This is a genomic window from Alphaproteobacteria bacterium (assembly GCA_037200005.1).
Classification (GTDB): Bacteria; Pseudomonadota; Alphaproteobacteria; order UBA9219; family RFNS01; genus JBBCGY01.
The window spans coordinates 731,619-787,396 of the sequence record JBBCGY010000001.1; the positions used below are offsets into that span (position 1 = coordinate 731,619).

Here is a 55,778-nt window from a genome sequence, read left to right on the forward strand (position 1 = left end):
GCGCGGTCGCGCGCGGTGACGCCGCCTGAAAGCTGGAATGCCGTGCTGGCCGCCTATCCGCTGGGCATCGGCCATCCTGACGACGTGGCGCACGGGATCGTCTATCTGCTCTCGCGGCGCAGCCGCTGGATCACCGGCACGGATTTGCGGATCGATGGCGGCCTGAGTATTGTCTAGCCGGTAAAGGGAGTGACGCGGGATGTCCATTATCGTAAGCCCCGGCAAGCCCGCCAAGATCGCGCGCGATCCGGCGGTCTGGACTGCCGAATTCACCGATCCGGCCGTCTTGAAGGCCGAGCGCGAGCGTTTCGGACGTCGCGCCTGGACCATGCTGGGCCTTACGCGCGATCTCGCCGCGCATGGCGACTGGATCAGGGCCGATTTGTGGGGCCGCTCGGTATTCGTGCAGCGCTTTCATGACAAGCTCGCCGGTTTCGAGAATGTCTGCGCGCACCGTTTTTTTCCGTTGCGCACGGAGGACAAGGGCAACGGACCGCTGCGCTGCGGCCTGCATGGCTGGATGTATGACGCCAAGGGCAAGGTCATCGGCGCGCCGCTGTGCGAGGAACTGTTCGGCAAGAAACAGGGCGCGCTCGACCGTCATCTGAAGTCTATCGAGGTCGATATCTGCGGCGGGCTTGTGTTCGGGCGCTTGCCGCCGGAGCCGGGGGACGAAACGCCGCGCCCGTCGCTCGCCGACTATCTCGGCCCGTTCCATGCGCCGGTCGAGAAGATCACCGGCTCGTTCGATCCGATGGGCGACATCGAGCGGACGGTCGCCGCCAACTGGAAAATCTGCTACCATCTGACGCTCGAAGATTATCATATCGGCATCGCTCATCCTGGAACCTTCAGCGCCAACGGCTATCTTCCGCCCGGCGTGTTCCGTTATTTCCGGGGCGATCCTCACAGCGCGATGATCGTGGATAAGACCAGGATATATGACGAGATTTTCGCCGACTTCCGCGAGAGCTGCGCGCGCGATCGCATGGCGAAGCCGAGTTATATCATCATGCAAATATTCCCCAATCTCCTGCTCTTCATGACATGGAACGGCATCGCGGGGGTCGGCTTATATACTCCCACCGCGCCTGATACGACCTTCTACCGGATAAACTACGCGCAAATTCTGGAGCCGGACGTGGAGCTGTTTACCGCCGAGGTCAAGGAGGGCATCATGAAATACAGCACCACCCTCGCCGAAGAGGACCAGCTGTCCGCCGAGCGTCTGCAGCAGACGGCGCACCAGACATGGATGGAGCCTATGCTTGGCGGCCAAGAGGAGCGCATCGCCTGGTTCGACGAAACCTACGCGAAATTCATGGCCGGGTAGGGCGTTTTCCGGTGTCCTCCGCCATGTCGATGACAAGGAAATGGAGTCCCCGGTAAATTTCCATTTACTTGCCGAGAGTGAGCAGCGCCTCTTCGAGCGGGCGCATGAAATTCGCCTCGTTGTACCCAAGCTCCGTCGTCCGGAGTTCGCCCGCATCCAGATAATCGGCCTCGTCATGAGCTTTGTCCCAGGCCAGCGCGACGGCTTGTTTGATATCGTCGTCGTTCCATTCAAAGCCGACATAATTCGGCAGGTCGCCGAACAACTGGTCGGTTTTTTCCGAACGGTCGGTCAGCGTCACCGACCCGCTGGCGATGCCCATCGTCACGCGCTCGTGAACGCCGTCGCGCCACAGCGGGCTGGAATTCGCGACCAGGCGGTAATCCGTCATTCTGCGCCATAGATCAACGGCCGGAAATGCGGGAAATATTTCGGCGGTGGAAGATTGCCCGGCCAGATAATCCCATCCCCGGCCATAGATATGGACGGGATAGGCCATCAAGGCGCGCGCCAGGCGGTCGCTGCGCCAAGCGCGGATATAGCGGTCGATTTCCTGGATCACGCCCATGAAGCCGTCGAGATCGCTGAGCGGGCGGCCTATTTTCCCGAACGAAGCCGCCGTTGCCGCCGCGAGGTCGAGATGGCGGTCGGATCGCGCCTGTTCGGCCAGGCTCGCCAGCATGTCGCGCAGCAGGGGCGGGTATTTATTCCAGTTCGCGGCGATGGCTTCGGGCCGGTACGCGGTTTTGGCGAAGAAGAATTTCCGCTGCCGCGCGGCCCAGGGCGTCGCGCGCGCGTACGGATTATGGCCCGGCGAGGTGGGAGGCAGCGACAGCGCCGCGTTGCCCGGCGGCAGGTATTTCTGCCGCGCTTCGAGATGGTCGCGTATGTGATAGCAGTTCAGGATATAGGGGCTGGACACGATATGCTGGCGATAATGATAGGACGGATGATCGAACCAGAAAGCGACGAAAGGCAGCCGCAACGCCGTCCACAGATTAACGTCGTTTCCGGCCAGCAGTTGGCTGCCGACTCCGGCAAAGCCATAGGCGAAAGCGATGTCGCCGCCCTTCAGCGCCTTGCCCAGCAGCGCCAGGCCGCCGGACGCCAGCAGGTCGATGACTTGATGCTGGTATCCCATGCGGGTGAAGAACCGGCCCATCCCCTCGGACGAGTCGATAAGCATGCCGTTCTCGTTCTGGCCGACGAGCGCGAGAATACGGGTGCGTGATCCGAAGGCAGGCATCGAATATTTTGAAATCCAGGAAAACTTAAGCGGGGTCTAGCTCTGTATCCCAATATAGATAATCCCGCCAGCTTTGATGCAGGAAATTGGGGGGGAAGGCCCGCCCGTTTTCCTGAAGCTGGAAGCCCGCCGGGCGGAAGGGCTTCTGCTGCGGGTACATGCCGCACTCACGCGGCAGCCGGCTGCCTTTGCGCAAATTGCATGCGCCGCAGGCAGTGACGACATTATCCCATACCGTGCGCCCGCCGCGCGAACGCGGCGTCACGTGATCGAAGGTCAGTTCGTGGGTGCTGTGCTGCCGCGCGCAATATTGGCAGGCGAAGCGGTCGCGCAGAAAGACGTTGAAGCGGGTGAAGGCGGGGTAGCGCGAGGCCGGAATATATTCCTTGAGCGCGATGACGCTCGGCAGTTTCATCTTCAGGCTGGGCGAGTGAACCTCGCGGTCATATTCGGACAGGATATTGACGCGTTCGAGAAACACCGCCTTGATCGCGTCCTGCCATGACCATAACGATAAAGGAAAGTAACTCAGCGGACGGAAATCCGCGTTCAGGACCAAGGCCGGACAAGTTTCCAGGCTCGCAGTCATCATGATATTATTCCATCTCGCGTCACGATTACGCTCCGCTTCGATTCGCTTCCATTTTATCTAGTTAATCATTAACTTTCCGGCAAGTATAGCCCCTACATTAAGGCTTTTTGGCGGAATTTGTGACATTTGTGCAAAGCGGAAAAGAAAGACATGCAGAGAAATCAATGCCACTGATCCATGCTTCTTGCGTCAGCCTGCCGGACTGCGGCCATGCGGGCGTACTGATTGCCGGAGCGGCGGGCAGCGGGAAATCCTCGCTGGCGCTGCGGCTCATGGATCGCGGGGGCTTGCTCGTCAGCGACGATCAAACCTTGATCGAGGCGGCACCGGAAGGGCCGATGGCGTCCGCGCCTGAAGCTTTGCGCGGCCTTATCGAAATTCGCGGCTACGGCATTATAAAACTTCCGCCGGAAAAAACGGCGGCGGGCGCTCTTGTCCGTTTGTATGTCACGCTGCTTTCGCCGGGGCAAATGCCAGAACCCGCCGCCACGCCAACTATGCAATCGCTTCCCGGTGGCGAAGCGCCTTGCATGCCGCTGACTCCGCATGATCCGGCGGCGGTCGCAAAAATTTTTGCGGCATTGCACTGGTCTTTGCTAGAATGACCGCATGACCAAACCAGCATCAAACAAAAACAACAAACGGCGCCGCGTCATCTTCGTCACCGGCATGTCGGGCGCTGGCATGTCCACGGCGCTGAAGACGTTCGAGGATATGGGCTATGAGGCTGTCGATAACCTTCGCCAGTCGATGATCGGCGCGCTGGTCGAGCATGGCGCGGCGCAGGACAAGCCGCTCGCCGTCGGCATCGACAGCCGCAATGCCGATTTCAATATCCAGGATATGCTTGCCCAACATGAGCGTTTAAGCGCAGACCCATCGCTGGCGGTGACGCTGCTTTTTTTTGAATGCGGAGACGAGGCGCTGCTGCGCCGTTTCAGCGAAACCCGCCGCCGTCATCCGCTCGCCGTCGACCGGCCGGTCGTGGACGGCATCAAGCGCGAGCGCGATCTTTTGCGTCCGCTGATGGATCATGCGGATCATGTGATCGACACCTCGCTCCTGACGCTGCATGATTTGCGCCGCCTGCTCTTCGGGCATTATCGCGCGGAGCAAGGCGGCGGCTTGAATCTTTTCGTGACTTCCTTTGCTTACCGGTACGGAATTCCGCGCGAGGCCGATCTGGTCGTCGATGTGCGGTTTCTGGCCAATCCGCATTGGGATCCGAATTTGCGCCCGCTGACCGGCCAGGACGAGCCCGTCGCCGCGATGATCGCGGGCGATGAAGGCTATCGTCCTTTTGCCGACGGCTTGCTGGCATGGCTGATTCCGCTTTTGCCGCGCTATGCCCAGGAAGGCAAAAGCTATCTGACCATCGCAATCGGCTGCACCGGCGGCAGGCACCGCTCGGTTTTCGTCGCGGAGCAGCTCGGCAACATTCTCGCGGCGCAAGGCCATATCGTCGGCATCAGTCACCGCGATCTGGACCGGACGGGGAAGTAGAATAAAACTACGCGCTCGGCAAACTTGTCTGTGCTTCGTCGCGCTTGCCGCGGCCGCGTCCGAAATTCTGATAGGCGGCGCGGGCGTGATCGGGACAATAAGGCAAGCCTTCCACCGTATGGCAGCCGCAGAATTTGAAATCCTGCGAACGCGGATCGCCGTAAGGCCAGCGGCATTGGCGCTCGGTCGTCTTGATCGGCGCGACGGCGGATTTCATCGCCTCGGCGCTGCGCTTGACGATAGCCACCGGCGCGGGCGGAGGCGGAGGGGGCATGGACGGCCCGGGCCGCATCATGATTTTCTTCGGCGCTCTGGCCCGAACCATGCCGGTGGCCTTGGGCGCGGTTTCATCTTCGCGGCGAATCGGGGAGGGGCGTCCGGACAATTTTAACCGGTGTGCTTTCCCGATCACGGCGTTTCTGGTTAATCCGCCGAGCCTTTTGGCGATATCGCTGGCGCTGAAGCCGTTGCCCCACATATCGCGCAGCATTTGGATCTTTTGCTCAGTCCAGGTCATCGACATTGGCTCCCCATGGCGTAATGTGAATACAGAGTCCGGCGGCAGCTTTCACATATCTGAATATACGCCTGAAAAGGCTATATTATCCAATGGATAGTGCTAGAAAGCCGTCAAATCCCTATATGTTGTGGTCACTGCCTATATACCTAAAAAGAGTAATCCGCGCTAGCGGGTCATTTTACTTATCCACCGAAATGATTTCTTGACATGAAAAGATTGGTTTATTGGAGCTTGGAAAAACCATGAAATGGGCCTGATTTTTACCGGTAAATTGTTACCTATTTTTGATGCTATGAAAGTGCAATCCATATGGGTTTTTTACTTCCGCAAGTAATTGATTTGTGCAATCTTGCGACCTGATTTATGGAAGTGCATAACATTCCGAGGCGCTACTATCGGCTGTAGCAGCCCGGACAAAAAGCTTCCTCCCGAAAAATTGGGATTCTTTGCAATCAAGGCCGATACGGACCACAGCGCTATGACTACCGATTTTGGCTCGCCAGAAGTCTTTAACTATCCGCATCCCCGCGCGCCGCGTCCGGGGCAGGAAGTGGCGGATTTCGTGCGCGGCAATCTGGTCGATCATCCTTCCTTGATCGTTATTGCCGATAAAGTCGCGGATTTTTATCAGACTCGCTTCCGGGAAAATTTCCCCACTGAATCGGTATTCTGGCATCCGGCGCGCACCGCGCTGGGCGTAAAGAAGGATGTCGGGGCATCATGGCCCTCTTCCAAAGTCGCTATTGCCATCGCGGCGGCGCTTGCGCACGACATCATCGAAGACAGCAAGGGCAAGATTACCGCGGATATGATCGGCGCTTGTTGGAATGATCCGGCGGAAGGAAAAATTCTGGCCGACGCGCTCAGGATCAAGACCGACGATCCCAGGCTCAAGGGCGATCATCGGCGCGCGGCGCAGCTCTGCCATATCGAAGAAGCCGCCAGCGGCGTTCATGGAGCGGAGGAAGCCAGTATTTACCTGGCGCTTCTTCCCCGCGATAAATTTGACAATCTCGCCAGCGATTGGCGCGCCTTGCAGGAAGGCTGCCTGCCTTATAAGGGCATGATACGCAACGATACCGAAGCGCTGAATTTCATCTATAAAAAAATGGCCGATCGCGAGATCGTGGAAAGAGTGGATGGGGTTTCCCCGCTTGCGCCGGCTCTCATGACGGAATTTCACGACACTTACCGCTCGCTGATAGGTTCGCTGGTCGCCTCCGATCCCACGACGCTGGCGTTTGCTTCCAGGGAATTGCTGGAGCGTGAGAATCAGCAATCTCCTGGCGTTCGTCTTTTTCGCAGGCTTGCGCAGCAGATGAGGCGGGATCTGAAAGATATTCGCGAGGATAGCGGTTTCCTGTGCTTTCCTTCGCGCGAAGCCGCGCTGGGTTATGTTCTCGATACGGTCATTGTCGAGCATGTCGCCTCCAGCCTGCCCGGCGTCGATCTGGCGGCGCAAGTGCGGTTTCAAAGCACCTATCGCGCCTTGGCGGATGAACTGGTTGTCGCGGGCACGCCCAAGGATATCGCGGGCACGCCTACGGATAATCCGTCGCTGATCGTGGGGCCGGATGATCCGCGCACCCGCAGCGGACTCTTCACGCGGTCGATGATCTCCGCCGTCGTGCCGACCGCGTCGAACGGATAGCTATTTCCCTGGCCGGGGAATCGGTTATATATGCCTCCATGGCCGATTTATTCAAAACCGCGAAGAAGACCGATTCCTACGCCGCCGCCGATATCGAGGTGCTGGAGGGGCTTGAACCCGTGCGCCGCCGCCCCGGCATGTATATCGGCGGCACCGACGAGCGCGCGCTGCATCACCTCGCCGCCGAAGTTCTCGATAACGCGATGGACGAGGCGGTCGCGGGGCATGCCTCGCGCATAGAATTGGAACTCATGGCGGGCAACCGCGTCGCCGTGCGCGACAATGGGCGCGGCATTCCGGTGGATAATCACCCGAAATTTCCCGGCAAGTCCGCGCTCGAAGTCATCATGACCATGCTGCATTCGGGCGGGAAGTTTTCCGGCAAGGCCTATCAGACTTCCGGCGGATTGCACGGCGTCGGCGTATCGGTGGTCAACGCGCTCAGCGAAGAGCTGACCGTCGAGGTCGCGCGCGACAAAGAGCTTTACGAGCAAAGCTACAGCAAGGGCGCGCCGGTATCGAAGCTGAAAAAGCGCGGCGCGACGACGAAGCGCGGCACGACCGTCACCTTCAAGCCGGACGTCGAGATTTTCGGCGCGCGCGCCGCCTTCAAGCCCGCCTTGCTCTATCGCATGGCGCGCTCGAAAGCCTATCTGTTCCGCGGCGTGGAAATCCTGTGGCGCTGCGATCCGGATTTGATCGAAGACGGCAGCGATATTCCGCCCGCCGCCACGCTGCATTTCCCCGGCGGCCTTAGCGACTATCTGCGCGAAAGACTGGAAGGCCGCGTCACCCTGACCACGGAAGTCTTCGCCGATTTCATCGATCTCCCCGGCGGCGCGGGCAAGCTGGAATGGGCGGTGGCCTGGCCGGAAGAAGGCGGCGAGGGATTCTGCCATTCCTACTGCAACACGATTCCGACGCCTCAGGGCGGCACGCATGAAAGCGGCATGCGCAGCGCGCTGCTGCGCGGGCTTCGCGCCTATGGCGAGCTTTCCGGCAATCGCCGGGTGTCGGCGCTGACCGGCGATGAAGCCTTCGCCGACGCCGCCGTGATGCTGTCGCTGTTCATGAGCGAGCCGCAATTCCAGGGCCAGACCAAGGAAAAGCTTGTCAGCCAGGAAGCCACGCGCCTGGTCGAGCAAAGCGTCAAGGATCATGCCGATCACTGGCTGTCCGCCAATCCGCAAGGCGGCAACCGTCTTTTGGAGGCGCTGATTCAGCGCGCCGAAGAACGCGCCCGCGCCGCGCAGCAGAAGGATATGGCGCGCAAGACCGCGACCCGCAAGCTGCGCCTTCCCGGCAAGCTCGCCGATTGTTCGAGGAACAGCGCCGAAGGCACCGAGATTTTCCTGGTCGAAGGGGATTCGGCGGGCGGCTCGGCCAAGCAGGCGCGCGACCGCGAGACGCAGGCCATTCTGCCTTTGCGCGGCAAGATTCTCAACGTCGCCTCCGCGACCGTGGAGAAGCTGCGCGGCAATCTTGAACTCGCCGATTTGATCCTCGCGCTCGGCTGCGGCGCGGGAACGGGCTTCAGCGTCGATAAGCTGCGCTATGAGCGCGTCATTATCATGACCGACGCCGATGTCGACGGCGCGCATATCGCTTCGCTGCTGCTGACGTTTTTCTACCGCGAGATGCCGGGCATGATCGCCGCGGGACGGTTGTTCCTCGCGCAGCCGCCGCTATACCGGTTGAGCCAGGGCGGCAAAAATGCCTATGCCCGCGACGAAGCGCATCGCGACCTGCTGCTGGAAACGGAATTTTCCGGGCGCGGCAAGGTGGATATCAGCCGCTTCAAGGGCCTTGGCGAAATGATGCCCGCGCAATTGCGCGAAACCACCATGGATGTCGGCAAGCGCGCCTTGCTGCGCGTCGTTGTGCCGAAAGCGGGCGATCCGGAAACCGCCGATGAGATCAAAGCCACCGACGATCTGGTCGAAAGCCTGATGGGCCGCAAGCCCGAACTGCGCTTTCAATTCATCCAGGAAAACGCCCGCTTCGTGACCGATGTGGATGTGTAGGGATTATTCTTCCGTAATCACTTTATAGGCGCAAGTGAACTCGAACGGTTCGGGGCTGTCGGTTTTTTGCAGATGGATGTAATATTTCCCTATTCTGTTTAATTCCAATATCTGCTCGACCTCGAACCATTTATCCCGGTGCGGCGTTGTCCAATCCTGGACCTGCGCTTTGGCTTTCTTTTTTGTTTCCTCTTCGTCTTTGGCGACGATCAGAACATTCTTGTGCAATTCGGTGAATTGCTCCGGATCGTAGCCGCCGAGATTGACGAAATAGAGCTTTTCCGGATGTTCTGCCGGATGCTCTTGCAGAGAAACGGCGTAGCCGTCGGCGTTTTTGACAATACCCCACGCGTCGAGATGGAGCATTTTATAATCTCCCCACCACTGTTTCAGAAGATCGTCATAACAATCCTCGATCGTCTCCCCGGCCACGAAACGCATGTCGTGAAGCTCGATATTGGCGTCCTTTTTATAGCCGCCGATATAGGCCATGAATAAATTCATCCGAACTCCTTCTGCCGCAACGCTTTTTAGCTCTTCGCGCAAATGTAGGAAATTTCCCTTGATTTTAATCCTGGCTTGAGGTATTGACTATCCCAGGGAAAATTCTGCCCGAAATCCGCCGCGATGCAAATCCGGCGGATTTTTTGTTGTCCGCGCGTCCGTCAGGCCTGCTTAACCCCGATAACCTCGCGGCGGATGGCGCGGGTGCGGGCGAAGAGGTCATGGAGTGTCGCGCCGTCGCCCTTTCGGATCGCGCGCTGCAGCGCGGTCAAATCTTCCGAGAAACGCTGCATGATTTCCAGAACCGCCTCGCGGTTGTTCAGGAAAATATCGCGCCACATCACAGGATCGCTGGCGGCGAGGCGGGTGAAATCGCGGAATCCCGCGGCGGAATAGCGGATCACTTCCTGCTGCAGGTCGCCCGCGAGATCGGCCGCCGTGCCGACGATCGAATAGGCGATCAGATGCGGCAGATGCGAGGTGATCGCCAGCACTTTATCGTGATGCGCGGCATCCATCGCCTCGACTTTCGAGCCGCAGGCGGCCCACAAGGCTTCGAGTTTTCCGGTCATCGCCGGATCGGTGCCGGGCAGGGGGGTGTAAAGATAGAAACGCCCGTCGAACAATTCGGCGAAACCGGCGTCGGGGCCGGAATGCTCGGTTCCGGCGATGGGATGGCCGGGAATGAAATGAATGCCGGGCGGGATATGCGGCGCGATGGCGGCGATGGCGGCCTGTTTCACCGAACCGACATCGGTCACCAGCGCGCCGGAGCGCAGGGCGGGAGCGATCGCGCGCGCCACGCTCTCAAACGTGCCGACGGGGGTGCAGATGACGACGAGATCGGCCTCGCGGACGGCTTCGGCAGCATCGCCCACGAAGGCGTCGCCCAGATTCAATTCGCGCGCCCGCGCCAGATTTTCCGGATCGCTGTCGGCGATGGCGATATGCCCCGCGAGGCCATGCTTGCGCAGCGCCCGCGCCAGGGACGAGCCGATCAAGCCGATACCGATGATCGCCGCGCGGTCGAAAATAACGGGCATCAGGATTCCTTGGCGCAGAAATTCTTCAAGGCTGCGACCAGCGCCAGCATTTCGTCTTCCTTGCCGACGGTAATGCGGACATGATCGGGCAGGCCATAGCCCGGCATCGGGCGAATCTGGATCGCGCCGTCGCGCATATAGGAGATAAGCGCTTGCGCCCTGGCCGTCGAGCCGACGCCGGTCAGCACGAAGTTCGCGACACTGGGATGAACATGGAAGCCGAGGGCGTTCAGCTCGGCGCTCAGCCATCCGCGCCAATGCTTGTTATGCTCACGGCTGCGGCGCAGGAAGTCCCTGTCTTCCAGGCTGGCGATGGCCGCCGCCGCCGCAGGCCCGGCGATGTTGAACGGATTGCGCAGCCGGTTGATCGTGTCCGCCAGCGCCATCGAGCCATAGGCCCAGCCGACCCTCATGCCGCCGAGGGCATGGATTTTGGAGAAAGTATGCGTGACCACGACATTGGGCGTGGTCGCGGCGAGGCCCAGGCCGTCGGTATAGTCGCTTTCGGTCATGTATTCGGCATAGGCAGCGTCGAGCACCAAAAGAACTTCGCGCGGCAATCCGGCGTGCAGGCGCATCAGGTCGGACTCGCTGATATAGCTGCCGGTCGGGTTGTTGGGGTTGGCGATATAAACGATACGCGTGCGGGGCGTGACCGCGGCGAGCATGGCGTCGACATCGAGCGTGAGGTTCTTTTCAGGCACGGCCACGCCGGTCGCGCCGACCGCCTTGGCCACGATGGAATACATCGCGAAGCCGTACTGGCTGTAGATGATTTCGTCGCCCTCTCCGGCATAGGCGCGCGCCAGCAGGATGATGAGGTCGTCCGATCCCGCGCCGCAGATGATCCGGTCCGCCTCTATGCTATAGGCCGCCGCGATAGCCGTGCGCAGTTCGGCATAGGTCAGGTCGGGATAGCGGTGCAGATAGGTCGACGCCGAATGATAGGCGGTGATCGCCTTCACGTTCGGGCCGAACGCGCCTTCGTTGAAGGACAGGCGAATGAGATTACTGTTGGGCGAAAAAGGATCGCCGGCGCGGTAATGCGCCAGGGATTCAATGTGTGGTTTCGGTTTGGGCTGGATCATGGCGCTATGAAACGGTCTGGGGTTAGGGCAATGCCACCGGTACGGCATAGCCTCCAACATAGCGCACCTGGCCCACAAGCCGCAATGCATTGAAAAGCGAGGAATCCTTGTCAATCAGGTGACCCGCCGTCACCAGCCAGTACTTCCGTTCCTTGGCTGAAAACAAATGAACCGGCGGCGTTCCGGCTTTCTTGCAAGCCGCGCGAATGGCGGCGGCGCTGATGGCGGTTTTCGAGGTTAGCAGGATCAGCCCATGATCCTGCCCGGTCGGTTCCGGATCGAGACGGGCGACGGCCAGCGCGCCCTTGCGGCTGCCGCGCCAATTGCTGCGTTTGGCGTCGCGCTGGTCGAAAGGCAGACGGGCGAAAATCCGCAATTCGGGATGGCGGGCCAGTTTCGTCCACCATGGATCGCGTCCGCTATTTTCCGGCAGCGGCAGCACGGCGATTTTTGCTTTGCCTTTGGTCAAGGCCTCAAAAGATTTTGCCGTGGAGGCGCAGGGTATCATCGGCGTGAAGCTGCCGTAATAATCGCGCGCCATGTCCCAGAATTCATCCGTGGTCGCGACGTTCAGCCCGCCTTCCGTCAGCGTGAAGGCGCCGATCATCTCGCGCCATATTCTGGCGATGAGGCCGGGCGGGAGCTTGCCCTGGTCGCGTTCGAGCAAGGCGCGCATCATCGCCGCCTCGCGTCCGGGACGGATATAAAGATGCTGCTTGCCTTTGACGGCGGGCACCTTGGATATGATTTCGGCGCGAGCGACCAGGGCATCGTGCAGAATGTCGTCGATGGCGTCGATCTGCGCGCGGAGCTTCAGGAGGGCTGCGGGCGTCTTCATGAGATCAGCCTGCCATCGCCTTGTGCCGCAGCCAATGATCGGCCAGCACGCAGCCCATCATCGCCTCGCCGACCGGAACGGCGCGGATGCCGACGCAGGGATCGTGCCGCCCCTTGGTCTGAATCTCCGTGTCCTGGCCGTGGATATCGATGGTGCGGCGTGGCGTCAGAATCGAGCTCGTGGGCTTCACGGCAAAGCGCACGACGATGTCCTGGCCGGTGGAAATGCCGCCGAGAATGCCGCCCGCATGATTGCTGAGAAAAACCGGCTTGCCGTTTTCGCCCGCGCGCATTTCGTCGTTGGAGTTTTCGCCGGTCATCGCGGCGCTGGCGAAACCGTCGCCGATTTCCACCGCCTTGACCGCGTTGATCGTCATCATCGCTCGCGCGAGATCGCCGTCGAGCTTGTCATAGATCGGATCGCCTAGGCCGGCGGGAACATGGCTTGCGACGATTTCGATAATCGCGCCGGTGGATGATCCTTCCTTGCGGATGCGCTCGAGATTTTCCGCCCATCGTTCCGCCGCTTTGGCGTCGGGACAGAAAAAAGGATTGCGGTCGATTTCATTCCAATCCCAGTTGGCGCGGTCGATCTTGTCCGCGCCGACCTGAATCAAGGCGCCGCGAATGACGATGCCCGCGCCGAGGATTTTCCGCGCGATCGCGCCCGCCGCGACGCGGCAGGCGGTTTCGCGCGCCGAGCTGCGTCCGCCGCCGCGATAGTCGCGGATGCCGTATTTGGCCTGATAGGTGTAGTCGGCGTGGCCGGGGCGGAACTTATCTTTGATGTCGCCGTAATCCTTCGAGCGCGCGTCCTCGTTCTCGATCAGCAGGCTAATGGGTGTACCCGTCGTCGTATCCTCGAATACGCCGGACAGGATTTTCACCTGGTCAGGTTCCTGGCGCTGCGTGGTGAATTTCGACTGGCCCGGCTTGCGGCGGTCGAGATACTGCTGGATGTCTTCGGGTTTGAGCGGCAGCAGCGGCGGCGCGCCGTCCACCACCACGCCGATGGCGGGGCCGTGGCTTTCGCCCCAGGTGGTGAATCGGAAGATCGTGCCGAAGCTGTTACCGGCCATCGTTTATGCCGTGTGGTTCTGGCTTTCCGCCATGTTGCCGACCAGCTCGCGCAGCGCGGCGATTTCGTCCACCGCCACCATGCCGACGGCGTGATAGCCCGCGTCGACATGCATCACTTCGCCGGTCATGCCGCTGCCGAGATCGCTGAGCAGATAGAGCGCGGCATTGCCGACTTCCTGCTGCGTGACGTTCTTCTTCAGCGGCGCGTTGATCTCGTTCCATTTCAGGATATAGCGGAAATCGCCGATGCCGCTCGCGGCCAGCGTCTTGATCGGCCCCGCCGAGATGGCGTTGACGCGGATATTGTCCTTGCCGAGATCGACCGCGAGATAGCGGACGGATGCTTCCAGCGCGGCTTTGGCGACGCCCATCACGTTATAATGCGGCATGACGCGCTCGGCGCCGAGATAGGACAGCGTCAGGAGGCTGCCGCCGTTTTTCATCATCGGCAGCGCGCGCTGCGCCAGCGCGGTGAAAGAATAGCAGGAAATGTCCATGGTCTGCAGGAAATTGCCGCGCGTGGTATCGAGATAGCGCCCGTCAAGCTCCTTGCGGTCGGAAAAGGCCACCGCATGGACGATGAAATCGAGATTGTCCCAATGCTTGCCGAGTTCGGTGAACACGGCGTCGATGCTGGCCGCGTCGGTCACGTCGCAGGGCAGCAGGATATTGGAGCCGATCGACTGCGTCAGAGGCCCGACGCGCTTAAGCAGCGGCTCGCCCTGATAGGTGAAGGCCAGTTCCGCGCCGTGCGCGGCGGCGACGGAGGCGATTCCCCAGGCGATGGAGCGGTCGTTCGCGACGCCCATGACGAGGCCGCGCTTGCCTTTCATCAGATTGGAAACCAACGGGGAAACAGCAGGTATGTCGGACATGAGAAACCCTTAATATCAAAGCTGGATTCCTTGCAATATGAGTTGGCATGCAAGGGTGGCGGCTACTCTACACGATTGATTTGGCGGGTCAAATGGTCGGGCTTCAGGGGTTGAATGTGAATTTCCGGCATTCTCCGAAGGAATCGGAGCTCAGCATGGCTGTCTTAATACTGGGAGACGCCGAAATATATTTGACGAACCTATCTTCCCGATTAATGCCGAATGCATTGGTCGAAGTATAATATTTTTCGCCCTGGCTATCAGCAAGAACCAGGAAGCAAATCGGCCCCTGGCCGGAATCTATCGTCTTAATCCCATGTTTAGTGACGGCCATAACCTCAAGCACTTTGAAAGTTGTTCCCCGCGGAACATCGATAACTTTCATGTCTTGGCGTGTGAAATATTGCTTTCCGATTGAAGGGTTGCCGATATCTTCGGGACCGACAAGCTCATGGGAAATCTGGCCAAGAATAGACAGGCTCCCATATTCGCCCTTGCCCGGCGCGCCAATGGCCTGATAGGCCTTCCGCGTGGTCATAAGCATTCCTGAGGCCAACGCCTCCGGCACCGGCAAGATTTCTTCGGTATAAGTGCCATGCACAAGGCCATCAGTGCCCAGCATTGATAACCCGACTATTGCCATCACCCCGTCGATAGGGTTGCAGGCGCATAAGGACAGGGCGGCGAGCAATACGGCAAGATTTCTGACAGCCTTGGGCATCCGTCAGCTTTCCCACCCCAATTTGGCGCGGGGGTCATAGGCGTGCTTCTTGCTCCATTTTTCCACAATGTCGGCCAGCGCATGATCAGGCGGGTCGGGCAGCACGACTTTGAGCCTGACATACAAATCGCCCGATTCCTTGCCGCCATAGGCAGGAACGCCCTTGCCTTTAAGGCGCAGCAAGGTGCCGGTATTCGCGCCTTTATGGACTTTGACCGCCACCGTGCCGTCGAGCGTCGGCACCTTGATGCTGGCGCCAAGCAGGGCTTCGGAAAGGCTGACGGGCGCTTCGAGGTTGATGTCGCGATCCTTGCGGGTGAACCATGGATGCGGCGTGACGCTGATGTCGATGATGGCGTCGCCCGCGCCGCCGGGGCCGGGCTGGCCTAATCCTTTCAGGCGCAGCTTGGTTCCGTTTTCGGTTCCGGGCGGGACATTGACGTCGATGGTCTTTCCCGACGCCATGGTGACGCGCTGCTTGCCGCCGAGACAGCTTTCGATGAAGCCCACCGTCAGGGTATAGGTGGCGTCGCCGCCGCGCGGTTTGGTCTGCGCGCCGCCGCCCATGCCCGCGCCGCGCCGCTTGCTGCCGCCGAACAGATCGGCGAATAAATCTTCGCTGAAGCTGCCGAACGGATCGGTATTGCCAGAAGACGCTGAACTGTAATTATAGCTCCGTCCGCCGCCCCCATGCTGGCCGAACGGATCGCCACCGCCGCGCGCGAAGCCGCCGCGTTCGTTGCCCATGTCGTCGAGCTCGCCCCGGTCGAATTTGGCGCGTTTGACCGGGTCGGATACGAGATCGTAGGCGGCGGTGATTTCCTTGAATTTATGCTCGATATCCTTGCGTCCCGGATTGACATCGGGATGCAGCTTCTTCGCCAGCTTGCGATAGGCGCTTTTGAGCTCATCCGCGGTTGCGGATTTGGTAACGCCGAGGATTTGATAAGGGTTGGCCATTCAGATGTCGAGAACCGGTGTCAGATATCGGGAGATTCTATCCGATAGAGCGCGCTCTATCAATGCAGAACCTCCGGCATCCGGCGCCGGCCTCGGCTGTCTGGTTACTTGACGACTTGCCAGGAGCCGTCGGGCTGTTGGCAAGCCTGGCCGTAGGCGGCCTGCTTCTTGCCGCCGACCGTGACCGTGGTCTGATATTCGCGGCAATAAGCGCCGGTCGAAGCGTCGTGCCCGTCACGAGTCGGAACGATGGTGCCGGAATTGCCGTTCTGAGGATTGCTCCAGACGATTTGCTGTCCGACGGGGGCCGAATAGGCTTGGCTTTGGGCTCTGCCCATATAGGTCTGGTCGGCGCGGTCGAGCGAAACGCCGATCGAATTGCCGGCCCAGCCGCCCAGAAGGACGCCCGCTACCGTGGCGATGGTCTTGCCGGAGCCGCCGCCGAACTGGTTGCCGAGCAAGCCGCCGAGCGCCGCGCCGCCGACCGTGCCGACGCCTTCTTTGGTGCCGACGCTGCTGAGGCTGTCGGTCTGGCAGGCCGATAGGGCCAGCATGAGGCCGAAAAGCGGGGCCAGGAGAATTTTGCGTGTCATGACTTTTCCTCGCATGATGATGATTGGACAGAAACAGGCCTGCCGTGCAGAATCGATACTGGACCTTAGCGTAATTCCTAAATTTGGCGCAACTATGGCGAAGGCCGGGTAGCAAATGACAGAGGATGCAAGACATAAGGCGGACGATTTCGGGCCGCCGGGCGATCCTTTCGGGCTTTTCAGGCAATGGTATGAAGATGCCGTTAAAGCCGAGCCGAACGATCCGAACGCGGCGGCTCTTGCTACCGTCGGCGCGGACGGCATGCCCGCCGTGCGCATGGTGCTGGTCAAGGATTTCAGCGAACGCGGCTTTACCTTCTTCACCAATTACGCGAGCCGCAAGGCCGATCATCTCGGCGAGCATCCTCAGGCGGCTTTATGCATGCACTGGAAATCGCTGTCGCGGCAAATTCGCATCGAAGGCGATGTCGTTGCCGCCACGGAAGCGGAAAGCGACGCCTATTTCGCGAGCCGGACTCGCGACAGCCGATTGAGCGCCTGGGCATCGCTGCAATCGCGGCCGCTGGCGCACCGGGACGAGCTTGAGGCGCGCGTCGCCTCGTTCGCCGCCAGATTTCCCGGCGAGGTGCCGCGCCCTCCTCATTGGGGCGGTTTCCTGCTGCGCCCCCGCATGATCGAGTTTTGGAGTCTCCGTCCGCATCGCCTTCACGACCGTCTTGCCTATACGCGCCAGGCGGACGGAAGCTGGACGGCGATGCGGCTTTACCCATAATCGGAAAACGGATGACGGAAGAACAGGACAACGGACGGCTTCGGCGCTGGGCAACCCATGCCAGCATAAGCGTGGCGGTCATTTTGATCGCCGCCAAGCTTACGGCCTATATTCTCACCAACTCGGTGGCGGTGCTGTCGTCGCTCATCGACTCCACGGTCGATCTGCTGGCGTCGCTGGTGACATTCTGGGGCGTCGCCAGCGCCTTGCGCCCGCCCGACCGCAAGCATCGCTACGGTTACGGCAAGGCGGAGCCTTTAGCGGCATTGGCGCAGGCGGCCTTCATTACCGGCTCGTCGGTGCTGCTGGGATATGAATCCCTGCATCGCCTTCTGGAACCCAGCGTTCCCACGGATCTCCCGGTTGGATACGGCGTCATGGCGCTGGCGATCCTGCTGACGCTGCTGCTGGTTTTGTTCCAGAATTTCGTGGTGCGCCGCACGGGCTCGATGGCGATCAGCGCCGACCGGATGCATTATCGCGGCGATCTGCTCACCAATGTCGCGGTTATCGTGGCGCTCATTCTCGGCGACGTGACGGGCAGCGGGCTGTTCGATCCGGCTTTCGCGTTGCTGATCGCCGCGATCCTGATCGGCGGCGCGGCGAGAATCGCCCGCGCCGCTTTATCGGTTCTGCTCGACCGCGAACTTCCCGAAAGCGAGCGGACGCAGCTAAGCGCGCTGGTGCGCGGCCATCCGCAGGTGCGCGGAATGCATGATCTGCGCACCCGCAGCGACGGCGACAGGAAATTCATCGAGTTCCATCTGGAGCTGGATGGCAGTTTGACTTTGACCGCCGCGCATGACATCGCCGACGCCATCGAGCGGCAGCTACGCTCCTCTTTTCCGGGGGCGGAAATCTTGATCCATCAGGAACCGGCGGGCCTCGACGATGAGCGGCTAGATAAGCGGGTGGAAAACTCGAAGTAGCCATGGCCGCGCATATTGGCTATGTGACTTCAGGGACAATGAGTGAATCGGAATGCTTCTCGGCTGGCTGAACTTTATCGGATTATGCGCGCTCGCGGCGGCCTGGACGGCGCGGCGCGAGAAAGCGCAGCAGATACCGCGCTGCGAACAGCCGCTTGTCTGGTTCGTATTCATATGGTTCGCCCTGATCCTGACCGGCCACGTCCTCACCATTTTCGGCGAGCTTAACAATCCGGTTCTCTATTGCGGCGTCTCGCTGCTTATGCTTTCCGGCGCGATGTGGAGCTTTGCGCGGCTTGCTCCGGTGAACAGCGTGCCGCGCCCGGTCTGGGACGCGCCCGCTCTTCCTTTTTATAGCTTCGGCAATCCGAAAACCGAAAAATATCTCGGGCGCGCCCTGCTTGCGCTGCTTGCCGTCGCGGCCGCATGCAGCTTGATTTTGGTGCTGCATAATTACGCTGGCAACGCGGATTCCGTATCCTACCGGCTGCCGCGCGCCTTCTGGTATGTCAGCCATGGCGGCTTCCTGCATCCTTTCGATGCCTTCGACCGGCGCACGATATTCTATCCGCTGAACGGCACGGCGCTTTATGTGCCGCTGGTGGTGTATGGCCTGCCGGGCACGTTCCATAACGCGCCGACCTATATCGCCTGGCTTGCCATCGCGCTGGTCTGTTACCGGTTCGCGCGGACGCTCGGCGCGGGACGGACGATCGCGCTGCTGGCGACCGCGCTCGCCGCGCTGACGCCCAATGTCCTGGTGCAGGCCGCCGCGACGAATGACGAGATTCTGGCGGGCGGCGCTTTGCTGCTGGCGGTTTATTTCCTGTTCCGCTGGCTGCAGGCGGATCAGAATATCTATCTGCTGCTCGGCGTATGCGCGGCCGGCATCGGCATAGGCACCAAGCTGCATGTGGTGTTTTACCTACCGGTGCTCGCGGTGGCGCTGGCCATGATGATCTATGGCGCATGGCGGCATCCCCAAACCGCGAAACGCATAGGGCGGTGTGCCGGCTGGAGGGGAGCGGCGGCGTCCCTTGCTTTGCTTGCCGTCACGATCCTGCCGTTTCTCGTCTATAATAAGATTTCGTCGGGAAAGTTTTATTTCGCCGATGAATTCGCCGACGCATTTTTCAATACTCGCGGCAAGCTGCATGTCGCGCTGCAGAATACGCTGATTTATTTCGCGCAGATGTTCGTGGCCCCGGTCGCCGATCTCTATGGCGCGCCGGACGGCGACGACCGCTTCGCGTTTCATAACGCGCTCAATGATTTTTTCCGGCCTCTGATCCAGCCGTTTCTCAGCGCCGACCGCGCCGATTACCATCTGCAATATAAATTCACCGGGGTCACTTTGCCGGTATCGCCGGCCTATCTGGAATACAGCCTGTGGGCGGGGTTCATATATCTGATCGCGCCATTCGCCTGGATTCAAATCGCCTGGACGAAAGCGCTGCCCTGGCGCGGCTGGTGGATGCTGCTGGCGCTGTCGCCTTTCATCTGGATGCTGACATGGTGCGCCAGCACGCTCTATATGGAGGGCACGCCGACCTATCTGGCGTATTACCTGATCGTCGCCGCGCCGGCGCTGGCCTTCGCTTTTCTGAAAATCGACCGGGCATGGCTCAATCGCCTGCGGTGGGCTGTGGCCGGTTTCGTGCTTGTCACCCACATCGTCATCGACGCGAATACCTATCTGTATAATGAATTCCGCAATGTTCCCCGGTTGATGACCTCGGCCCGGCTGCCTTACGATTGGGAGTTGATGGAGCAGAGCGTCATCGGCGAACTCGAAGCCGCCAAGAAAATCCGCATCGTCTTCACGCGCTGGGGTCTGTCCTATTTCGGCTTCATGCACCACAATCCGCATGCCTTCTATTACGGCCCGCACGAGGCGGTGCCCGATCCGGAGCAGACGCTCGTCGTCTATGCCGCGCCGGGAGCCCAGCACTGGGGCTTCGCGCCGGTCTATGTGCCGCACAAGCCGACGTCCGGTTTGAGCTTCATAGGCAAAATGCGCGGATGGAGCAATGAAGGCGTCTTCGCGCTTGGCAACGGCGTCGAGCGGCGATGGCCCGACCGTAACCGCTATCTGCTGTTCTTCGTCAAGGCATCCGTAGGCGAGGGCAAGCTCTTCGTCGATTTCTCCGAAACCTTGCCCGGCCTTAACGCCGATGACCGCCTCGAATTCCGCTATGAAATCATCGATCGCGGCCAGACGCTCGCCAGCCGCGATTGGGACAGAAGCCCCGTTTGGCGCATCTCCGTGCCCGATTCATATCACGGCATGGATTACATGGTGAGAATTGCCGTGCGCGTGCCCGGCCATGCGGAGCCTGACGTGACGTACGACCTCGACCTCGGCGGCGTTCGCGAATGGACGGCGGACATGATCGGCGCGCGGCCTTAGAGTCTGACAAGATTCTGAACAGACTCTTAGCTAATCGCTTCGCGACAGCATCGGGCCGAGCGCCCGTCCCGCGAGGATATGAATATGGAAGTGCGGCACTTCCTGGTGCGCGTTCGCGCCGTTGTTGGCGATCAGCCGCCAGCCTTCCGCCGCCGCGCCGGATTCCTTGGCCACAAAGCCGACCGCGCGCCAGAATCCCTCGATCTCGGCTGTGGTAGCATTCGCGCTGAAATCGTCCAGCGTCACATAAGGCCCTTTGGGAATGACCAGCACATGGATAGGCGCTTTGGGATGAATGTCATGAAACGCCAGCGCATGGTCGTTTTCATGGATTTTTTTGCACGGAATTTCCCCGCGCAGGATTTTGGCGAAGATGTTGTTCGGATCGTAGGTCATGGGGCTTCCGGAAATGATTGCGGAAGCACGACTATAATCCATCCGTCAAAAAACAAAACCCTGGCAAAAACAAAACCCCGGAGCCGCGTACATCCGGCGGCTCCGGGGGCGATTTCCCTTAAGGCCATGATTGATGGCTGGGAAATTTCTATGGGAGTTTATTGGGTGATTTTCCAGCTTCCGTCGGGCTGCAGGCATGCCGTGCCGTAAGTTTCCCGCACCTGGCCGCCGACGACCGCGCGCTGGGTATATTCGCGGCAGTAATCGGCCGACTGCTGATTGACCTCGAGGTAGGAAGGCTGCGGCGCATAAACTTGCTGCGGCGCGTAAACCTGCTGCACCTCCAGCGCGCGATAGCCGCGATGCCTGTGGCCACGCCCGCCATAATAGGTGGATGTATACACCACATTCACCGGAGCCGCGGGCTGCGCGACATAGTTGGGAGTGTAGCCGCTGTTATAATAGACTGTCTGCTGCGGCTGATAATAAGTCCGCTGAACGCCGCCGCTTCCATTGCCGTCCCATGTTCTGTCGACATGATGGCCGATGACGCCGCCGGCGATCACACCCACGGCGGTCGCGACGCTTTTGCCGGTGCCGTGGCCGATCTGGTTGCCGACAAGGCCGCCCAGCCCGGCGCCGACAAGGGTGCCGACATCGAGAATTCCGTCCGCCCTGGCTGGAGCGGGCGCGGCCATCACTGCCGCAGCGACCAGTCCCAAAACAGCAAAACGGCGTATCATTGTCATCTCCTTAGGTTAAGCGGTGAAAATCACCCGCGAAAATCAGGGTAGGGCCGGGGTGTGGCAAGATCATGGCGGCGGCGCGGCAATAATTCGGCAAAACGCCCGGATTTGCCGATTTCCTCTATTTGGCCTAAGCTAGAGGGTAACTTATTGATTTTGCTGAAGAGAAACATATGAATATCGAGAATATGACCTTGCTGGCGGAGGCGGGCATCGCCATCGGTGTGCTGATCGGCGCGGGAACAACCATGCCGATGCTGCTCGAATTTCTATTCGAGCGCTCGAAGCGCAAGGAGCGGATCGCCCTCAGTCTGGAAGAATTGGAAGTCAAGGATATCCGCGCGCCACTGGCCGGCTGCGACGATTTGCTGCAAGATATCGCCGATCTGATCGACCGCGCCAGGCATCCCGGCCCCTATAGCAAGCTGAGGGTCGGCAATGAAATCCTGATTATCGGCCCGCCGCTGTCGGGCAAGAAAACGCTCGCCAAGCGGATCGCCATCGATGCGGCGATGAACCGCTTGTTGATCGTTCATAATCCCCGCAACGGCGACGCGCTGGCTGCCGCCAAGCGGATCATCCAGAAAAAAGGCCATGACAAGATCATGCTGCTGCTGCCGCGCCTCGATCTGATCGACCCGAAGGAAGACGAGGAGTTGCTCACCGAGCTCGACGCGCTGATCGAAACCGCGACCGGACGCGCCAATGTCCTGGTCGTCGGCACCGCCATCCATTACGAACACGGCAACGAGATCGACAATCTGTTCGGCACCGTGCTGCCGATGCCGGGAACGCCGGTCGCGACGCCGAAGTCGCTGCAGCGAAGCGAGGAGGTCAAGCATATGCTCGACGCCGTCGCGCGGCATTATCTCGGCCAGGCGCTCAAGGAAGGCGATCAATTGCAGGATATGACCGAAACGGATTTCATCGCGCGCGTTCTCGACGCCGTAACCAACCCGGCGGAAATCGAAGACATCACGGCCTTATGCCAGACGGCGGCGCTGTATCGCCAGCGCACCAGGCAGACGCCGACGCGCGTCATCACGCCCGGCATTCTCGAAAAAGTCATCAAGCGCGTGGTGATTACGGAGATATAGAGCGATCAGGCATCGCGAAGGGCGATAGCGCTGGGATTGTAGGCCAGGGACAGGCCGTGGCCATATTCGATGCCGGGGATGGTCTGCGCAATGGCTTCGATGGTGGACGGAGCCTGGAAATGGTCGGGCTTGGTGGCGGGATCGGGTATATAAAGCAGCGCTCGATATGCTTGGCCCTGATAATGAATATGCGCGGCGCTCATGAAAAAATTCTCGGCGGGAAAAATATCCGTCCAGGCTACGTTCTTGAAGAAATATTCAGGCTTCAGAATATCATAGGTCATCGGCGCGATGGAAAGATTGAGCGTGCCGCTGACATAATCGCCGCCGAAATATTCGTCGAAATCCAGCCCGAGCGCCTTGAAGAAAGGCTGCTGCATTTTGATAGTGCCCTGCGGAAAGCGCCGGTCATTCGACGACCGCCCCGACGCGACGCCATGGCCTTGCAGCAGAATGGCAGGAATGGCTTTCATGATTCAATATAACCGCTGGCGGGCGCAAGCCGTTTCATGGGATCAGGCTCGGTAAAGACCACCTTGAGGGGAGGCCCGGAACCGCCGCCAGCACGGGCTCGAGAAGAGGCGCTTGCCGGCGCAAAATACTCTCGGCGGTATAGAGACGCGAGAAAATATTGCGCGTCGCATGATCCGGCGACTCCCACAAATCATGCAGATAGGCTTTATCGATCAGGCCGGTTCCCGTGAGCACGGCGCCGGGCTCGAACAGAATTCGCGCGCGCTCTTCAAAGGCGGCGGAGCGCCACATCTCTGCGGGGATTGGGAAGCCCTGCTTCTTGCGGGCGCCAATAACGGCGGGCACGAGGTTTCTCAAGGCGTGCTTGTATATGCCTTTTTCCTCCCCATGGCGCTGTTTGAGCGCGGGGTCGAAATCGAAAGCGCGGGCGACAAGTCCGGTATCGGCAAGCGGCGCGCGGGCTTCGACGCTATGGCGCATGCTGATGAGATCCATTTGCCGGAACTCATAAACATTCAGCCTGCCATGGAAATGAACCAGCTGCACCGCTTGCAGCGGATCGTCGATCTGCCCTTCATATAACGAGAGCGTATCCCGGTATTTTCCGGTCGCGATTTTCCTGGAATCGTGGTTTGGCATCAGGCGGCTGAGATCGGTATCGCCCGTCCAGCGGAAGCTGTCGAAATATTGCTCGGGTAAGCCGCTCAATGGGATCCCGGCAAGCTTCTTGCCGTAGGAATAGCCGTCGAACAGCTCGTCCGGCCCGCTGCCGCTGAAAACCACCTTCGCCTGCCGCCCGGCATGCTCGAACAGCTTGATGAGGCAAGGCGCTTCCTGCGATCCCATGGGCTCTCCGGCTATGGACGCCCATTTGTCGAGATAATTGCAATAATCGGCGGCGGTTAGCGTGATTTCCTCATGGCGCGTATGATATTGGCTGGCCAGCATGCGCGAATATTCAAATTCGTCGAACACGCTGCCGGCCTCTTTAAGAATGGAACCTGCGGGCTGGAAGCCGATCGAGAAGGTTTGGAGGGCGAGGCCATGGCGACGCGCTTCCGCCAGGACCGCCGTTGAATCGATGCCGCCGCTTAAAAGCAGCGCATAGGGCACCTCGAGATCGAAAGTGCGGCGGCAGCCTTGCGTGACGGCATGTGCGATGTCGTCGCCTATCCGGTCGGCATCGTGCCGGGCCTGATCGCCGACAGGCACTTTATAGAAGCGTTCCGTCTTCTGCCCTTCCGGCGAAATCGTCAGGCAGGTGCCGGATTCGAGTTTGCGGATCTGCCGGATATGGGTCTGGCTGCCGAGAATGAAGCGGTGGGCCACGAATTCGGAAAGCCCGTCAAGATCCCAATCCTTGTGGCGGAAGGGGCTGGCGATCAGCGGATCGATTTCGGAAGCAAAGACAATGGCGTCCTTGTCTTCATATATATAAGCGGTCTTCTGGCCGGTAGGGTCGCAGGCAATCAGGCTGGTATCCGCCCGCGCGTCATGAATGCAGAACGCGTACATGCCTTCAAGCCGGTCGAGACATCCTTTCCCCCATTTCCGATAGGCGGCCAGCAGAACTTCGGTATCGGATTGCGTGCGGAATGGATAATCCTGGAGTTCGCGGCGCAATTCCCGGTGGTTGTAAATCTCGCCGTTGAAAACGATCGTGAGATTGCCGTCGGCGGACGTCATCGGCATGTCGGCCTGCGGATTGAAAGCGTCGGTAATACGCAGTCGGTTGCTGCCCAGCATCACGCGCTCGGAGCAGCGCTTGACGCCGCGCGCGTCGGGGCCGCGATGATGCATGCCGTCAAGAAGCCGGGCGATTTCCGGACCGGCTTCGGCATTCAGCGATGCGTCTTTGGCAATCAGGCCGGCAATCGAACACATGGCGGATCAAATATCTTTAATGAGTGGGGTTCCCGCAAGGTATAGCCCCCGGTTCGCGAAAGTAAAAATGAAAAGCCCCGTTAACCTTAATGCGCAATGGCCGTTGTTTGATCCGGCGCAGGGACTGCCATACCGCCTTCGGCCACGACAAGCCGGTTGGTGGCGGTTTCGATAGCGTCTTGCAGTTGCCGCATCATTTCCGCGCGGGGCAGGCCGGGCGGGATGACGGGCAGGAATTCAATCGTGACCGTTCCGGTGCGCTTGAGCTTTCCGCCCCGGCTCCAGTAAATTCCGGAATTGAGCGCCACCGGCAGCACCGGCGCGCCAAGCGCCTGGTAGAGCGCCGCCACGCCCGTCTTATAGGGTTTCCATTCTCCCGGTTCCAGCCGGGTGCCTTGCGGAAAAATCATCAGGTCGCGCCCGTCCTTGATGACGCCGCGCGCGGCGTGGATCATTTTCCGCATGGCTTTCGCGCCCGCGCCGCGATCGACCGGCACATTGCCGTATTTCCATGCATACCAGCCCCATAGCGGCAGCCACATCAATTCGCGTTTCAGCACGATGGCGGGCGATTTGCCGAGTCGCGGCAGGATCATCGTCTCCCACGGCGCGAGATGCTTGGCCGCGATGATGCATGGAGCCGCGGGCAGGTTCTCTTGTCCCAGAACGCGGAAACTCACGCCCGCGACGGCGCGCATCAAAAACGATATGCCGCCGAGATATATGCCCACCAGCGCGAACAGGCATCGGCGCGGCAGCAGGAGAACCCACAGGAAGACGATCGCCAGAATGAAATTCCACAGGAAAAATAATATTTGAAAACACAGATTGCGGCAGAAAATCATTTGAGTACGCCATAGACGATGGTGCGGGCCATGGTTACGATCAGCTTGTTATACTCGGTCATCAGCAGACGCGCCGTGCCGCCGCGCGCCCACCAGCCGTCGAGCTGCACGCGGACGGGGGCGACGGGATGGGGAATGATCCTGACTCCGGAATCCAGCATCCGGAATTCGAGCAGGCTGCGCAGCATGTGATAGTGGGCGGTGACGAGCCGCATCGAGCGGTAGTTCTCCCGCCGCAGCCATTGCAGCGTTTCCTCGGCATTGCCAATGGTGTCGTCCGCCCGGTAGCCCAGGATCACGCAGCAGGATTTTTGTTCGGGGGCGAGCGCGCTGTCATTGAGAATCTTGTCCGGCTCCACGCCGGGCGCGACGCCGGAGATAAATAATTTTTTGCCAAGGCCGCGCCGCAGCAGATCGACGCCCGTGGCGACGCGCTCGCTGCCGCCGGTCAGCACGACGATGGCGTCCACCGCTTCGCCGCCGTCCGTTTCGTGCATGGCGTCCACATAGCCGACGAAGACGACAAGGCCGGTGAGCCATATGACGCCCAGAACGGCGATCAAAATCAGCGCGCGCTTGATCATGGCATCGCCAGCAAAATCCGGCGCGTCGCGCTATGCGCGCCAAGCCATGCGAACATCACCGCCATCAGCGGCAGCAGCGCGGCGAGAATGGCGTTTCCGGCCCAGAATGTCGTCATGGTTCCGGACGAATTCGCGAATTGCAATTCCCGCATCGAGGCGGCGAGGGCGGCGGCGGCCAAAACGCAAGCGGCAAGCCCGAGCAAGCTGGCCGGCCAGACCAGCCGCCAGGCATACAGCCGCATCTGGCGGCAGATATGCGCGTCCGGCGCGCCGATGACATGCAGCAGTTCGACAATCGGCTTATGCACGGCAAGGCCCGCGCGGCATGCGAACATCACGGTTCCGCCCAGCGCCGCGAGCAGGGCGAGGACGATGGCGAACAGCAGCGCGGCGGCGCGCTCCACCATCGCGGCCAGGCGCTCGACCCAAAGCCGGTGATCATTGACGCCGGCCTCGGGATATTTCTTCGCGAGCAGCGCGGCAAGATCGGCGGACGCCGCGCTATCCTGCACCCGCACGTCGATCAATTGCGGCAGCGGCAAGGCTTCGAGGGACGCATCCTTGCCGAGCCAGGGCCGCAGCAATTGCGTCATCTGCGCTTGCGTCAGGGGCGCGGCCGACATGACGCCGGGCGCCGAGGCGATATCTTTCAGCAAGGCGGCCGCGCGCGCCGGATCGGGCTTGCCGTTATCGGCGGGCGGAAGCTCGACCGTAAGCTGGCCGCTGAGTCCGCGGTCGAATTCGGCGGCGGCCATTGTCAGTGTCCAGGCGGCCATAAGGCCGGTTCCGGCGACGAATACGATCACGGCGATCATAAGCCGCAGCGGCCAGGTGAAAGGATCGCGGATCAGGGCGCGGTCAAGCTGCACGCTCATTCGGCGGCCTCGCGTAAGGTCGGATGCAGCTTGCCGCCGCGAATGTGAAGACTGGGAAAGCCGTAATGCTTCACCAAAGTCCTGTCATGCGTGGCGAGGATGACGGTCGTGCCCATTTTGTTCAGTTCGACGAATAAAGCCATGACCCGTTCGGCGCTGGCTTCGTCGATATTGCCGGTCGGCTCGTCGGCGAACAGGAGTCCCGGGCGGTTGATGACCGCCCGCGCGATGGCGACGCGCTGCTGCTGGCCGCCTGAAAGCGCGGCGGGATAGGCGTCCGCCTGTTCGCCGATGCCTGACCAGGCAAGAAGCTCGCGCGCGTGGTTTGCCGCGTCCTTGGGCTTCGCTCCGGCAAGGAGCAGGGGCAGCGCCACATTCTCCGCCGCCGTGAGATGCGGGATCAGGCGGAAATCCTGGAACACGACGCCGATGCGCCGCCGCTGCCGCGCCCATTCGCCGCGCGGCAATTCGCTCATATCCTGCCCGTATAACGCCAGGCCTCCGGAGGTCGGGCGTTCGGCGAGATAGCATAGGCGCAATAGGGACGATTTCCCCGCGCCCGAAGGGCCGGTCAGAAAATGAAAACTGCCTGCCGGAAAGGCGCAGCTGATCCCATGCAGCACTTCGGTGCCGGACGGATAACGCAGGCCGATATCGGTAAGTTCGAGGACGTTCTTGGACATCCTGATACCATAGCGATGATTTATGATAGGCAAAAGCATCATTACTCGGGTACGGCTTGCGTTAAACCTCCGCCGTTCCTATATATGGTCATCGCAACTCAAGGGTGGGCAGGCTGCAGGGCGGCGCGACCGGCACAGAGCTTGAGATTTCGGAGCGCGGCCTGCCAACCCTTGAACTGCGATAGATAAATCCTTATGATTCAAACCTGTCCTTCATGCGGCACGCGTTTTTCCGTTCCCGACAGCGCTTTTGCGGGCGGGCCGCGTCAGGTGCGATGCGCCAAATGCGGCCATGTCTGGCTGGCCGGCGCCGAGGGCGAAGCGGGCATCGGGGATTCTTTCGAGAATTCCTTCGAGGTTTCCGCGCCTGCCGCTTTCGAGCCGCCGCCGATTCCCATGCCGCCGCCGGAGGAGGATATGCCTCTGCGTTTCGGGTCCGCGTTGCCGTCTCTGCCGCCTTTGCCCCGGTTGACGCGGGGGCAATCTTTGATCACTTGCGGGGCGCTCACGGTCGCCATTCTCCTGATCTTGATCGTGGCGCGCCACCCGCTGGTGGCCAGAGTGCCCGCGCTTGCGCATGCCTATGCCGCCATAGGGCTGATCAACGATCTGGCCGGGCTCGAGCTTGACTTGCAATTGACCCGGGCGGAAAAATGCCTTGTTTCCGGACGCGACATGCTATGCATCGAGGGCGTTATAGTGAATAAGAGTTCTCGTCCGCTGCCCTCCTTGCCGATCTTCGTGACGGCGCTCGATACCGCCGGCAAGCCGTTTACCGATCCCGGCGGCAAGCCAATCCTGGCCTGGACGATCGCGCCGGAGTCAGGCAAGCTGTTGCCGGGCGAAACAAAAGGATTCAGCCTGACGGTTCCTTATCCCGACCAGATGATCGCCGATTTCGACTATGGATTTACCGATGACTCCCAATAAACCTGCCGGCCCTTCCGTCCTGGTGGCCGAAGATAATCCTTCGGTGCGCGAGTTCGTCGTGCGCTCTCTTGCCGGCGCGGGCTATCAAGTGACGCAGGTGGCGGACGGCCAGCAGGCGCTGGACGTTCTCGCGCGGGAAAAATTCGCCATTCTGGTTACGGATATCGTCATGCCGAACGTGGACGGCATCGCGCTGGCCCTCAAGGCCGTCCGGCTGTTTCCCGACCTGCGCATCGTCATGATTTCCGGCTACGCCCAGGAGCGCATGCGGGCGCATAACCTCGACGCGCTGGTCCATCGCGTGATCGCCAAGCCGTTTTCGATGGAAGAGATTTGCGCGGCGGTCAAGGACGCCCTCGCCATGCCTGCCGGGGCGGTCTAGGGCTGAAAGTATTTTTCATATTGATTATAGGGGCGGGGATAAAGTAAAAGCCCTAAGTGCGGTTTTGCCGCGACGCAGCATTTTTTATCGAAAACCAAATTTGAGGATCAAAATCAATGATTAAACCTGTTCGCAAAGCCGTATTTCCCGTTGCCGGTCTCGGCACCCGCTTTCTTCCCGCCACCAAGGTCGTACCGAAGGAAATGCTGACGCTGGTCGACCGCCCGCTGATCCAGCATGCGGTCGATGAAGCCCGCGCCGCCGGAATCGAGCAGTTCATTTTCGTAACCAGCAAGGGGAAAGGCGCGCTCGAGGATCATTTCGACAGCCATAATGATTTGAAGCGCACGCTTGAAGCGCGGGGCAACAAGAAGGCCGAACTGGCTCTCCTCGAAACCGCGGAGATCGAGACGGGGCAGTTGCTGGTGACGCGTCAGCGCGAGCCGCTGGGCCTCGGCCATGCGGTCTGGTGCGCGCGCCATTTAATCGGCGATGAGCCGTTCGCCATCCTGCTTCCTGACGATGTCGTGCTGGCGGATCGTCCGTGTCTGGCGCAGATGATCGAGAGCTACAACACGCTCGGCGGCAATGTCGTCGGCGTGGTCGACGTGCCGCGCGAGCATACCAGCCGCTACGGCATTCTCGATGTCGAGAAGGACGACGGCAAGATCGCTTCGATCAAGGGACTGGTCGAGAAGCCTGCTCCGGAAGCCGCGCCCTCGACCTTATCCGTTATCGGCCGCTATATCCTTCAGCCGGAAGTGTTCACCTATCTCGACGAGCGCAAAACCGGCGCGGGCGGAGAAATCCAGCTCACCGACAGCATGGCCAGGCTGATCGGCAAGCAGCCGTTCCACGGCCTGCGGTTCGAAGGCACGCGCTATGACTGCGGCGACAAAATCGGCTTTATCGAGGCCAATGTCGCTTTTGCCCTTGCCCACCCCGCCATGGGCGGCAAGGTGCGCGAGGCGCTCAGTAAAATCCTGGCGTAAAGCCGCTTGCTCAAGTCCGTGATTCGGTGCTTAATCCTGCCACAATTCCCGCTTAAACGGGTCTTTCCGGCTGTTTTAAACTCGAAAGGACGAACAATGACCAAGAAACTTCACATGGCGACGCTGGCCTTGGCGCTCGCCGCGCTGGCGCTGCCCGTTCATGCTCAGGACGCTGCCGCAGGCGCGGATCCGGTCGTGGGCAAAATCGCCGGCAAGCCGATTTTGCGCTCGGAAGTGATAACGGAAATTCAGCGCCTCGGCCCTCAAGCCGCGCAAGTGCCGCCGCAGATGGTTTTCCCGCAGGTGCTCGATCGCATCATCGTCACGAAAGTCGTGTCGGCGGCGGGTTACGCCAAGGGCGTGCAGGACAGCGCCGAGGTCAAAGACCAAATGAAGCGCGCCGAACGCGAAATCGTGGCGCAGGCCTATATCCGTCAGGCCGTCGAGCCGATGATCACCGAAGAGAAGATCAAGGCGCGCTATGACGAGCTCGTCAAAGCCTTCAAGCCCGTCGATGAAATGCGGGCGCGCCATATCCTGGTGAAGACCGAAAGCGAAGCCAACGCGGTCCTTAAGGAAATCAAGGGCGGCGGCGACTTCGCCAAGATCGCCATGGACAAGTCCGTCGATGACGGCTCGAAGAAGCAAGGCGGCGATCTCGGTTACTTCACGAAGGCCGACATGGTGAAGCCTTTCGCCGAAGCGGCGTTCGCCATGAAGCCGGGCCAGGTCAGCGACAAGCCGGTCAAGACCGATTTCGGCTGGCATGTCATCAAGGTGGAAGACAAGCGCCAATCCTCGCCGCCGCCGATCGACACCGTCCGCAACCAGATCAAGAATCAATTGGGCCAGGAACTCACCGCCAAAGTGGTGCAGGACATGGTCAAGGACGCGAAGGTCGAACGCTTCAATTTCGACGGCACGCCGATGCCGCCGCCGTCCGACGCGGTTGCCAAGAAGCAGTAAATTCTTGAAGTCTAAAATATGCATGGGGGCGGCTGGCGACAGCCGCCCTTTTTCTTGGGAGCGATCATGACCTGCATCGATGTCACCATGCCGCTCGTCACCGCCGCGCGGCCTGTCTTGCTGGTCGCCGCCGCCGTGCTGATCGATGCGGACGGCAAGCTGCTGCTGACTTGCCGTCCGCCGGGAAAGAAATTCGCGGGCCTGTGGGAATTTCCCGGCGGCAAGGTCGATGCGGGCGAAGCGCCCGAGCAAGCGCTGGTGCGCGAGCTGCGCGAGGAACTTGGCATCGCGACATCGCCGGGATGCTTCACGCCGCTGACTTTCGCGAGCCACGGCTATGACGATTTTCATCTGCTGATGCCGCTTTATGGCTGCCGCGTATGGCAGGGAACGCCGGAGCCTCGCGAAGGGCAGGGGCTGGCCTGGGTGACGAAGCAGGAACTAAGGGATTACGATCTGCTTCCGGCGGATAAGCCGCTTGTGCCGCTGCTGCATGATTTACTGTGACGGCGACAATTTCATGTTGACAAGCGCCCCGCGCATTCTGTTATGCTTGCGGCATGAAATTCGTCCAACTCGCCTGTCTCTGTTGTTGCCGCTGATTATTTAGTCTTCAGCCCCGGCAACCCTATCTGCGAGTTTTTTTATCATGACAAACCGTGTTGTTTCCTTCGCCCCTCAGGCGAATGCCATTACCCGTCCGCTGTTTTCCGATAGACAGGCCGATCTCAAGAAAATGCTCAAGCTCGCCGCCGATCAAGGCGAATTGATCTATGACCGGCTGAAAGCGCTCGACGGCGCTGCGCGGCGCTTCCAGGCCGATCCCGGCCTCGCGGACGCGGATTTTGCGCGCGATGTTGCCCGCCTCGCCGTCGCCGATCCGGATATCGGCATCCGTCTCGGCGCGACGCATATCGTCGGCGAGATGGTCGAGGTTCTGCAGGGAGTCGTGATTGGGCCTCAAAGAAGCGATCATATGCTGGTGCGCCATGGCGCGATGCATATGTTAGGCGTCCTGGCGGAAAACAGTCCGGAAAACGCCGAGCGCATTCGCGGCATCGCCGTCGAGGTCGCTGCGCGGGATGAACGGGTCAGCCTGGTAAGGCGCGAAGCCAACAGGATTTTGGGCATTTCCGATCGGCCCCCGCTTCGCCGCTCGCGCAACGCTATCCTTCCGCGCCCCCACGCGGTCTGATCGTTCGAGCCCGGCGAGAACGTGAATCAGTCCGCTAATTATAAAGCATGAATTTGCCCGCGATCTTGTCGAGCGCGTCGCGGTCGCCATGCGCCGCCGCGCCGAGATAGCTCATCGTCTCTTCCTGTTGCGCGGCGATGGCGGCGGCAAGCTCGTCGTCATGGCCGGTGTCCTGCATTGCCTGCGGATAATCCACCAGCAGCAGGCCGGAAACCGCGCGCGCTTCGGCGATGAATTGCCGGAGCCGTCCGGGCTTCACCTTGGTGACAATCACCGGATATTTGGATATGCCGTGATGGCCGATGCCGCTTGCGTCCGGCAATAAATCGCGTCCCATGTCTTCGCGCGGCGCACGATGTCCAATGGAAAAAGCCAAATGTCCCATGACGTTAGCGGCTATTCCTGGAGCAAGATTGGAGGCCAGAACAATGACGGTTTTCCTGGCGCGGTAGTCATAGGTCATGGTTTTGCCTTCAGGGCATCCAGAGCGCCTTGCAAAATATAAGCCGCCGCCATCTTGTCGATCACCTCGCCGCGGCGCTTGCGGGTGACGTCCTCGCCGATCAGGAATCGCTCCATCGCCGCGGTGGACAGCCGTTCGTCCCAGAAGGCCAGCGGCAGGGCGGTCAAATCGGCATGGGCCAGCAGGTTTTGCGCCACGGCGCGCACCGATTGCGCGCGCGGGCCTTCGGTTCCGTCCATATTGCGCGGCAGGCCGACGATCAGCCCGCCGATCTCCCGCTCGCGGCTGACGGCGGTCAATGCCGCCAGATCCTGCGGCCATTTGCGACGCTCGATAATCTGCAGCGGCGAGGCGATAGCCCAGCCGGGATCGCTGACCGCGAGGCCGATGGTTTTCTCGCCGATATCGAGGCCGAGCAAAGATCGGCCCTTGGCGGGGCTGGCGGATAGGGCGGTTAATTCACAAATCGGCATTTCAGTTGTCATCCGGTTGAACGGACGGCATAATCAGGCCGCCGCGCCTCCACCGCAAGAGCAATCATGACCCTCGATATCAAAGACGTCGCCCGCATCGCCCATCTCGCCCGGCTCAAAGTGCCGGAGGAGGAACAGGCCGCGCTGGTCGGACAGCTGAACGGCATTCTCCACTTCATCGCCCAGCTTAACGAGGTGGATGTGACGGGCATCGAGCCGATGACGGGTTGCCACGACATGCCATTGCGCTGGCGGGCGGACGAGGTGCATGACGGCGGCAGGGCCGAAGATGTTCTGGCCAACGCGCCGCAGCGCGCCGCCGACTTTTTTGCCGTTCCGAAAGTGGTTGAATGAAAACAATACGCTTGTTTTTATTCAACCATCCCGGCGAAAGCCGGGATCCAGTTATAAGGATACCATGACCAAGCTTACCGATCTGACGATGCAGGCCGCGCTCGACGGGCTGACGAAAAAGCAGTTTTCCGCCGTGGATTTGGCCGAGGCCTATATCAAGGCCGTCGAAGCCGCGCGCCCGCTGAACGCCTTCGTCACCGAAACGCCGGACATCGCGCGAGAGCAGGCCAGGGCGTCCGACGCCCGCCGCGCGCGCGGCGAAGCCGGTCTGATGGACGGCATGCCCATCGGCGTGAAGGATTTGTTCTGCACCAAGGGCGTGCTGACGACGGCGTCGTCGAAAATCCTGCATAATTTCGTGCCGCCTTATGAATCGACGGTAACGGAAAAACTTTTCGCGCAGGGCGCGGTGATGCTCGGCAAATTGAGCCATGACCAGTTCGGCATGGGCACGGCGAACATTCACAGCCATTTCGGCCCCGTGCTTAATCCCTGGACCGGCGAGGATCCCGCCAATACCGCGCGCAAGCTTGTGCCCGGCGGCTCATCGGGCGGCTCATCGGCTTCGGTGGCGGCGCGGTCGGTGATGGCGGCAACGGGCACGGATACCGGAGGCTCCTGCCGCCAGCCTGCCGCTTTATGCGGCGTCGTCGGCTTCAAGCCCACTTATGGCCGCTGCTCGCGCTGGGGGATCATCGCGTTCGCCTCGTCGCTGGATCAGGCGGGCGGATTCACGCGCAGCGTCTATGACGCGGCGCTGTTCCTCGAAGCGATGGCGGGATTCGATCCCAAGGATTCGACGTCGGTCGATCAGCCGGTTCCGGATTTCAAGGCGGCGTGCGGCCAATCGGTCAAGGGATTGCGGGTCGGCATTCCCAAAGAATATCGCATGGACGGCATTCCGGCGACGGTCAATGACGCCTGGGATCGTGGCGCGAAGATGTTGAAAGACGCGGGTGCCGAACTCGTCGAGATTTCCCTGCCGCACACGAAGTACGGATTGCCCGCCTATTACATCATCGCTCCCGCCGAGGCGTCGTCGAACCTCGCGCGCTATGACGGCGTGCGTTTCGGCCTGCGCGAAGAGGGCAATTCGCTGATCGAAATGTACGAGAACACGCGCGGCTCCGGTTTCGGCAAGGAAGTGCGCCGCCGCATCATGATCGGCACCTATGTGCTGTCGGCGGGTTATTACGATGCGTATTACATCAGGGCGCAGCAAGTGCGCGCCAAGCTGTTCGCCGATTTCAAGGCGGCTTACGAGAAGTGCGACGTGATCCTGACCCCGACTTCGCCCGGCCCGGCTTTTGCCATCGGCGAGAAGCAGGACGATCCGGTGCAAATGTATCTGGAAGATATTTTCACCGTCACCGCGAATCTGGTCGGCATTCCGGGCATCTCGGTGCCGATAGGGCTTTCGCCGGAAGGACTGCCGCTTGGGTTGCAGATTTTCGCGCGTCCGTTCGACGAAGCCGGCATGTTTCGCGCCGCCGCCGCCCTTGAAAAGGCAGCGGATTTTAACCATAAACCGCCTTTTGTGGTTTAAGGCCGCAATGCATAATTTCGTATGCAAATGACCACAATGAGTACTTAATTGCTGTTTATAGTTAATAATATGATGCAATTGGGATATGGAACGCTTCTAACCACGCGTTTTTTATAAATTATCCGTTTTTACTTGCACGCCATTAGGGTTATAATCGATCCAGAACCAACATAACGCAGAGGGAATTACAAATGTCACAATCAAACATGCCTTCCAAGGAACAACGTATGAGAGCGCTCGGCGCTTTGGTGCTTGATGCGAAAAAAGCAGACGGCGGTGTGAGCTTGATGGCTGGACTCCAAAAATTAGGACAAGCCAGCGTCATGGATGCTCCGGTGGCGCCGATTGCAGAAGCAGAGACGGTAGTTCCTACGGTCACGGCTACCAAGGAAACAAAAATTGGTCTCACGCGCTTCATGATGCGCAATCAAACTATGCAACCCTAATAAATCGGGCGCTATTCAAATCAGATGCGGCATTCATGTTGATAAAGACATGAACGCTGCTTCTGTACGAGTTTTTAAAGCAAGAGTGTTTCATGGCTGTAGCATCCGTCATGCCTGAAGATACGGCTAACCGCCTTTCGGCGGAAGGCGGGCCTGCGCGCAGCCACACGCCCGTAAGCGGTCTTCGGGTCACGGATTTATCCGCGTCCGATGCAGCCGCCCCGTCGGAAAAAAATCCGCGGGTCTTATCCCAGAATGCGAAAGTGGTCGCCGAGGCGATCAGGCGGAATGTTCCTTCCAAACCTTCTCTCATCAAGCGGCTAATGCAGACCGCCGGACATCTCGCCCTCTATCATTCGGAATATCGCCCGGAGGCGGTGGCTATTGCAAAGTTCGTCGCAAGGAATGCCGAGCCGGATTCAGAGCCACAGAGGGACGCAGCCGTGCTGATGATCCTGCATGCGTCCGACTTGGTAACGCCGGAACAGCAATTTGCAACGCTGAAGACTGCCACAAACCATTCCCGCGGCAGCTTGCGGAAAAGGGCCGTGGAAGATTCCCTTGGTCCCGCCGAGAGGCTTGCCGATCCCAAGGCGCAGCTCGATGCCGGATTGTGGGCGATAGCCAATCTCGATCCCAATACGGCTTCCATGCATAGGGCGGCCGAGTTGGTGCTCGCCAATGTCCATGTTCTGCAAGACGCAAACCGCCAGACGGAAACCATCGACTATGTGCGAACCTATGCGGCTCCCGCGTCGAACGCGTCGGTTCCCGTGCGCCGCGATTTGCCCGGATTTCCGGCGTCCGATCTCAGAATTGCTTAAGGTTACTTAACCATAACGAAAACCGCATTTTCACAATTTTTATTTTTTTGTTGCACGATAATGGCGACGGCAACGAAGTCTGGAGATAGATGATGAGCGATGGGGCGATGAGCAGCGAGAGTCAGTCCCTGAGCGCTCAGGCGGATTATCTGCAGAAACACATTCTGAGGGCCGTCAAGTCTCAAGACATTAGTCCGCAATCTCCTTTGGTCGACAATAAGAGCGAACTTATCGATCAGCTTCTTCCCGTCCTTGAGCGGCTGTCGGACAATCCCCGCTATATTCCCCAGGCCGCCCGGCTTGCGGGCTTCGCGGGCAATCATGCCGATCTGGGATCGCCGCAGGAGGAGCAGGCCGCCGCTTCATGGTCGGCTATCTTGCGCAAAGAGCCCGATGCCGCAGAGCGCATGAGGCTTGCGGTTTCGACGGCAATGTACGGCAAGCCCGATGGGGAAATGGCCAGGGTGACGGCGCTGGCATGGGTTGACGATGTCAACAGCCATGCGCCGGCGCAGCGCCTCGAACTGGCCAAGGATGTCGCCGGTCGCGTCCCGCCGCATCTGGCGCTGATGGCGTGCGGCGTCATGCTGCATAACATCGATGCCGTGGACCCGGCGCGCAGGATCGCGGAGGCTGCCTTCCTGGCGAATCAAGCCGGTGTCGTTCCCGAAAACGCGCCCGATGCCTTAAGGCCGCTGTTTGAAGCGGCCGAGCAGCAAGGAGCGGCGCGGTGGCGTCAGGAACTCATGTCCCTGCCGCCCGAGCAACAGATCGATTTAGCCAAGAAGGCCGCCGGGGGTCGCAGTCCGGCACTGCAAGTGACGGCGCTTTTCGCAATTCTCGATAATACGGGTTTTCTGCCGGAACCTGCGCGGAGAATTGAAGATATGGTCTTGGTGGCGACCCAAACCAGCTATGCCGATGAAGAAAGTATGCCCAAGTCCATACTCCCGCTGCTGCAGATCGCAGGAGAGCGAGTTGGGGAAATATGGGGCCGGGAGGTAAGGGACTTGCCGCCGGAGCAGCAGATCGATCATGCCAAGCATATCATGAATAATATGCCCCGCGGCTCGGCGATCCGCGATCAGGCCACGACGGTCTTTTTCAGTGCGATCGATGAGCTTCCTTCGGTCGCGAAAAAAATCGAAGCGGCGAAATTTCTGCAATCCACTCTTAAGCCCAACTCCGCGGACGAAAAATGGGCAGCGAAAATTCTGGCTGATAATGTGGCGCGGCTGACGACGCCTCTCAGGCCCGAAACGCCCCAGCGCCGCCCGGCATTCGATTCCTCGCCGGGCGGCGCTTCCTGATATCGATATTTGTTATTGGGCCGGCTTCTCGATCACTTCTTGTGATTCGGTCGAGTTCTTATTGAACAAGCCCTTCGGATCGGTCGTCTTCTTCGACTTTACCACTGCTTTCTTGTTGCCGTAGGAATCATAGCCCACGGTCGCGGAGTCGGTTTTTTCCGTCGTCGTTCCGGCGGAATTGGTCGAGCTTGACGACTTCTCATATTGGCCGGGCGGCAAATCCACGGCGCTGGTCTTTTTGTCGGCGCAGCCGGCGATACCGACGGATGTCGCGAGGATAGCCAGCATGACTCCCGTATATTTAATTCCAGCGTATTTCATAATAAGAACTCCATGATTGTTAATGGGGCGGGAACATGTTCTTGCTCGTTTTCATATAAATTTTTGAGCCTGGGAACGCGTGAAAATGCAAGGATTTGGCAAAATCATTCCGATGCAATAGAATTAGCGCCTGTCCGAACGCTTTATCTTATGGTTGCCCATGAACAAGCCGCATAACGTCATCGAAACCGCCACCGGAAAATGGGAAATGGTCATCGGGCTCGAAGTCCACGCCCAGGTGACGTCGCAGGCTAAATTATTTTCCTCCGCTTCCGCCACGTTCGGCGGCGCGCCGAATAATCAGGTCTCGTTCGTCGACGCCGCCTTCCCCGGCATGCTGCCGGTACTCAACGGCTTTTGCGTCGAGCAGGCGGTGCGGACGGGCCTGGGATTAAAGGCCGAGATCAATCTGGCGTCCGTCTTCGACCGGAAGAATTATTTCTATGCCGATCTGCCCGCAGGATACCAGATCAGCCAGTATAAGCAGCCGATCGTCGGCAAGGGCGAAATCACGCTCGACATGCCGGACGGCGAAACGCGCTGCATCGGCATCACCCGTCTGCATCTCGAGCAGGATGCCGGTAAAAGTTTGCACGACCAAAGCCCGCGCGCGACTTACGTCGATCTCAACCGCGCCGGCGTCGCGCTGATGGAAATCGTGTCCGAGCCCGACATGCGCGGGCCGGACGAGGCCGCGGCCTATCTGAAGAAACTGCGCGCGATCCTGCGCTATCTCGGCACCTGCGACGGCAATATGGAAGAAGGGTCGATGCGCGCCGACGTGAATGTGTCCGTGCGCCGCGTCGGCGACGGCAAGCTCGGCACGCGCTGCGAGATCAAGAACGTCAATTCCATCCGCTTCGTCATGCAGGCCATCGAATATGAGGCGCGGCGGCAGATCGAGATCATCGAAGGCGGCGGCGCGATCAAGCAGGAAACCCGGCTGTGGGATACCGGCAAGGGCGAGACGCGCTCGATGCGCTCGAAGGAGGAGGCGCACGATTACCGCTATTTCCCCGATCCCGATTTGCTGCCGATCAAGCTCGATCCGGCATGGGTCGAGAATATCAAGACCGGCCTGCCGGAATTGCCGGACGAAAAGAAGGCGCGTTTCGTCGGCGATTACGGCCTGACTTCCTATGACGCAGGGGTTCTGGTGGCCGAGCGCGAGACGGCGGATTTCTTCGAGGCGGTGGCGAAAGGCCGCGACGGCAGGCTGGCGGGCAATTGGGTGACCGGCGATTTCTTCGGTGCGCTCAACAAGGCGGGCAAGACCATCGCCGAATCGCCGGTAGACGCGGCGGCGCTGGGCGGCTTGGTCGATCTCATCCAGGATCAGACGATCTCGGGCCGCATCGCCAAGGACGTGTTCGAGGAGATGTTCGCGACCGGCAAGGCGGCGGCGGCCATTGTCGAGGAAAAGGGCCTGAAGCAGGTCACCGATACGGGCGCCATTGCTGCCGCGATCGATCAGGTTCTCGCCGCGCATGCCGATAAAGTGGCGGAATATAAATCCGGCAAGGATAAGCTGTTCGGCTTTTTCGTCGGCCAGGTGATGAAAACCACCGGAGGCAAGGCCAACCCCGCGATGCTGAACGATCTGCTGAAAGAAAAACTAAGCGGATAAAAAAGCGGCGGTTCCTGGGAACCGCCGCAGTATACGCACAAACCTGTGCGCGGGGGAAATTCGCAAGGCTACATCGCGCCGGCGCTTTGCATCACGCTTTTGCGGCGGCGGCCGCGGCGCGGCATATCGGCCAGCATGCCGCCCATCAGCATCCTGCGCTCCATCGAGGCGGCGCCGTTCAATTCGGTCAGGCAGCGTTGCAGCACCATGACTTCGCGCATATCGTCATGATCGCTGATCTGCATGCAGCTGAGCTTGTTTTCGACAAGGTCGACCAGCACGCCGAGAATTTCTTTCGATATCGTCATCTTTCGTTCCTTTGCCGGTCTTATGCGTTCCGCGAACCCGCCGACGCGCGGCGCGATTTCTGCGATTGGTGCTCAAGGTTTTTTGTTTTACGATCGTTCGACTATGCGATAAAAAACTTAAAAATACGTTTCGTATTTGCATGAAATGCCAGATTCTTTGGTTAAATACGGCTTAACCATACAAGCGCCGCCGCCGGTCCGAACACAGACATTACAAAAGGTGCGGCATAGTGGCCCCCATTCCTACATTACGACATATTACGACAAGTGAAATTGGCGCTTTTTCTGCTCTCTATCTTCTGTTATCTGTCTTCTGGTGCGGAGACGTGGCCGAGAGGCTGAAGGCGGCGGTTTGCTAAACCGTTATAGGGTCAAAAGCCCTATCGAGGGTTCGAATCCCTCCGTCTCCGCCAAGATTTTATCCCAGGATATTCCAGGCCGTCCCAAAATCCCGCAGAAACCAAGTGTTTCTGCGGGATTTTTTGTGCTATGAAATTCCGGTCAGTTCCACCGAGTTCCAGCCACCTGGGGGGATCGGTGGGGGGATGACGCAACTTTAACCGGATTTGATCCCCCCATGCGTTTGAGCGATAAAGCCTGTAAGGCGGCTTTGCCTAGGGAGAAGCATTACAAGTTAGCCGATGGCGGCGGCCTGTATCTTCAGGTTATGCCGAGCGGAAGCCGTTATTGGCGGATGAAGTTCCGCTTCGGCGGCAAGGAAAAGCAACTGGCTCTGGGCGTTTATCCGGAAGTGCCTCTAGGGGAAGCCCGCGAGAAACGGGAAATCGCCCGCAAGATGCTAGCTAATGGCATTGATCCCTCTTACGCCAAGCAAGAAAACAAGCAAAAACAGATTATGAGCGCCGCCAACACTTTCGAGGTCGTTGCCCGCGAATGGCATGAGAATAATATTGACCGTTGGACGAAACATTACGGCGAGGACATTCTCCATCGTTTGGAAATGGATATTTTCCCCGAAATCGGAAGAAGGCCGATTGCTGAAATCCCGCCGCTCTTGATGCTCAATACGCTTCGTAAAATTGAAAAACGCGGAGCGCATGAAATGACAAGGCGCGTCATGCAATATTGCGGTCAGATTTTTCGCTATGCGATTGTGACCGCACGGGCTGACCGCAACCCTACCGCCGATCTCAAGGGCGCATTGAAGCCGGTCAAGCATGGGCACTACGCCGCCCTGGAGCCGGAAGAGTTGCCGGAGTTCGTGCAAAACCTTGATCGCAATGATGCCCGGCTGTTTCTCCAGACGCGGCTTGCGATCCGCATGTTGATGATGACTTTCGTTCGGACGGGCGAGTTGATAAAGGCGACATGGGACGAATTCGATCTTGAGGAAGGCACATGGTCTATTCCCGCCGAGCGAATGAAAAGACGCCAGCCCCATATCGTGCCTTTGTCGCGGCAGTCCATAGCCATTCTGCAGCAGCTTAAAGAAGTGAACGGCAATAGGCAGTGGGTTTTCGCCAGTTCCGCCTATCCCCGCCAGCATATGAGCAATAACACGATTTTGAAGGCGCTGGAGCGCATGGGTTACAAGGGGCGCATGACGGGTCATGGCTTCCGCGCTCTTGCCATGACGACGATCAAGGAAAAGCTGAAATATCCGCACGAAATCGTTGATCGCCAACTTGCCCATGCGCCAAGCGATAAAGTGAGGGCCGCTTATGATCGCGCCAAATTTCTCGATGAGCGCCGCAAGATGATGCAAGAATGGGCGGATTATTTGGATACGGTAACGGCGGGCGGTAAGGTTATCGTTGCCCGCTTTGGCACAAGATAAGATATATTGGAGGAGTCAAAAATGGGAAAGCTCGATCAACTAAAGGACTGGTACTCTCTTGAAGCCGCCTTATATCGCTTGCGTGAGAAATCCAATCAGAATGTTTCGTTTGTTGATCTTGTGGATGTCATAACCGCAGGGCATCTTCGGTTGTCTTGTTATATGCTTAGTCAGAAAGGTCAGAAAACCGCGACCGGCCAGAATATATTTACGCCTGAGAGAGTGTGGGGCGACGCTCCTAGATTCCAGTCTAAACCAGAAAATGCCGAGATATTGGAGGGGCCTTATCGCATCGATCTCAAGGACAATCCAATTATTAAACTTGATCTTATGTCTCTTGTGATAGGTGAAAAAAATGGATTTTGTGAATTGCATACCTTGGTCGTCCGAGATGAAGATGAGAACGCATGGGATGTTCTTCAATTCGATGAAGTCGGACTTGATGGCAAGGGAGGCTATCTTCCGACATTGATTATGCCGGCATTTTCTCAGCTTGGCATAAGAAGAGTAGATTTTGAGGCTTTCGAAATATTGCTCGATAAGAAGGGGCATAATAAAGTGACTATGGGTTTAAGGGAGAAGACGACCTGTTTTAATATTATTCACGCTCAGCAGAAATTGCTCTTAGAAAAAACGTCCGGCAATCCCGCTCTGTATGATAGCGCCGCAGCCATCATCGCCGAAATTCTAGCATTAGACGGCATTCCTAGAAACGGCGGTATTTCGGAGAGAACACTGCAAGAGAAGTTTGCGAAAGCCAAACGCACCTGGGAATCTGCATGACTTTCTTTTGTGGAATTTATGGGTATGAGATTACGGAAGTGATGTCGTTTAATGGCATCACTTTTACCCCAAAATATTATGGGGGCCCCGAAGCAAGACAATATCCCAGAGACACAAGAACTTATCATCTAACAGCCATTGCTGAAATGGAAGTGTATGATCATAGCCTACTGTTTGATCTGGAAGGTATTCTTGCTTTTATCGAACGTTTAGACGTGCTCATTTCTCTTCCTGTTGAATCACATAATCTTGATGTCCAAGGGGCGTTCTTAGAATTTCCTGCTGAAATTAGATTGCATGAGAGAAACAACGGGGGTGGGTGCGTAATTCCGGGCGGCATTATCTCGAAAAACGCCCGCTGCAGATTTATTACAGCAGCGATGTCTAGGTTAAGTGATGCAGAGTTCTGTAAGAAAACGGAATTTAGAGGCGCATTCTTCAAGTGTGTCGAAACGTTTAGATCGCCAAAATCATTTCTGGACGTTTCGTATTATTTTTTATTTTCTGCTTTAGAATCATTCGCGAGAGGCACGTATAGCGATTACACATCGGATGCAGCCGTACCCATCAATCGTCTTCTGCAGGAATACGGTTTTAACATTAAGATCGCTAACGCCTTAAATTTAAAACGTGCCATTTCAACTTATGCCCATATAAGAAATGCTCTATTCCATACTGGGAAACTAGAGGCTGAAATAAATCTAAATGGCAGGGCAACGCTCCTTAAGCTCACTGACTATTATGGAAGCTTCTCTAATCTTTTACCGTTGGTCATGATGAAAGCTGTCGGATTTGATGATAGTCATATTAATTGGGATGGATGGGCAGAGGGCGGGACTTTCCTATGATCGCTGCTTACCGCAAATAGATTTAATATGCCGCAACTACGGTGCGGAAGCGATGCTTCTCATTATATAAGCGCACATGTCCACCGCAACCCGAAAGGTTTAAGCATGTCGCAATCTATTCTACGATTAAAATCCGTTCTATCCCGGACTGGCTTAAGTCGAACAGTGCTCTATGTGCTGATAAAAGGGGGCAATTTCCCTCCTCCAATCAAGCTAGGAAAGCGCTCATGCGGCTGGCTCGAAAGCGAAATCGACGCATGGATTGTTGAACGTGTGCAAGCCAGCCGGAATAAATCGCATTCCCCTCATGCGAGGCCAGATGAATCGCGTTCATCGATAGCCGCCTCCATGCCCGCCGCGCGCCAGCGCGGGGGCGGAGAGGCGGCGCTGAGGGGCGTCCTTGTAACACGCCCCTTTACAAATACAGAAAGGGCCTCCAGATGCAAATGATCTACCAAAATTTCGATGGCTTGGACGTTGCCTTCCAGGGTTCCTTGCCGCCTTCGATTCTTGAAGCATTGGAACAGGGCAAACAACAGGCTTTGGCGCAGGGCGAGGATGCTCTCGTTCTGCTCGGCCTTAAACAATGTCCGGTTCTGGTAGCCGAAACCGGAGCACGAGGTGGCTATGCTTATCGTTTCGATACTGGCCCGGCTGGTGAAGTTTGGTTTGTCTCCAAATCTATAGACCCAAAACGGTGGAATATCCGTGTATCGGTTAAAAGCCTCAATTTCGGTCTTAATGGTTATGCGGCTGTGAAGCAAAACTCGATCGCGTTTCTGACGGAGTTGGGTGCCTATGGAGTGGTTAGGGGTTTAACGTCTGACAATCATATTATATGATATGCTGGTCATGCTGGAATAAGAGGATGTTCGCTCAATGTCTCAATCGGTCTTGTATATCGCAAGTGGCCGGGCGGCTGCCGTAACGATGAGTCAGGCTCTATCCTTGTCGGAAAGCCAGCTGCTGATTTTTGATGATTGCCTGGACGGCGGCCCTATCAGAGATTTTAGCTCTTTGGATGAATGGGTCGAATCCAGAAAAGGATACCTGACTGACATTGGTCACTCTTCATGTTTGCTACAATCGCTCACGGCCTATTTTGCACATGAAAATCCGATCGAGCGCCTTCGGCAGGCCGATACTATATATTTCTGGGCTGGCATAGGCCTGCCTGAACAGTTATTGCTGGCTTGGCTTGTGAAACTATTCCTCTCCTCGAATATCGATCCCGCTCGCCTTAAACTCATCGAGGCCTATCAAGTTAAAAATGCTAAAGGAAAAGATTGCCAGATTCTTGGGGTGGGCGAGCTTAATCCCGATCAGTTGCTGGCTGTGTATCAGCAGTCTCAAAAACGCGGCGTATCCATTAATGACATCGAGGCGTTGGAAAACGCATGGGCAGCCTTAACGGCATCTGCCCCCGGGAAGCTGGTCGACTATTGTGACAACGCGAAGCCCGCCTTTCCATTTCTCCACAAGGGGTTGCATGATTTTTTGCGACGCTATCCCAATCGGCATACCGGCCTTGGCTATTTCGACATGTTGCTGCTCAAGCATGCTTCACGAGGCCCTAAGGCAGCGCGCGTGCTTGGTTATTGTATGGGGGAGGCTTATGAACAATTGGATTTTACCGGCGACGCGCATTTGTTCTGGCGCATGAAGAGGTTGGGCGCCAGCCTGCTTCCATATCCTGCGCTCAGGCTATCAGGCGGGCCGGAGATGAGGGACGCCGAAGTCACTTTAACCGAAATGGGGGAAAGTTTCTTAGCCGGAAAGGAAAATTTTATCCTGCGTAATGGCGTGGACGACTGGATCGGCGGTGTTCACCTGACCCTTCAGAATATGTGGTGGCATCATGACGGCAGGCTGAATCAATCTGCAATCCCAGGAGGATCGTCGCATGGCTAAACATATAATTTGCTGTTTCTTATGACCTTCACCCTCCCTCTATTGCTTCTTTATGCAAGCGCGTTGGCGTTCCTTGTCTTAGAGCGGCTGCGACCTGGCCGGGCTTTGCCTAATGCCGCCGGCTGGTATGCTCGCGCCATATTTCTCAACAGCGCGCAGTTTGCGATCGTCATCATCGCCGGTCTCACCTGGAGCAAATGGATGCAGGGATATTCCCTGTTTAATATTAGCCATATGATGCCGGATGTCGCGCAAGGGTTCCTCTGCTGGTTCGCCGGAACATTTGTCTTCTATTGGTGGCACCGCGCGCGCCACGCCTCCAATTTTCTCTGGCGTGCGCTGCACCAAATCCACCATAGCGCGGCGAGAATCGAAGCGCTTACGGCATTCTACAAGCATCCCTTGGAGATCGCGGTCAATTCGGTGCTTTCCTCTTTTTTGATCTTCGTTGTGCTCGGCGCCTCAATCGAAGCTGCTGCCTGGTATAATTTCTTCGCGGCGTTCGGCGAGTTTTTCTATCACGCCAATATCAGAACGCCGCGCTGGACCGGATATTTTCTTCAGCGTCCGGAGCATCACTCCATTCATCATTGCCGGGATGTCCATGATTTCAATTATGGCGACATCACATGGTGGGATCGCATCTTCGGCACATTCCGCGAGTGCCAGGATTTCGTTCCTCATTGCGGCTATCACGGCGACCGAGAGCAGAAGCTAGTTTCTATGCTGCGCTTTGCGGATGTCCACAAAGATCATTAACGGGGGGCGCTTTGGAGCCGAAGAACTTGATAGCCCGCGGCACCTGATGCTCCGCCTCTTTGTCCTCGGCGCCTCAGGGCAGTTTGGAATACGTCTTTGCAGCCGGCTGGCCGATTTGCCGATGCAGCTTGTCCTGATTGGACGCAATGAGAGGAAACTTGATGCGAGCCGGAGAGATTTGCTGCGCAGTCATCCAGACGCGCAAATCGACATTAAGTCATGTGATATTCATAGCCAGGCTTTTCGCGAGCTTCTGAAAACCGAGAAACCCGATTTTCTTATCCATCTGGCGGGGCCGTTCCAGGATCAGGATTACGGCATTGCTCGGGCCTGCCTCGATACGGGTGTATCCTATATCGATATGGCGGATGGGCGCGATTTCGTGCGCGATTTCGCGTCATTGGATCATGCGGCCAAAGAAAAAGGCATTACGCTGATCACCGGCGCGAGCACAGTACCCGGATTGTCCTCGGCAGTGATCGATCATTATCTAAAAGACTTTTTGCAGATGGAGTCTGTCGATTACGGCATTTCTGCCGGGCTAAAGACCGGCCTCGGCCTGGCCACGCTCAAAGCCGTGCTGAGCTATTGCGGCAGGCCTTATCAGGTTTTGCGCGGCGGCGTCACGACCGCGATCTACGGCCTTGGCCGCGCGCGCCATCATGACTATCCCGCGCCGGTTGGCAGACGGCACATGGTCGATTGCGACATTCCAGACCATGATTTGTTTCCGGCCCACTATCCATCGTTGCGGTATATGGATTTCGGCAGCTGTATCGACATGCCTTTGCTCGACCAGGTTTTGTCTCTGATGAGCTTCTGCGTTCGGAAAGGCTGGATCAAGGATTGGGATTTTCTCTCTGGCCTTATCAAACCCTTCATGGACGTCACGAAAATCTTCGGCAGCCGCCATAGCGGGTTCTTCATGGAGCTTGGCGGGCAAGACGAGGATGGAAAGTCCAAGAAACTTCTGTTCGAAATCATCGCCCGCGACGGCAGTGGGCTGGAAATTCCGGTAATCCCCGTAACGCTTATGGTCAAACGCCTTTTGCGCGGCGATAAGCTGCGGGCTGGCGCCTATCCCGCGCTCGGGCTATTCTCGCTGGACGAATTCAAGGAAGAGCTGAAGCCTTATCCCATTTCCTGGATCGAACGGGACACAACGCCATGAGCGAGATTCTTCTCCGTCAGATTGTCGGCAGCGACTTCGACCTCATGCCCGAAGCCGTGCGGAAAATGCATAGCATCGAGAAAGACCAGGATGTTTACGGCACGTCGCGCGTCATGGGCGGCACGAATCCGATTGCCTGGCTGGTCAGGATTGTTGCGGCGCTGCCTGCGCCGGCGCATCGCGCGCCGATCCATATCCGCTTTGCCAAAAGCCCGGATAGCGAGGAATGGAACCGCCTGTTCGGCAAAAGCCGTTTTCATACGATCATGAAGAAGGAAGGCCCGCACCTGGCCGAGCATCTGGTCGCCTTCCCCGTGACATTCATCTATACGGTCAAAGCCGACAGAAAAGGCTTTTCCCTGCATCTGGTGAAGACGCGGTTTCTGGGTATACCGCTGCCGCGCCTGTTGTGGCCGGAGCTTCATGCCCGCGCAGGCGAATGGCGCGGACGCTACCGCTTCAGCACCGTCGTCGGCTTCTGGTTCTGCGGTCGAGTCATCAACTATTTCGGGTATTTGGATGGGCCAAGTGAATTGGGCTGATAAAAGGAAGAAGCACGTTTTTTCTTTTATGGCGCGGCCAGAACCTGCATTTGCGATGAATCAGCGCGGCCGGCGTTATCGACGACGCTGACGTTATGGAGGCCGGGCTTGGGATTCCATTGCAAGCTCTCTCCGGGCCGAGCTTTGCCGAAGTACTTGTTGTCGACGAACCAATAGAGATATTCGGTCGCCCCATCCGCCACCGCGTCGAAGGTCACACCCTCCTCACCGCCGCTTTGCAGGTTTGCATGATAGACCATGCCGGATTGGGGAGAAATAATCACCGGCTTTCCGCCACCGCCCTGTTCCCTGACGGCGCAATTTTGGTCCGGCGGCGGCATGGCATCCAGGTTGAGGCCTGCCTGCCGCATCACTTGCTGCAAGTCGCTCGGCCAGACTTCATAAGTTTTATAGACGGTACGTCCGGATATAAAGGCGCATGCGCGCTTGCCCGTGGCAAGGTCGACAAGAATGCGGCGGAAAACATTCGGACCCTTGATGGGCGAGACACCGGGGATGAACCAGCTGCGCGCAACGGCAGGGCAATCTTCCAGCGTGAGGTCCCCGGTTGAAGCACAGACATCGACGCGCCGCAAATGTAGCTTATCAGCTTTAACGGCGATAAGGTCGCGCTGTGGCTTCATGGCCTTGACCGCATCCGCCATCGCAAAGAACAATGGCGCAGCGGCGCGAATACCGGTCAAGGCTGGGCTGTTCCTGCCGTCCATATTGCCTACCCAAACGATCAGGACGTAATGGCCGAAAACTCCCGCCGACCACGCGTCATGATAGCCGTTGGACGTGCCCGTCTTCCAGTATATGCCGGTTTCATTCTCGGAATGAAAAGGGCGTGGCGTGGCGCTTAGAATATCAAGCGTCATGAAGCTGGCTTCCGGGCTGAGCAGTCTTTTCAGGTCTTGGGGCTCATTAATGGTCGTCTGGAACATGATCGGCCGCTGGTTTCCATCATTCGCCAACGCGGCGTATAACCCGGCAAGCGCGCGCATCGTCACCGGCGCGGTGCCCAAGACGAGGGAAAGCCCGTAATCCTGCTTCGCTTTCAGCTTGCTGACTCCGGCTTTGGCATAGAAGTCATAAAGGTCGGGATGCCGAAGCCGCGCGGCAAGCTTGATGGCCGGAATATTGCGGCTGAGGCGCAAGGCGTCGCGCACCGTAATCGGGCCGCGGAAATCATGATCGAAGTTATCGGGCGTATAGCTGCCGAAACTTGCCGGCGCGTCCCCGAGAACCGAATAAGGATGGATCAAGCCTTGATCGAAGGCTAGGGCATAGATAAACGGTTTCAGGGCCGATCCCGGCGAGCGTCCGACTCGGGTGGCGTCGATCTGGCCCTTGATGGCGCGATTGCGAAAATCCGCCGAGCCGATGCTTGCCACCGCTTGCATGCTCCGCGTATCGACGAGCAACGCGGCGCCATTTTCGATTCCCGTCTCGCGCCGGTCGCGCACATAGCCCGCGAGGATGGTTTCGAGAAGCTTCTGGACTTCGAGGTCAATCGTCGCCGTTATGACAGGCGAATCCGGATATTGCGCCAGAAGCTTGTTCGTCAAATGCGGCGCTTCGAAGGGAATATCCGCAATGCCATAGGTGGGCATGGGGAGCGCAAAAAAAGGTTTCTGCGCAGCGGCTTCAGAATGTTCGGAAAGCCACTCGCCGAACAGCTGGTTGCGTGCGGCGATAAGTGCGGGCTTAGTAGCATTGGCGGCTTCCGGACGCCGCCGCGTGGGGCTTTGCGGAATGGCCGCGAGGGTCAAAGCCTGGGGCAAAGTCAAATCCCGCGGCGCAGCGTGAAAATATATAGCGCCGGCTGCTCCGGCGCCTTCGATATTGTATCCGTAAGGAGCCAGGTTGAGATAAGCCTCAAGAATTTCATCCTTGCTGTAATGCCATTCAAAGCGGAGCGCCTGCGCCATCTGCATCAGTTTTCCGGTGAAATTGCGCGTATAAAGTCCGTATTTGAGACGGGCAAGCTGCATCGTGATGGTCGATGCGCCCAGCTTGCGCCCGCCGGCCAAATAGGTCTGCAGAAAAGCGCGGAACACCGCGAGAGGATTCACGCCCGGGTGAGCATAAAAATGCCGGTCTTCATGCAGCAGAGTCGCCTCGCGCAAAGCCGGAGCGATATCATGCAGCGGCGTGAATAAGCGGTATTTCTGGTCCGGCGCGATGGTAAGCCGCAGCAGCGCGCCCTGCCGGTCGAAAACTGCGCGCGAGAACGCGACATCGTCGAGAAGGCGGGGCTTCTTCGCCAGAAATGCGGCGCAGGCCAAGAAAACGAGCGTCGCGCAAGCCAGCGCCATGCCGCATTGCCGTGAGCGGATCATTTGACGCTGATTGCCGCGGTGACGCCGCGGGCCTTAACGCTGCGCTCGCGCATGGACTCCGCATAGGCAGGGGGAACAGCGAAACTACCCGCATTGACGGCCTTGATCTTATAGCTGAAGACTACCGGCTCGGGCGGCACATTTCCATAGGCGTTGACCCTGTCCTCGCGGCGATCGATGGCTATGGGCGACCATGGATCAGCGGCGGGCGCATCGCCTTTTTTATTGTCGCCGCTAGAGCCGGAATCTTGGTCGCTGTCGGCGTTGTCGTTGGCGGCGTCCGTGGCGGATGCCGCTTTATCCGGCGCAAGCTCGAAACCTGCGGGCAGCAGGTCAACGAGAGCTATATTATCGAGGATTTTCTCGCCATGCGCGCGCATCGTGATAACCACTTCGGCCGTCGAGCCGACGGGCAGCTCCTTCGCCGGCCTGCCATCGGCACCAAGGATTTTCTTTTCAATCTCCAGCCCGTCTTCGATAGGCCGAGCCGCCGTGTCGCGGTCATAGCCGTCCGTCGCGATCTGGTAAAACAGCCCGTATGGACCGCCACCGCCGAATTTGACATTCCCGCTTGCCGCGGCAAGCGCCGCACGGCGCACCAGATCGCCCGTCAAAGACAGCGGCGCATACTTCCCGCTGCCGTCATCTTCCGCGATCACAAGCTGGGCGTTGATCGCTTTTTCGGAAGCTTGTGCGTAATCGGCAAAAGCCATGATCGCATAAGATGAGGAAAGGACGTTATAGCTTCCCTCGCCGATGAAGTTGGCGATACGGAACAGGATATTACGATCAAGCTTGACCAGCCGTTCGGGAAAATCCGTCGCGCTGATGCTGAGATATTGCGCGTAGCGGTTAAGGCTGTTGTAGAATCCGTCATCGTCCGCGATATAGCCCGGGCTGCTCTTCCAGTATACCGGCTCGCCGAGATCGAATTGATCCATCAGCGCCTGGGCCTCATCCTTGAGCTGCATCTTTTTATAAGCCGCAGCGACATAGACGGCGGCCAGATCATGCTTCCAGGACGATTTTTGATCATCATTGAGATAGTCGAGCAGCTTGGGCAGCGCTCCGGCCGTCACGTCGCCGTTGCGGGTCAGAAGATAAACGCCATACGCCTGCGTTCTGGCTTCGCTCATGGATGATGGCGCGCGCTCCACCATTCTCCGCAAATATTGCCTCGCCTGTTCGAATAAATCATCCGGAACCGGCAAATGCTTTTCCCGCGCCAGCAGCATGTAATGAAAAGCATAGGCGCTAATGAAAGGATCGCTGGCGGATTCAAAATAATAGCCCCAGAAACCGAAACCCCCGTCCTGGTTCTGCGTTTCGCGCAAGCGATCCATGGCATTGGCGACACTGATCTCGGCGATTTTCGCGTCGCCGCCCAGCTCCGGCATACCGTAAAGCAAGACAGCCGGCATGGCGCGCCCGATCAGGGCAAGGGTGCAGCCGCAAGGATCCTTCTCGAGATAATCCGCCATACCGGGCACGAGGCTGAGCGGCGAAGTGGAGAGAGTGGCATCGGCTTTGGCGAATTCCTTATAGAGATTGCGATCCTGGCGCACGACTTTTTCTCCGCCGGGAATATAACCCGTGTGCAGCGCCGTCATGCTGGGCAGGGGCGGGCGTACGCTAAGAGTCGTCTCGCTATGCGCCGATTTATCCCCAAGCGAGGCGATGAAAGTCAGGCTGGCGCCGCCGAGGATCGTTTTGGCGCGCACGCGGATATGGGCCGCCGCCTCGCTTCCTTCCGGCACGACGACTATGCTCTCTTTGCCGTCAAGAATTTCCAGATGCTCGGATGCGGATGCCGAAAGGTTCATCTTGGCCTCCTTGCCGGAGCCGGGGATATTGTTGGCAATGCTCAGTCCAACCGTGAACTCATCGCCCGGCGCGGCAAAGAGCGGCGCATTGGGCGATATAATGATATCGCCGCGCACGAAAGACTTGGTTTCCGCCGCCGCCATATCGCGGTCGGATACCGCGACCGCCATGACGCGCAGGCTGCCGTTGAAATATTCCGGCACCTGATAATCGAGGCTCTTTTCCTCAGGCCCGGCATCGATGATACCCGACCAGTAAACGGCGGGCGGCAATGTTTTGCGCTTGAAGGGATTGAGATTCTTGCCGTCATTCAGCGCGCCGTCCCCGCCGGAAGCCGCCATATCCCTCAGAAGGGAGTATTCGGGCATCAGCAGATCGAGAATCTGCGCGGTGCCAACTTGGAGCGCCCGCTGATTGACGAAATAGCCGAGCGGATCCGGCGTCTTGTAGCGGCCATATTGCAAAATGCCCTCATCCACCGCGAAAATTGCGATCTTGCCGGGATTTTTTATCTTGTAATGGATGCTCAGCGTCTCGCCGGGCTTGATTTTCTCCGGAACGATGAGTTGAATGCCGCTGTCGATGGCCGATGTCGAAGCATAAAACGGCGTGACGGCATAGGCGAAAGGCTGCGTATAGACTTCGCGCGAATCTATAGACCGGACGTAGGCGATGTTCACGAAGCCCTTGCCGCTGAAATTTCCGGGAAGCTCGATGCTCTGCATCGAGCTTGGCGTCGCGGCGCGGAACCATTTATAGGCGATGACCCTGTCCGTCTCGATGGTGATCAGTCCCGCGCCTGCGTAGGGAGCGACGACGTTCATGGCAATCTTGTCGCCGCTCGCGTAAGCTGCCTTGTCGAGCCGCACGGTAAGCACGGCATCCTTGCGCGCATGGCCGAGCATATTGCCTTCGCCGACAACGGTATAGGGGACGCGGCTGAGAATCATGCCCGACGAGTCGGCCAGCACGATCTGATAACTGCCGGGCGCGGCGGTATCGAGTTTGTACGACAGGCCATTTTCCGGGATATCGATAGAGGTCTTGCCGATCTCGGTTTCCTTTGGCACCGAGCGATAGGTATAGCCGCCGCGCTCGTCTTTCACGAGAGAGGAGACGTAGGTGATCTTGATCAGGCGGCTTTCGAGTTTCTGCACCGCGACATGGCGCAGCTCCGGATCGAGCGCGATAAAATGGACGCTTCGGCTCTCCGCCTTGTTGACATATTCAAGATTGCCCGAAGGCTTCATGCCGACGACATAGGGCGATGGAGAAATCAGCACAGTCTTCGCGGCGCGGACACCCCGGCCAGAATCTTGCGCGAATCCTTCGCTGAAGAAGGTCAGGCGGTATGTGGTATTGCCGAATTGGGCAAGATTGAGATCGAAGGTTGCGCTGCCCTCTGCGTCGGTCTTGGCGTCTCCCAGCGGGTGATCGAAGCTCTTGTCGCTCTTGCGCGCATCGAAAAAGCTATAGTCCGCGTAATCCTTGAAAGCAAAGCTTCCGGGCGCGACGTTTATATTGGCTTTGACGCGGTGCCCGACCGCAGGCGCGCCATAGAGATGGCGCAGGCTTACGACAGCTTTCAGGCCCTCGGGCGTCATCCATCCTTTGGGCATCGGCCTGTTGAAATCCGCCGAGATCTTCATTGTGTCGGGCAGGAATTCCTCGACGCGGACGGACGTGCTGCCCAGCTGGCGGCTGGCATCGCCTTTGTTGATTGACAGGCGAATATTGTAAACCCCGGTCGGGGAGATGTCTTGCGTCGAGAAGCCGTACTCGACGAAGCCGGTGCGGTCCATTTTGAGCACGGATTTGCGGACGATGCGGCCACGCGGATTGCTCACCTCCATTTGCAGCGGCAGGCCGCTCAAATCCTGCGCCCAATCCCCCTGCTTGACGATCACGCCGATATGGATGTCTTCGCCGGGGCGGTAGATGCCGCGATCGGAAAAGAGATAGGCTTTCAGCCCTTCTTCGGAAACATTGATTCCATCGGTATCATATTTTGAATAGTCAACTTCGCGGTCGCTGCGGTCATAAGGCATGAAGGAAAGATCGCCCTCATGCCGGACGATATAGGCGACGGGACGCTTTTCCCGGTCATAGCCCGAAAGATCGGGGAGGACGGCGTGACCGTCGGCAGCGGTCTTTGCCTTTGCAATCGGCAGACCGTTCAATCCCAGAACCTCGATCTCGGCATTCGAGACAGGAGCGCCCTCCGTGACGGACTGCACGAATATGTCGCGCGTGCCGTCGCGCGCGGTTTTGACGATAATGCCAAGATCGGAAAGAAGGACGAAGCGCTGATCCTGGCCGACCGTCCTCTCTTTCCCATCCTTATCCTTGTCGAGCGCGACGGCGGTGAACAGGAACAGGCCCTTGCCCTTAGGCGACTCTCCCGATTTCGGCTCTCCCGCGGCGGCAAGATAGGGCTTGAAATCGAAGACCGAGAATTGCGGCTTGCGCGGGTCCGCGGCAGGCAGGTCGGCTTCCTGCTTGAAAACTTCACTCACATTGTCTTCCGAGAAATTTCCGTACTCGAAGCTCGGATTTTCGAAGCGGCCATGCGTCTGGCTTACGAAATGCGCGATATCCCTGGTCATGATTCGGCGCACTTCGAAGCGCATCTTCGACGCGCCGAGCGAGTAGACCGATACTTTCTTTTCGCCATGGAGCGCCAAAAGCGCCCCGTCGCTCAGCAGCTTGACCTCCTTGCCATAAGCGGGAATCTCGACGGTGTCCTTGACGTCATCCGCCAGAACGTAGCCGCCCTTGGCAGGCAGGTTTTTCGCTATGCTGACATAGAGCCAGCGGCCGGCATGCCCCTCGAACTTGATGCCATGCACCGTGTCATAATCTTCCGCCGTCGGCTGGACGGTGAATTTCAGTTCTTCCGAGGCCTTGAGCAGAGCGTCATCGACTTCAGCCGAGCTTGTCCACGCATAATCCTGTTTTGGAGGAAAGCCCGGCGTGGACGCGGCCTTGTCCTTGGGCAATTCGAAAATTTTCAGATGCTTGCGCAGATCTTCGCTTGTCATCGGCACGTTCGACGTGATGATGAGCATCTGTTCCGGCTCATAGCGGTCGTTTTTGACGATGCGCGTCTCAACCTGCGTGATGCGCGCATAGCTATAGCGGCTGGGGATTCCAGCCTCTTCCTTCAATCGCCCGGCTCCTTTCGCGGCCAGGGCCGCGCCGCCGGATACTGCTGTCAGTCCCGGCGCGATGACCGCCCGCATATATCGCTGTTTGTCGGGAATGACGGTGATGGGCGCCGTAACGGTGGCTTCGGTTCCCTCGTCATTCATTACCATGTCGTAGGAAACATGCTCGGCGACGGTTCTAGCTTTGCCTTCCGGCTTTTTGGCGTCATCCTCGTATTCGATGATCGAAAGATCGAAATGCTTCTTGAGCATGTCGGCGGCAACCGG

Annotated in this window: 57 protein-coding genes and 1 tRNA gene (2 of these 58 cut by a window edge); 32 read left to right on the forward strand and 26 right to left on the reverse strand. The window is 58.6% G+C overall.

The genetic code is table 11. The features are described 5' to 3' along the window. Together WDO70_03705 and WDO70_03710 are read left to right on the forward strand one after the other, a co-directional pair. A protein-coding gene (locus tag WDO70_03705) for an SDR family oxidoreductase (GenBank protein MEJ0062312.1) crosses the window boundary here: on the forward strand, positions 1–177 show its 3' end. It extends 597 nt beyond the left edge of the window; only the last 177 of its 774 coding nucleotides appear in the window; its start codon lies off the left edge, out of view; the stop codon is at positions 175–177. A gap of 22 nt (positions 178–199) precedes the next feature. Continuing rightward, positions 200–1,333: an SRPBCC family protein gene (locus WDO70_03710; GenBank protein MEJ0062313.1), complete on the forward strand. Its 1,134-nt coding sequence runs from the start codon at positions 200–202 to the stop codon at positions 1,331–1,333. A gap of 64 nt (positions 1,334–1,397) precedes the next feature. Here the strand turns inward: WDO70_03710 and WDO70_03715 are convergent, their stop codons facing one another. Beyond that, a complete protein-coding gene (locus WDO70_03715; protein ID MEJ0062314.1) occupies positions 1,398–2,579 on the reverse strand; it encodes a hypothetical protein in 1,182 nt (393 codons plus the stop codon). Positions 2,580–2,604: 25 nt separating this feature from the next. After that, a complete protein-coding gene (locus WDO70_03720) occupies positions 2,605–3,171 on the reverse strand; it encodes an HNH endonuclease (GenBank protein MEJ0062315.1) in 567 nt (188 codons plus the stop codon). 164 nt (positions 3,172–3,335) lie between these two features. Between WDO70_03720 and WDO70_03725 the strand changes: the two genes are divergently transcribed. Then, complete coding sequence (locus WDO70_03725) at positions 3,336–3,776, forward strand: HPr kinase/phosphatase C-terminal domain-containing protein (protein MEJ0062316.1); 441 nt, start codon at positions 3,336–3,338, stop codon at positions 3,774–3,776. Positions 3,777–3,780: 4 nt separating this feature from the next. After that, positions 3,781–4,674, forward strand: coding sequence for an RNase adapter RapZ (gene rapZ, locus WDO70_03730; GenBank protein MEJ0062317.1), 894 nt, complete (start codon positions 3,781–3,783; stop codon positions 4,672–4,674). 7 nt (positions 4,675–4,681) lie between these two features. Here rapZ and WDO70_03735 read toward each other — a convergent pair whose 3' ends face one another. Next, positions 4,682–5,191 carry a GcrA family cell cycle regulator gene (locus tag WDO70_03735; GenBank protein MEJ0062318.1) on the reverse strand — a complete coding sequence of 170 codons (510 nt, stop codon included), beginning with the start codon at positions 5,189–5,191 and terminating at the stop codon, positions 4,682–4,684. Between the two features lie 481 nt (positions 5,192–5,672). On the opposite strand from WDO70_03735, the gene WDO70_03740 reads away from it, so the two are divergent. Both WDO70_03740 and parE read left to right on the forward strand, forming a co-directional pair. Next, entirely contained in the window at positions 5,673–6,845 is a 1,173-nt protein-coding gene (locus WDO70_03740; protein MEJ0062319.1) for a hypothetical protein, read from the forward strand. Positions 6,846–6,883: 38 nt separating this feature from the next. Then, complete coding sequence (parE, locus tag WDO70_03745; GenBank protein ID MEJ0062320.1) at positions 6,884–8,869, forward strand: DNA topoisomerase IV subunit B; 1,986 nt, start codon at positions 6,884–6,886, stop codon at positions 8,867–8,869. 3 nt (positions 8,870–8,872) lie between these two features. Here parE and WDO70_03750 read toward each other — a convergent pair whose 3' ends face one another. From WDO70_03750 to WDO70_03790, 9 genes are all read right to left on the reverse strand, one after another. Then, the gene (locus WDO70_03750; GenBank protein ID MEJ0062321.1) at positions 8,873–9,373 is read right to left on the reverse strand and encodes a DUF1543 domain-containing protein; all 501 of its coding nucleotides are present in this window, start codon (positions 9,371–9,373) and stop codon (positions 8,873–8,875) included. Positions 9,374–9,534: 161 nt separating this feature from the next. Further along, positions 9,535–10,416, reverse strand: coding sequence for a prephenate/arogenate dehydrogenase family protein (locus WDO70_03755; GenBank protein MEJ0062322.1), 882 nt, complete (start codon positions 10,414–10,416; stop codon positions 9,535–9,537). After that, the gene (gene hisC / locus WDO70_03760) at positions 10,416–11,504 is read right to left on the reverse strand and encodes a histidinol-phosphate transaminase (protein MEJ0062323.1); all 1,089 of its coding nucleotides are present in this window, start codon (positions 11,502–11,504) and stop codon (positions 10,416–10,418) included. Before hisC ends, WDO70_03755 begins: the two co-directional genes overlap by 1 nt. A gap of 22 nt (positions 11,505–11,526) precedes the next feature. Then, on the reverse strand, positions 11,527–12,342 hold the full coding sequence (locus WDO70_03765; protein ID MEJ0062324.1) for a chorismate mutase: 816 nt from the start codon (positions 12,340–12,342) through the stop codon (positions 11,527–11,529). Between the two features lie 4 nt (positions 12,343–12,346). After that, entirely contained in the window at positions 12,347–13,420 is a 1,074-nt protein-coding gene (gene aroC / locus WDO70_03770) for a chorismate synthase (protein MEJ0062325.1), read from the reverse strand. A gap of 3 nt (positions 13,421–13,423) precedes the next feature. Continuing rightward, positions 13,424–14,296, reverse strand: a complete 873-nt coding sequence (gene fabI, locus WDO70_03775; protein ID MEJ0062326.1) for an enoyl-ACP reductase FabI — start codon at positions 14,294–14,296, stop codon at positions 13,424–13,426. Positions 14,297–14,399: 103 nt separating this feature from the next. Beyond that, a complete protein-coding gene (locus tag WDO70_03780) occupies positions 14,400–15,017 on the reverse strand; it encodes a hypothetical protein (GenBank protein ID MEJ0062327.1) in 618 nt (205 codons plus the stop codon). 3 nt (positions 15,018–15,020) lie between these two features. Then, complete coding sequence (locus WDO70_03785; protein MEJ0062328.1) at positions 15,021–15,977, reverse strand: DnaJ C-terminal domain-containing protein; 957 nt, start codon at positions 15,975–15,977, stop codon at positions 15,021–15,023. A 104-nt stretch (positions 15,978–16,081) separates the two neighbouring features. Next, positions 16,082–16,570, reverse strand: coding sequence for an RT0821/Lpp0805 family surface protein (locus tag WDO70_03790; protein ID MEJ0062329.1), 489 nt, complete (start codon positions 16,568–16,570; stop codon positions 16,082–16,084). 115 nt (positions 16,571–16,685) lie between these two features. On the opposite strand from WDO70_03790, the gene pdxH reads away from it, so the two are divergent. The 3 genes from pdxH to WDO70_03805 are packed head-to-tail and all read left to right on the forward strand — an operon-like array spanning position 16,686 to position 20,642. Then, complete coding sequence (gene pdxH, locus WDO70_03795) at positions 16,686–17,303, forward strand: pyridoxamine 5'-phosphate oxidase (GenBank protein ID MEJ0062330.1); 618 nt, start codon at positions 16,686–16,688, stop codon at positions 17,301–17,303. 11 nt (positions 17,304–17,314) lie between these two features. After that, entirely contained in the window at positions 17,315–18,232 is a 918-nt protein-coding gene (locus WDO70_03800; GenBank protein MEJ0062331.1) for a cation diffusion facilitator family transporter, read from the forward strand. Positions 18,233–18,284: 52 nt separating this feature from the next. Then, a complete protein-coding gene (locus WDO70_03805) occupies positions 18,285–20,642 on the forward strand; it encodes a glycosyltransferase family 39 protein (protein MEJ0062332.1) in 2,358 nt (785 codons plus the stop codon). 30 nt (positions 20,643–20,672) lie between these two features. On the opposite strand, the gene WDO70_03810 is transcribed toward WDO70_03805, so the two are convergent. Together WDO70_03810 and WDO70_03815 are read right to left on the reverse strand one after the other, a co-directional pair. Further along, positions 20,673–21,038 carry a histidine triad nucleotide-binding protein gene (locus WDO70_03810; GenBank protein ID MEJ0062333.1) on the reverse strand — a complete coding sequence of 122 codons (366 nt, stop codon included), beginning with the start codon at positions 21,036–21,038 and terminating at the stop codon, positions 20,673–20,675. Between the two features lie 158 nt (positions 21,039–21,196). Then, entirely contained in the window at positions 21,197–21,781 is a 585-nt protein-coding gene (locus tag WDO70_03815) for a glycine zipper 2TM domain-containing protein (protein ID MEJ0062334.1), read from the reverse strand. Between the two features lie 176 nt (positions 21,782–21,957). On the opposite strand from WDO70_03815, the gene WDO70_03820 reads away from it, so the two are divergent. Beyond that, positions 21,958–22,881, forward strand: a complete 924-nt coding sequence (locus WDO70_03820) for a hypothetical protein (GenBank protein MEJ0062335.1) — start codon at positions 21,958–21,960, stop codon at positions 22,879–22,881. Between the two features lie 5 nt (positions 22,882–22,886). Here the strand turns inward: WDO70_03820 and WDO70_03825 are convergent, their stop codons facing one another. The 6 genes from WDO70_03825 to WDO70_03850 form a co-directional block, all read right to left on the reverse strand. Next, entirely contained in the window at positions 22,887–23,354 is a 468-nt protein-coding gene (locus tag WDO70_03825) for a hypothetical protein (protein ID MEJ0062336.1), read from the reverse strand. 34 nt (positions 23,355–23,388) lie between these two features. Continuing rightward, positions 23,389–25,239, reverse strand: a complete 1,851-nt coding sequence (gene asnB / locus WDO70_03830; protein ID MEJ0062337.1) for an asparagine synthase (glutamine-hydrolyzing) — start codon at positions 25,237–25,239, stop codon at positions 23,389–23,391. An 86-nt stretch (positions 25,240–25,325) separates the two neighbouring features. Further along, positions 25,326–26,084 carry a lysophospholipid acyltransferase family protein gene (locus WDO70_03835; GenBank protein ID MEJ0062338.1) on the reverse strand — a complete coding sequence of 253 codons (759 nt, stop codon included), beginning with the start codon at positions 26,082–26,084 and terminating at the stop codon, positions 25,326–25,328. Next, positions 26,081–26,668, reverse strand: coding sequence for a YdcF family protein (locus WDO70_03840; GenBank protein ID MEJ0062339.1), 588 nt, complete (start codon positions 26,666–26,668; stop codon positions 26,081–26,083). The genes WDO70_03835 and WDO70_03840 overlap by 4 nt, the downstream gene beginning before the upstream one ends. Next, positions 26,665–27,543: a hypothetical protein gene (locus WDO70_03845; protein MEJ0062340.1), complete on the reverse strand. Its 879-nt coding sequence runs from the start codon at positions 27,541–27,543 to the stop codon at positions 26,665–26,667. The genes WDO70_03840 and WDO70_03845 overlap by 4 nt, the downstream gene beginning before the upstream one ends. After that, on the reverse strand, positions 27,540–28,226 hold the full coding sequence (locus WDO70_03850; GenBank protein MEJ0062341.1) for an ATP-binding cassette domain-containing protein: 687 nt from the start codon (positions 28,224–28,226) through the stop codon (positions 27,540–27,542). The genes WDO70_03845 and WDO70_03850 overlap by 4 nt, the downstream gene beginning before the upstream one ends. Before the next feature lie 195 nt (positions 28,227–28,421). On the opposite strand from WDO70_03850, the gene WDO70_03855 reads away from it, so the two are divergent. From WDO70_03855 to WDO70_03880, 6 genes are all read left to right on the forward strand, one after another. Next, the gene (locus WDO70_03855) at positions 28,422–29,156 is read left to right on the forward strand and encodes a zinc-ribbon domain-containing protein (GenBank protein MEJ0062342.1); all 735 of its coding nucleotides are present in this window, start codon (positions 28,422–28,424) and stop codon (positions 29,154–29,156) included. Continuing rightward, on the forward strand, positions 29,143–29,538 hold the full coding sequence (locus tag WDO70_03860) for a response regulator (GenBank protein MEJ0062343.1): 396 nt from the start codon (positions 29,143–29,145) through the stop codon (positions 29,536–29,538). The genes WDO70_03855 and WDO70_03860 overlap by 14 nt, the downstream gene beginning before the upstream one ends. 116 nt (positions 29,539–29,654) lie before the next feature. Next, the gene (locus tag WDO70_03865) at positions 29,655–30,530 is read left to right on the forward strand and encodes a UTP--glucose-1-phosphate uridylyltransferase (GenBank protein MEJ0062344.1); all 876 of its coding nucleotides are present in this window, start codon (positions 29,655–29,657) and stop codon (positions 30,528–30,530) included. A gap of 96 nt (positions 30,531–30,626) precedes the next feature. After that, entirely contained in the window at positions 30,627–31,496 is an 870-nt protein-coding gene (locus WDO70_03870) for a peptidylprolyl isomerase (protein MEJ0062345.1), read from the forward strand. A 66-nt stretch (positions 31,497–31,562) separates the two neighbouring features. Next, positions 31,563–32,003 (forward strand): (deoxy)nucleoside triphosphate pyrophosphohydrolase, encoded by a 441-nt coding sequence (locus WDO70_03875; GenBank protein ID MEJ0062346.1) that lies wholly within the window; start codon positions 31,563–31,565, stop codon positions 32,001–32,003. A gap of 142 nt (positions 32,004–32,145) precedes the next feature. Then, entirely contained in the window at positions 32,146–32,691 is a 546-nt protein-coding gene (locus WDO70_03880; GenBank protein MEJ0062347.1) for a hypothetical protein, read from the forward strand. 34 nt (positions 32,692–32,725) lie between these two features. Here WDO70_03880 and WDO70_03885 read toward each other — a convergent pair whose 3' ends face one another. Beyond that, entirely contained in the window at positions 32,726–33,154 is a 429-nt protein-coding gene (locus WDO70_03885; protein ID MEJ0062348.1) for a DUF2000 domain-containing protein, read from the reverse strand. Next, a complete protein-coding gene (gene ruvX, locus WDO70_03890; protein ID MEJ0062349.1) occupies positions 33,151–33,627 on the reverse strand; it encodes a Holliday junction resolvase RuvX in 477 nt (158 codons plus the stop codon). The genes WDO70_03885 and ruvX overlap by 4 nt, the downstream gene beginning before the upstream one ends. 66 nt (positions 33,628–33,693) lie before the next feature. Between ruvX and gatC the strand changes: the two genes are divergently transcribed. The 5 genes from gatC (at position 33,694) to WDO70_03915 (ending at position 38,107) form a co-directional block, all read left to right on the forward strand. Then, positions 33,694–33,981 carry an Asp-tRNA(Asn)/Glu-tRNA(Gln) amidotransferase subunit GatC gene (gatC, locus tag WDO70_03895; GenBank protein MEJ0062350.1) on the forward strand — a complete coding sequence of 96 codons (288 nt, stop codon included), beginning with the start codon at positions 33,694–33,696 and terminating at the stop codon, positions 33,979–33,981. Positions 33,982–34,045: 64 nt separating this feature from the next. Continuing rightward, on the forward strand, positions 34,046–35,527 hold the full coding sequence (gene gatA, locus WDO70_03900; protein MEJ0062351.1) for an Asp-tRNA(Asn)/Glu-tRNA(Gln) amidotransferase subunit GatA: 1,482 nt from the start codon (positions 34,046–34,048) through the stop codon (positions 35,525–35,527). 191 nt (positions 35,528–35,718) lie between these two features. Beyond that, positions 35,719–35,973: a hypothetical protein gene (locus WDO70_03905; GenBank protein ID MEJ0062352.1), complete on the forward strand. Its 255-nt coding sequence runs from the start codon at positions 35,719–35,721 to the stop codon at positions 35,971–35,973. Positions 35,974–36,065: 92 nt separating this feature from the next. Then, positions 36,066–36,797 carry a hypothetical protein gene (locus WDO70_03910; GenBank protein ID MEJ0062353.1) on the forward strand — a complete coding sequence of 244 codons (732 nt, stop codon included), beginning with the start codon at positions 36,066–36,068 and terminating at the stop codon, positions 36,795–36,797. Positions 36,798–36,886: 89 nt separating this feature from the next. Continuing rightward, a complete protein-coding gene (locus WDO70_03915) occupies positions 36,887–38,107 on the forward strand; it encodes a hypothetical protein (protein ID MEJ0062354.1) in 1,221 nt (406 codons plus the stop codon). A 12-nt stretch (positions 38,108–38,119) separates the two neighbouring features. Here the strand turns inward: WDO70_03915 and WDO70_03920 are convergent, their stop codons facing one another. Then, positions 38,120–38,428, reverse strand: coding sequence for a hypothetical protein (locus WDO70_03920; protein MEJ0062355.1), 309 nt, complete (start codon positions 38,426–38,428; stop codon positions 38,120–38,122). A gap of 160 nt (positions 38,429–38,588) precedes the next feature. Here WDO70_03920 and gatB point away from each other — a divergent pair, with 160 nt between their 5' ends. Continuing rightward, a complete protein-coding gene (gatB, locus tag WDO70_03925; GenBank protein MEJ0062356.1) occupies positions 38,589–40,055 on the forward strand; it encodes an Asp-tRNA(Asn)/Glu-tRNA(Gln) amidotransferase subunit GatB in 1,467 nt (488 codons plus the stop codon). Positions 40,056–40,123: 68 nt separating this feature from the next. On the opposite strand, the gene WDO70_03930 is transcribed toward gatB, so the two are convergent. Continuing rightward, a complete protein-coding gene (locus tag WDO70_03930) occupies positions 40,124–40,363 on the reverse strand; it encodes a hypothetical protein (protein MEJ0062357.1) in 240 nt (79 codons plus the stop codon). Positions 40,364–40,683: 320 nt separating this feature from the next. On the opposite strand from WDO70_03930, the gene WDO70_03935 reads away from it, so the two are divergent. From WDO70_03935 to WDO70_03980, 10 genes are all read left to right on the forward strand, one after another. After that, positions 40,684–40,776, forward strand: a tRNA-Ser gene (locus WDO70_03935). A 164-nt stretch (positions 40,777–40,940) separates the two neighbouring features. Next, positions 40,941–42,161, forward strand: a complete 1,221-nt coding sequence (locus WDO70_03940; GenBank protein MEJ0062358.1) for an integrase arm-type DNA-binding domain-containing protein — start codon at positions 40,941–40,943, stop codon at positions 42,159–42,161. 21 nt (positions 42,162–42,182) lie between these two features. Next, a complete protein-coding gene (locus WDO70_03945) occupies positions 42,183–42,944 on the forward strand; it encodes a hypothetical protein (protein ID MEJ0062359.1) in 762 nt (253 codons plus the stop codon). Next, positions 42,941–43,792, forward strand: coding sequence for a hypothetical protein (locus WDO70_03950; GenBank protein ID MEJ0062360.1), 852 nt, complete (start codon positions 42,941–42,943; stop codon positions 43,790–43,792). Before WDO70_03945 ends, WDO70_03950 begins: the two co-directional genes overlap by 4 nt. 105 nt (positions 43,793–43,897) lie before the next feature. Continuing rightward, entirely contained in the window at positions 43,898–44,242 is a 345-nt protein-coding gene (locus tag WDO70_03955; GenBank protein ID MEJ0062361.1) for an AlpA family transcriptional regulator, read from the forward strand. Next, positions 44,233–44,634, forward strand: coding sequence for a hypothetical protein (locus WDO70_03960; GenBank protein MEJ0062362.1), 402 nt, complete (start codon positions 44,233–44,235; stop codon positions 44,632–44,634). The genes WDO70_03955 and WDO70_03960 overlap by 10 nt, the downstream gene beginning before the upstream one ends. Positions 44,635–44,671: 37 nt before the next feature. Further along, positions 44,672–45,703 (forward strand): DUF1835 domain-containing protein, encoded by a 1,032-nt coding sequence (locus tag WDO70_03965; GenBank protein ID MEJ0062363.1) that lies wholly within the window; start codon positions 44,672–44,674, stop codon positions 45,701–45,703. Positions 45,704–45,808: 105 nt separating this feature from the next. Further along, the gene (locus tag WDO70_03970) at positions 45,809–46,462 is read left to right on the forward strand and encodes a sterol desaturase family protein (protein ID MEJ0062364.1); all 654 of its coding nucleotides are present in this window, start codon (positions 45,809–45,811) and stop codon (positions 46,460–46,462) included. A gap of 46 nt (positions 46,463–46,508) precedes the next feature. Then, entirely contained in the window at positions 46,509–47,633 is a 1,125-nt protein-coding gene (locus WDO70_03975) for a saccharopine dehydrogenase NADP-binding domain-containing protein (GenBank protein ID MEJ0062365.1), read from the forward strand. Then, positions 47,630–48,175, forward strand: coding sequence for a DUF4166 domain-containing protein (locus tag WDO70_03980; protein ID MEJ0062366.1), 546 nt, complete (start codon positions 47,630–47,632; stop codon positions 48,173–48,175). Before WDO70_03975 ends, WDO70_03980 begins: the two co-directional genes overlap by 4 nt. Positions 48,176–48,201: 26 nt before the next feature. On the opposite strand, the gene pbpC is transcribed toward WDO70_03980, so the two are convergent. Further along, entirely contained in the window at positions 48,202–50,520 is a 2,319-nt protein-coding gene (pbpC, locus tag WDO70_03985) for a penicillin-binding protein 1C (GenBank protein MEJ0062367.1), read from the reverse strand. After that, positions 50,517–55,778: the 3' portion of an alpha-2-macroglobulin gene (locus tag WDO70_03990; GenBank protein ID MEJ0062368.1), read on the reverse strand. 591 nt of this gene lie beyond the right edge of the window; only the last 5,262 of its 5,853 coding nucleotides appear in the window; its start codon lies off the right edge, out of view — the gene reads right to left on this strand; it ends in the stop codon at positions 50,517–50,519. The genes pbpC and WDO70_03990 overlap by 4 nt, the downstream gene beginning before the upstream one ends.

Bases quoted from the DNA above. Each gene is read 5' to 3' on its own strand.
- WDO70_03920 (MEJ0062355.1), bottom strand. From the start codon at position 38,428: ATGAAATACGCTGGAATTAAATATACGGGAGTCATGCTGGCTATCCTC.
- WDO70_03785 (MEJ0062328.1), bottom strand. From the start codon at position 15,977: ATGGCCAACCCTTATCAAATCCTCGGCGTTACCAAATCCGCAACCGCG.
- WDO70_03905 (MEJ0062352.1), top strand. From the start codon at position 35,719: ATGTCACAATCAAACATGCCTTCCAAGGAACAACGTATGAGAGCGCTC.
- WDO70_03715 (MEJ0062314.1), bottom strand. From the start codon at position 2,579: ATGCCTGCCTTCGGATCACGCACCCGTATTCTCGCGCTCGTCGGCCAG.
- WDO70_03780 (MEJ0062327.1), bottom strand. From the start codon at position 15,017: ATGCCCAAGGCTGTCAGAAATCTTGCCGTATTGCTCGCCGCCCTGTCC.
- WDO70_03880 (MEJ0062347.1), top strand. From the start codon at position 32,146: ATGACAAACCGTGTTGTTTCCTTCGCCCCTCAGGCGAATGCCATTACC.
- WDO70_03945 (MEJ0062359.1), top strand. From the start codon at position 42,183: ATGGGAAAGCTCGATCAACTAAAGGACTGGTACTCTCTTGAAGCCGCC.
- WDO70_03845 (MEJ0062340.1), bottom strand. From the start codon at position 27,543: ATGAGCGTGCAGCTTGACCGCGCCCTGATCCGCGATCCTTTCACCTGG.
- aroC (MEJ0062325.1), bottom strand. From the start codon at position 13,420: ATGGCCGGTAACAGCTTCGGCACGATCTTCCGATTCACCACCTGGGGC.
- WDO70_03885 (MEJ0062348.1), bottom strand. From the start codon at position 33,154: ATGACCTATGACTACCGCGCCAGGAAAACCGTCATTGTTCTGGCCTCC.
- rapZ (MEJ0062317.1), top strand. From the start codon at position 3,781: ATGACCAAACCAGCATCAAACAAAAACAACAAACGGCGCCGCGTCATC.
- WDO70_03850 (MEJ0062341.1), bottom strand. From the start codon at position 28,226: ATGTCCAAGAACGTCCTCGAACTTACCGATATCGGCCTGCGTTATCCG.
- WDO70_03765 (MEJ0062324.1), bottom strand. From the start codon at position 12,342: ATGAAGACGCCCGCAGCCCTCCTGAAGCTCCGCGCGCAGATCGACGCC.
- WDO70_03740 (MEJ0062319.1), top strand. From the start codon at position 5,673: ATGACTACCGATTTTGGCTCGCCAGAAGTCTTTAACTATCCGCATCCC.
- WDO70_03710 (MEJ0062313.1), top strand. From the start codon at position 200: ATGTCCATTATCGTAAGCCCCGGCAAGCCCGCCAAGATCGCGCGCGAT.
- gatB (MEJ0062356.1), top strand. From the start codon at position 38,589: ATGAACAAGCCGCATAACGTCATCGAAACCGCCACCGGAAAATGGGAA.
- WDO70_03755 (MEJ0062322.1), bottom strand. From the start codon at position 10,416: ATGCCCGTTATTTTCGACCGCGCGGCGATCATCGGTATCGGCTTGATC.
- ruvX (MEJ0062349.1), bottom strand. From the start codon at position 33,627: ATGCCGATTTGTGAATTAACCGCCCTATCCGCCAGCCCCGCCAAGGGC.
- asnB (MEJ0062337.1), bottom strand. From the start codon at position 25,239: ATGTGTTCGATTGCCGGCCTGATTGCCAAAGACGCATCGCTGAATGCC.
- hisC (MEJ0062323.1), bottom strand. From the start codon at position 11,504: ATGATCCAGCCCAAACCGAAACCACACATTGAATCCCTGGCGCATTAC.
- pbpC (MEJ0062367.1), bottom strand. From the start codon at position 50,520: ATGATCCGCTCACGGCAATGCGGCATGGCGCTGGCTTGCGCGACGCTC.
- WDO70_03860 (MEJ0062343.1), top strand. From the start codon at position 29,143: ATGACTCCCAATAAACCTGCCGGCCCTTCCGTCCTGGTGGCCGAAGAT.
- WDO70_03840 (MEJ0062339.1), bottom strand. From the start codon at position 26,668: ATGATCAAGCGCGCGCTGATTTTGATCGCCGTTCTGGGCGTCATATGG.
- WDO70_03735 (MEJ0062318.1), bottom strand. From the start codon at position 5,191: ATGACCTGGACTGAGCAAAAGATCCAAATGCTGCGCGATATGTGGGGC.
- WDO70_03915 (MEJ0062354.1), top strand. From the start codon at position 36,887: ATGATGAGCGATGGGGCGATGAGCAGCGAGAGTCAGTCCCTGAGCGCT.
- WDO70_03820 (MEJ0062335.1), top strand. From the start codon at position 21,958: ATGAATATCGAGAATATGACCTTGCTGGCGGAGGCGGGCATCGCCATC.
- parE (MEJ0062320.1), top strand. From the start codon at position 6,884: ATGGCCGATTTATTCAAAACCGCGAAGAAGACCGATTCCTACGCCGCC.
- WDO70_03720 (MEJ0062315.1), bottom strand. From the start codon at position 3,171: ATGATGACTGCGAGCCTGGAAACTTGTCCGGCCTTGGTCCTGAACGCG.
- WDO70_03790 (MEJ0062329.1), bottom strand. From the start codon at position 16,570: ATGACACGCAAAATTCTCCTGGCCCCGCTTTTCGGCCTCATGCTGGCC.
- WDO70_03800 (MEJ0062331.1), top strand. From the start codon at position 17,315: ATGACGGAAGAACAGGACAACGGACGGCTTCGGCGCTGGGCAACCCAT.
- WDO70_03725 (MEJ0062316.1), top strand. From the start codon at position 3,336: ATGCCACTGATCCATGCTTCTTGCGTCAGCCTGCCGGACTGCGGCCAT.
- WDO70_03855 (MEJ0062342.1), top strand. From the start codon at position 28,422: ATGATTCAAACCTGTCCTTCATGCGGCACGCGTTTTTCCGTTCCCGAC.
- WDO70_03805 (MEJ0062332.1), top strand. From the start codon at position 18,285: ATGCTTCTCGGCTGGCTGAACTTTATCGGATTATGCGCGCTCGCGGCG.
- WDO70_03910 (MEJ0062353.1), top strand. From the start codon at position 36,066: ATGGCTGTAGCATCCGTCATGCCTGAAGATACGGCTAACCGCCTTTCG.
- WDO70_03930 (MEJ0062357.1), bottom strand. From the start codon at position 40,363: ATGACGATATCGAAAGAAATTCTCGGCGTGCTGGTCGACCTTGTCGAA.
- WDO70_03870 (MEJ0062345.1), top strand. From the start codon at position 30,627: ATGACCAAGAAACTTCACATGGCGACGCTGGCCTTGGCGCTCGCCGCG.
- WDO70_03815 (MEJ0062334.1), bottom strand. From the start codon at position 21,781: ATGATACGCCGTTTTGCTGTTTTGGGACTGGTCGCTGCGGCAGTGATG.
- WDO70_03865 (MEJ0062344.1), top strand. From the start codon at position 29,655: ATGATTAAACCTGTTCGCAAAGCCGTATTTCCCGTTGCCGGTCTCGGC.
- WDO70_03940 (MEJ0062358.1), top strand. From the start codon at position 40,941: ATGCGTTTGAGCGATAAAGCCTGTAAGGCGGCTTTGCCTAGGGAGAAG.
- WDO70_03975 (MEJ0062365.1), top strand. From the start codon at position 46,509: ATGCTCCGCCTCTTTGTCCTCGGCGCCTCAGGGCAGTTTGGAATACGT.
- WDO70_03950 (MEJ0062360.1), top strand. From the start codon at position 42,941: ATGACTTTCTTTTGTGGAATTTATGGGTATGAGATTACGGAAGTGATG.
- WDO70_03965 (MEJ0062363.1), top strand. From the start codon at position 44,672: ATGTCTCAATCGGTCTTGTATATCGCAAGTGGCCGGGCGGCTGCCGTA.
- WDO70_03875 (MEJ0062346.1), top strand. From the start codon at position 31,563: ATGACCTGCATCGATGTCACCATGCCGCTCGTCACCGCCGCGCGGCCT.
- WDO70_03960 (MEJ0062362.1), top strand. From the start codon at position 44,233: ATGCAAATGATCTACCAAAATTTCGATGGCTTGGACGTTGCCTTCCAG.
- gatA (MEJ0062351.1), top strand. From the start codon at position 34,046: ATGACCAAGCTTACCGATCTGACGATGCAGGCCGCGCTCGACGGGCTG.
- WDO70_03750 (MEJ0062321.1), bottom strand. From the start codon at position 9,373: ATGAATTTATTCATGGCCTATATCGGCGGCTATAAAAAGGACGCCAAT.
- gatC (MEJ0062350.1), top strand. From the start codon at position 33,694: ATGACCCTCGATATCAAAGACGTCGCCCGCATCGCCCATCTCGCCCGG.
- WDO70_03810 (MEJ0062333.1), bottom strand. From the start codon at position 21,038: ATGACCTACGATCCGAACAACATCTTCGCCAAAATCCTGCGCGGGGAA.
- pdxH (MEJ0062330.1), top strand. From the start codon at position 16,686: ATGACAGAGGATGCAAGACATAAGGCGGACGATTTCGGGCCGCCGGGC.
- fabI (MEJ0062326.1), bottom strand. From the start codon at position 14,296: ATGTCCGACATACCTGCTGTTTCCCCGTTGGTTTCCAATCTGATGAAA.
- WDO70_03825 (MEJ0062336.1), bottom strand. From the start codon at position 23,354: ATGAAAGCCATTCCTGCCATTCTGCTGCAAGGCCATGGCGTCGCGTCG.
- WDO70_03980 (MEJ0062366.1), top strand. From the start codon at position 47,630: ATGAGCGAGATTCTTCTCCGTCAGATTGTCGGCAGCGACTTCGACCTC.
- WDO70_03835 (MEJ0062338.1), bottom strand. From the start codon at position 26,084: ATGATTTTCTGCCGCAATCTGTGTTTTCAAATATTATTTTTCCTGTGG.
- WDO70_03955 (MEJ0062361.1), top strand. From the start codon at position 43,898: ATGTCGCAATCTATTCTACGATTAAAATCCGTTCTATCCCGGACTGGC.